The sequence below is a fragment of the Trinickia sp. genome, assembly GCF_051953955.1.
In the GTDB taxonomy this organism is placed as follows: domain Bacteria; phylum Pseudomonadota; class Gammaproteobacteria; order Burkholderiales; family Burkholderiaceae; genus Trinickia.
This window is the reverse complement of the sequence record NZ_JBQCIF010000031.1, coordinates 1-57,671: the sequence shown is the minus strand read 5'-3', so window position 1 is coordinate 57,671 and position 57,671 is coordinate 1. Positions and strand designations below refer to the sequence as shown.

Annotated in this window: 44 protein-coding genes; 35 read left to right on the top strand and 9 right to left on the bottom strand. The window is 64.5% G+C overall.

What is annotated here, in order from left to right:
- Window positions 1–88: 88 nt before the first annotated feature.
- Both pdxR and ACTHNZ_RS06910 read right to left on the bottom strand, forming a co-directional pair.
- Window positions 89–1,642: a MocR-like pyridoxine biosynthesis transcription factor PdxR gene (gene pdxR / locus ACTHNZ_RS06915; RefSeq protein ID WP_440541759.1), complete on the bottom strand. Its 1,554-nt coding sequence runs from the start codon at window positions 1,640–1,642 to the stop codon at window positions 89–91.
- A gap of 177 nt (window positions 1,643–1,819) precedes the next feature.
- Window positions 1,820–2,320 (bottom strand): Ohr family peroxiredoxin, encoded by a 501-nt coding sequence (locus ACTHNZ_RS06910; protein WP_440541758.1) that lies wholly within the window; start codon window positions 2,318–2,320, stop codon window positions 1,820–1,822.
- A 337-nt stretch (window positions 2,321–2,657) separates the two neighbouring features.
- On the opposite strand from ACTHNZ_RS06910, the gene ACTHNZ_RS06905 reads away from it, so the two are divergent.
- The 8 genes from ACTHNZ_RS06905 to ACTHNZ_RS06870 all read left to right on the top strand — a co-directional run bounded on the left by ACTHNZ_RS06905 (window position 2,658) and on the right by ACTHNZ_RS06870 (window position 13,934).
- Entirely contained in the window at window positions 2,658–3,653 is a 996-nt protein-coding gene (locus tag ACTHNZ_RS06905; protein ID WP_440541757.1) for a LysR family transcriptional regulator, read from the top strand.
- Between the two features lie 354 nt (window positions 3,654–4,007).
- On the top strand, window positions 4,008–4,553 hold the full coding sequence (locus ACTHNZ_RS06900) for a lecithin retinol acyltransferase family protein (protein ID WP_440541756.1): 546 nt from the start codon (window positions 4,008–4,010) through the stop codon (window positions 4,551–4,553).
- Window positions 4,554–4,629: 76 nt separating this feature from the next.
- On the top strand, window positions 4,630–6,192 hold the full coding sequence (locus tag ACTHNZ_RS06895; RefSeq protein WP_440541755.1) for a DHA2 family efflux MFS transporter permease subunit: 1,563 nt from the start codon (window positions 4,630–4,632) through the stop codon (window positions 6,190–6,192).
- Window positions 6,193–6,250: 58 nt separating this feature from the next.
- The gene (locus tag ACTHNZ_RS06890) at window positions 6,251–7,756 is read left to right on the top strand and encodes an efflux transporter outer membrane subunit (protein ID WP_440541754.1); all 1,506 of its coding nucleotides are present in this window, start codon (window positions 6,251–6,253) and stop codon (window positions 7,754–7,756) included.
- A gap of 31 nt (window positions 7,757–7,787) precedes the next feature.
- A complete protein-coding gene (locus ACTHNZ_RS06885) occupies window positions 7,788–9,029 on the top strand; it encodes an HlyD family secretion protein (RefSeq protein WP_440541753.1) in 1,242 nt (413 codons plus the stop codon).
- 168 nt (window positions 9,030–9,197) lie between these two features.
- On the top strand, window positions 9,198–10,208 hold the full coding sequence (locus tag ACTHNZ_RS06880) for a hypothetical protein (protein ID WP_440541752.1): 1,011 nt from the start codon (window positions 9,198–9,200) through the stop codon (window positions 10,206–10,208).
- Window positions 10,209–10,218: 10 nt separating this feature from the next.
- Window positions 10,219–10,656 (top strand): phosphate ABC transporter substrate-binding protein, encoded by a 438-nt coding sequence (locus ACTHNZ_RS06875; protein WP_440541751.1) that lies wholly within the window; start codon window positions 10,219–10,221, stop codon window positions 10,654–10,656.
- 41 nt (window positions 10,657–10,697) lie between these two features.
- Complete coding sequence (locus ACTHNZ_RS06870) at window positions 10,698–13,934, top strand: bifunctional diguanylate cyclase/phosphodiesterase (RefSeq protein ID WP_440541750.1); 3,237 nt, start codon at window positions 10,698–10,700, stop codon at window positions 13,932–13,934.
- A 44-nt stretch (window positions 13,935–13,978) separates the two neighbouring features.
- On the opposite strand, the gene ACTHNZ_RS06865 is transcribed toward ACTHNZ_RS06870, so the two are convergent.
- Complete coding sequence (locus ACTHNZ_RS06865) at window positions 13,979–15,199, bottom strand: DUF5621 domain-containing protein (RefSeq protein WP_440541749.1); 1,221 nt, start codon at window positions 15,197–15,199, stop codon at window positions 13,979–13,981.
- 888 nt (window positions 15,200–16,087) lie between these two features.
- On the opposite strand from ACTHNZ_RS06865, the gene tssB reads away from it, so the two are divergent.
- The 10 genes from tssB to ACTHNZ_RS06815 all read left to right on the top strand — a co-directional run bounded on the left by tssB (window position 16,088) and on the right by ACTHNZ_RS06815 (window position 28,049).
- Entirely contained in the window at window positions 16,088–16,645 is a 558-nt protein-coding gene (gene tssB, locus ACTHNZ_RS06860) for a type VI secretion system contractile sheath small subunit (RefSeq protein WP_440541748.1), read from the top strand.
- Between the two features lie 63 nt (window positions 16,646–16,708).
- Window positions 16,709–18,202: a type VI secretion system contractile sheath large subunit gene (tssC, locus tag ACTHNZ_RS06855; protein WP_440541747.1), complete on the top strand. Its 1,494-nt coding sequence runs from the start codon at window positions 16,709–16,711 to the stop codon at window positions 18,200–18,202.
- A gap of 77 nt (window positions 18,203–18,279) precedes the next feature.
- A complete protein-coding gene (locus ACTHNZ_RS06850; RefSeq protein ID WP_440541746.1) occupies window positions 18,280–18,768 on the top strand; it encodes an Hcp family type VI secretion system effector in 489 nt (162 codons plus the stop codon).
- A 66-nt stretch (window positions 18,769–18,834) separates the two neighbouring features.
- Complete coding sequence (tssE, locus tag ACTHNZ_RS06845) at window positions 18,835–19,284, top strand: type VI secretion system baseplate subunit TssE (RefSeq protein ID WP_440541745.1); 450 nt, start codon at window positions 18,835–18,837, stop codon at window positions 19,282–19,284.
- 5 nt (window positions 19,285–19,289) lie between these two features.
- Entirely contained in the window at window positions 19,290–21,053 is a 1,764-nt protein-coding gene (tssF, locus tag ACTHNZ_RS06840; protein WP_440541744.1) for a type VI secretion system baseplate subunit TssF, read from the top strand.
- Complete coding sequence (gene tssG / locus ACTHNZ_RS06835) at window positions 21,008–22,108, top strand: type VI secretion system baseplate subunit TssG (protein ID WP_440541743.1); 1,101 nt, start codon at window positions 21,008–21,010, stop codon at window positions 22,106–22,108. Before tssF ends, tssG begins: the two co-directional genes overlap by 46 nt.
- A gap of 7 nt (window positions 22,109–22,115) precedes the next feature.
- Window positions 22,116–24,812, top strand: a complete 2,697-nt coding sequence (tssH, locus tag ACTHNZ_RS06830; RefSeq protein WP_440541742.1) for a type VI secretion system ATPase TssH — start codon at window positions 22,116–22,118, stop codon at window positions 24,810–24,812.
- 174 nt (window positions 24,813–24,986) lie between these two features.
- Window positions 24,987–26,912 (top strand): type VI secretion system Vgr family protein, encoded by a 1,926-nt coding sequence (locus ACTHNZ_RS06825; RefSeq protein WP_440541741.1) that lies wholly within the window; start codon window positions 24,987–24,989, stop codon window positions 26,910–26,912.
- A gap of 18 nt (window positions 26,913–26,930) precedes the next feature.
- The gene (locus tag ACTHNZ_RS06820) at window positions 26,931–27,659 is read left to right on the top strand and encodes a toxin-antitoxin system YwqK family antitoxin (protein ID WP_440541740.1); all 729 of its coding nucleotides are present in this window, start codon (window positions 26,931–26,933) and stop codon (window positions 27,657–27,659) included.
- 3 nt (window positions 27,660–27,662) lie between these two features.
- Window positions 27,663–28,049, top strand: a complete 387-nt coding sequence (locus ACTHNZ_RS06815; protein WP_440541739.1) for a DUF4280 domain-containing protein — start codon at window positions 27,663–27,665, stop codon at window positions 28,047–28,049.
- A gap of 119 nt (window positions 28,050–28,168) precedes the next feature.
- Here the strand turns inward: ACTHNZ_RS06815 and ACTHNZ_RS06810 are convergent, their stop codons facing one another.
- Window positions 28,169–28,291 carry a hypothetical protein gene (locus ACTHNZ_RS06810; RefSeq protein ID WP_440541738.1) on the bottom strand — a complete coding sequence of 41 codons (123 nt, stop codon included), beginning with the start codon at window positions 28,289–28,291 and terminating at the stop codon, window positions 28,169–28,171.
- A gap of 29 nt (window positions 28,292–28,320) precedes the next feature.
- On the opposite strand from ACTHNZ_RS06810, the gene ACTHNZ_RS06805 reads away from it, so the two are divergent.
- The 9 genes from ACTHNZ_RS06805 (at window position 28,321) to tssA (ending at window position 40,779) form a co-directional block, all read left to right on the top strand.
- Window positions 28,321–29,295: a substrate-binding periplasmic protein gene (locus ACTHNZ_RS06805; RefSeq protein ID WP_440541737.1), complete on the top strand. Its 975-nt coding sequence runs from the start codon at window positions 28,321–28,323 to the stop codon at window positions 29,293–29,295.
- 37 nt (window positions 29,296–29,332) lie between these two features.
- On the top strand, window positions 29,333–30,610 hold the full coding sequence (locus tag ACTHNZ_RS06800; protein ID WP_440541736.1) for a dicarboxylate/amino acid:cation symporter: 1,278 nt from the start codon (window positions 29,333–29,335) through the stop codon (window positions 30,608–30,610).
- An 8-nt stretch (window positions 30,611–30,618) separates the two neighbouring features.
- The gene (locus ACTHNZ_RS06795; RefSeq protein ID WP_440541735.1) at window positions 30,619–31,329 is read left to right on the top strand and encodes an aspartate/glutamate racemase family protein; all 711 of its coding nucleotides are present in this window, start codon (window positions 30,619–30,621) and stop codon (window positions 31,327–31,329) included.
- A complete protein-coding gene (locus ACTHNZ_RS06790) occupies window positions 31,326–32,744 on the top strand; it encodes a dicarboxylate/amino acid:cation symporter (RefSeq protein ID WP_440541734.1) in 1,419 nt (472 codons plus the stop codon). The genes ACTHNZ_RS06795 and ACTHNZ_RS06790 overlap by 4 nt, the downstream gene beginning before the upstream one ends.
- A gap of 71 nt (window positions 32,745–32,815) precedes the next feature.
- Window positions 32,816–33,265 (top strand): hypothetical protein, encoded by a 450-nt coding sequence (locus ACTHNZ_RS06785; RefSeq protein WP_440541733.1) that lies wholly within the window; start codon window positions 32,816–32,818, stop codon window positions 33,263–33,265.
- A gap of 81 nt (window positions 33,266–33,346) precedes the next feature.
- A complete protein-coding gene (gene tssK, locus ACTHNZ_RS06780; RefSeq protein ID WP_440541807.1) occupies window positions 33,347–34,678 on the top strand; it encodes a type VI secretion system baseplate subunit TssK in 1,332 nt (443 codons plus the stop codon).
- A 41-nt stretch (window positions 34,679–34,719) separates the two neighbouring features.
- Window positions 34,720–35,478 (top strand): DotU family type IV/VI secretion system protein, encoded by a 759-nt coding sequence (locus ACTHNZ_RS06775; protein WP_440541732.1) that lies wholly within the window; start codon window positions 34,720–34,722, stop codon window positions 35,476–35,478.
- 37 nt (window positions 35,479–35,515) lie between these two features.
- Window positions 35,516–39,670 (top strand): type VI secretion protein IcmF/TssM N-terminal domain-containing protein, encoded by a 4,155-nt coding sequence (locus ACTHNZ_RS06770; RefSeq protein ID WP_440541731.1) that lies wholly within the window; start codon window positions 35,516–35,518, stop codon window positions 39,668–39,670.
- A complete protein-coding gene (tssA, locus tag ACTHNZ_RS06765; RefSeq protein ID WP_440541730.1) occupies window positions 39,667–40,779 on the top strand; it encodes a type VI secretion system protein TssA in 1,113 nt (370 codons plus the stop codon). The genes ACTHNZ_RS06770 and tssA overlap by 4 nt, the downstream gene beginning before the upstream one ends.
- A gap of 75 nt (window positions 40,780–40,854) precedes the next feature.
- Here tssA and ACTHNZ_RS06760 read toward each other — a convergent pair whose 3' ends face one another.
- A complete protein-coding gene (locus ACTHNZ_RS06760; RefSeq protein ID WP_440541729.1) occupies window positions 40,855–44,448 on the bottom strand; it encodes an indolepyruvate ferredoxin oxidoreductase family protein in 3,594 nt (1,197 codons plus the stop codon).
- 100 nt (window positions 44,449–44,548) lie between these two features.
- Between ACTHNZ_RS06760 and ACTHNZ_RS06755 the strand changes: the two genes are divergently transcribed.
- Complete coding sequence (locus ACTHNZ_RS06755) at window positions 44,549–45,454, top strand: LysR family transcriptional regulator (protein WP_440541728.1); 906 nt, start codon at window positions 44,549–44,551, stop codon at window positions 45,452–45,454.
- A gap of 20 nt (window positions 45,455–45,474) precedes the next feature.
- On the opposite strand, the gene ACTHNZ_RS06750 is transcribed toward ACTHNZ_RS06755, so the two are convergent.
- Entirely contained in the window at window positions 45,475–46,335 is an 861-nt protein-coding gene (locus ACTHNZ_RS06750) for a LysR family transcriptional regulator (RefSeq protein ID WP_440541727.1), read from the bottom strand.
- A gap of 171 nt (window positions 46,336–46,506) precedes the next feature.
- Between ACTHNZ_RS06750 and mdtD the strand changes: the two genes are divergently transcribed.
- Window positions 46,507–47,904 (top strand): multidrug transporter subunit MdtD, encoded by a 1,398-nt coding sequence (gene mdtD, locus ACTHNZ_RS06745; protein ID WP_440541806.1) that lies wholly within the window; start codon window positions 46,507–46,509, stop codon window positions 47,902–47,904.
- A 3-nt stretch (window positions 47,905–47,907) separates the two neighbouring features.
- On the opposite strand, the gene ACTHNZ_RS06740 is transcribed toward mdtD, so the two are convergent.
- Window positions 47,908–49,860 (bottom strand): putative bifunctional diguanylate cyclase/phosphodiesterase, encoded by a 1,953-nt coding sequence (locus tag ACTHNZ_RS06740; protein ID WP_440541726.1) that lies wholly within the window; start codon window positions 49,858–49,860, stop codon window positions 47,908–47,910.
- A 304-nt stretch (window positions 49,861–50,164) separates the two neighbouring features.
- Here ACTHNZ_RS06740 and ACTHNZ_RS06735 point away from each other — a divergent pair, with 304 nt between their 5' ends.
- On the top strand, window positions 50,165–50,683 hold the full coding sequence (locus tag ACTHNZ_RS06735) for a metal-dependent hydrolase (RefSeq protein ID WP_440541725.1): 519 nt from the start codon (window positions 50,165–50,167) through the stop codon (window positions 50,681–50,683).
- 120 nt (window positions 50,684–50,803) lie between these two features.
- Here the strand turns inward: ACTHNZ_RS06735 and ACTHNZ_RS06730 are convergent, their stop codons facing one another.
- Entirely contained in the window at window positions 50,804–52,405 is a 1,602-nt protein-coding gene (locus ACTHNZ_RS06730) for an APC family permease (RefSeq protein WP_440541724.1), read from the bottom strand.
- Between the two features lie 289 nt (window positions 52,406–52,694).
- On the opposite strand from ACTHNZ_RS06730, the gene ACTHNZ_RS06725 reads away from it, so the two are divergent.
- The 4 genes from ACTHNZ_RS06725 to ACTHNZ_RS06710 all read left to right on the top strand — a co-directional run bounded on the left by ACTHNZ_RS06725 (window position 52,695) and on the right by ACTHNZ_RS06710 (window position 55,964).
- Complete coding sequence (locus ACTHNZ_RS06725; protein ID WP_440541723.1) at window positions 52,695–53,075, top strand: thioredoxin family protein; 381 nt, start codon at window positions 52,695–52,697, stop codon at window positions 53,073–53,075.
- 28 nt (window positions 53,076–53,103) lie between these two features.
- Window positions 53,104–53,832: a cytochrome c biogenesis CcdA family protein gene (locus tag ACTHNZ_RS06720; RefSeq protein WP_440541722.1), complete on the top strand. Its 729-nt coding sequence runs from the start codon at window positions 53,104–53,106 to the stop codon at window positions 53,830–53,832.
- 93 nt (window positions 53,833–53,925) lie between these two features.
- Window positions 53,926–54,609, top strand: coding sequence for a response regulator transcription factor (locus ACTHNZ_RS06715; RefSeq protein WP_440541721.1), 684 nt, complete (start codon window positions 53,926–53,928; stop codon window positions 54,607–54,609).
- 134 nt (window positions 54,610–54,743) lie between these two features.
- Entirely contained in the window at window positions 54,744–55,964 is a 1,221-nt protein-coding gene (locus ACTHNZ_RS06710) for a HAMP domain-containing sensor histidine kinase (RefSeq protein ID WP_440541720.1), read from the top strand.
- 20 nt (window positions 55,965–55,984) lie between these two features.
- On the opposite strand, the gene ACTHNZ_RS06705 is transcribed toward ACTHNZ_RS06710, so the two are convergent.
- Window positions 55,985–57,421: a sensor domain-containing diguanylate cyclase gene (locus ACTHNZ_RS06705; RefSeq protein ID WP_440541719.1), complete on the bottom strand. Its 1,437-nt coding sequence runs from the start codon at window positions 57,419–57,421 to the stop codon at window positions 55,985–55,987.
- An 8-nt stretch (window positions 57,422–57,429) separates the two neighbouring features.
- On the opposite strand from ACTHNZ_RS06705, the gene ACTHNZ_RS06700 reads away from it, so the two are divergent.
- On the top strand, window positions 57,430–57,671 hold a 242-nt coding region (locus ACTHNZ_RS06700), incomplete at its 3' end, for a hypothetical protein (protein ID WP_440541718.1).

Here is a 57,671-nt window from a genome sequence, read left to right as displayed (position 1 = left end):
GTGTTGCCGTTTGAGCAGCAATCGGCAGCATTCAACGGTGGTCGCAGAGAGGGGGGGCGATCGACGGCGGCGCGCGTGCCGCCGCCGGTTACGCGTTGCCTCGCAGCGCGGCGGCAACGCGCTGCGCGCCCCGATCGATTTCATCTTCGTCGAACGGTGCGAAGCCCATGACGAGCGCTGGATCGTGACGATCGCGCTGGCTTTGCGCATACTGTCCCAACGGCGAGGCGTCGATGCCGGCGCCATGCAGTCTGCGCACGGCCGTCTGCTCGTCGTGCCGCAGCAACCGGCCCACGACGTCCAGGCCTGCTCGGGCGGATCGGACCTCGATGAGATCCGGCCAATGCTCGATTGCAGCGGATTCGAACGCTTGCGCGCGCGCCGCATAGATTTTTCGGGTGCGGCGCACGTGGCGATCGAAGTGCCCGTCGCTCATGAAGTCGGCCAGCACCGCTTGCGTGAGACCGCTCGTACCGCGGGACGTGATCGAGACGGCTCGAATGAACGGATCGACGAGCCGCGGCGGCAGCACGACGAATGCAAGCCTCAACGAAGGAAACATGAGCTTGCTGAACGTGCCCGCCATGATGACGTGCGAGTCGGCCCCGGGAAGCGCCCTGAGTGCCGGCAGCGGTCTCGAGGCGAAACAGTATTCGCTGTCGTAATCGTCTTCGAAAATGATTGCGCCGTTTTCCGCTGCCCAGCGCAGCAACGCCGTGCGCCGCTCGGTCGACATCGGCACGCCGAGCGGTGCATGTCGCGACGGCGTGACGTAGGCGAGCGCAGCCGAGGCGGCCTGACGAATGCCGTCTTGCACGCATAGACCGTCGCGGTCGACGGGAACGTCCACCAATCGCACACCGCTCGCGTGCATGAGCTGCCGCGCGGCCACATAGCCCGGGTCCTCCATCCACACGCGATCGCCGGGCTCGGTCAGCAGCCGCAAGCTGAGATCGAGCGCCTGCTGCACACTGCCGACGACGACGACTTGCTCCCACTGCACGCGTACCGCGCGCGCTACCGCGAGATGTTCCGCGATTGCCGAGCGCAATGCCGGCAGTCCCCCAGGGCTCGTTTCGCCGAGCGTGGCGAGCCGCGATTGCCTGAGATGGCGAGCGTGAAGTTGCCGCCAAAGATCCACCGGAAACAGGCGGACGTCACCGCGATGCGGATGAAATGGCTTCGGCAATGAATTCGCCGCTGAAAGCGGAAACGGGGAGGCCTGTTCCTCGAGGCGCTTGATCCACGGACCTTGCGCTTGCCGGGCCGTGCCGCTATCGACGGCCGGCTCGGATGCGGGCCAAGCTGCCACCTCGGCGCGATGCGCCCGATCGGGGATCACGCTGCTCACGCGTGTGCCGCTGCCTTTGCGCGTGAGGAGATAGCCTTCGGACAGCAGGCGTTCGTAGGCGCTTGCAACGGTGCCTCTCGCGAGGCCGTATTGCTGCGCAAGGGTGCGGGTGCCGGGCAAGACGCTGCCGGCCGGCAGGCGCCCCGCGACGATGGCCTCCCTCAACGCACCGTACAGCCATTGCTGCAAGCCTGCCTTCGCATCCGGCGCGCCCAGCGCAAGCGACCATACGACGTTGGGCCGGCCGCGCCCGGGCGATTCCGTTGGGGTTTCACATCGATCGTTCGTCATCTGACAGGGTCGTGCATGAGCGAGCCGGGCAAAGTGGATCATGCCACGAGTTCGAAACTGGCTCATTACATGCCGGCCCTTCGGCTTCAATATGCGAACAGGCGTTTCGTCCGTGAGCCCGAGAGCCCGTCTGTCCGTCAGCCTCTCGGCCTCGGTCAGGCTGCCGCTGCGAGGTAGTCAATCGACGACGGTCACGATGTTGACGGTTCCTTGCCGGGCCATCTTCGCGTAAGGGCACAGCCGCTCGGCGTTGCGAACCAGTTCCTCGGCGACGCGGTGTTCGACGCCCGGCATCCGCACGCGCAGATCGATGACGAGCGCATAGCCGCCGTCCATGGGATCGCGGCCGAACGACACTTGGACTTCGACGACATTGTCGGCCGTCTCCATCGCGGCGCGTTTCGCGAGCAGATTCAACGCCCCGTGAAAACAGGCGGCGAATCCGGCGGCGAACAATTGCTCGGGATTCGTGCCGCCGCCGGGGCCGCCGAACGCGGTCGGCAGCCGCAGGTCGAGCACGAGGTTGCCGTCGTCCGACCGCGCCACGCCGGACGCGCGTCCGTGCCCCGTCTCGCCGCCCGAAACGGTCACGGTCGTCGTATAGAGAGGATGGAAGTCTTTGCCGCGGTACTTGTCCAGCAAGGAAAGCGGTGGGGCTTGGAGTTTTTTGTCGTCCATTGGAGGCTTACTGTTGCATGACGGTCGGTTCGGCCCTTCGTTATCGGGTAGTGCGGCGCAACGCAACGCGCGCTGTCCGATCGATGGTAGGGCATCGGCGTCCGTGGCGGTAGGTTCAGGATGAGACTCACGGTGTTTCCCGGTCGACACCAATCGAGCGGGGCGGCGTTGCCGGTTCGGCAACGATCCGGCCCGTTCCCTCTGCCCCGAAACGTCGTTTCGTATTCAATTCGATCTGTTCTACACTGAACAGTTACCTATCGCGCGCGCGTGATCGGCTGGAAGCCGAGCCGAAGGCTGGGCTGACAGCTCGGCACGCCCGCTATTGGAGCATTCAATGGATCGACAGGAAATCCCGCAGCGCGCTTTCCGTGTCGGCTTGCCGAGCCACGCTGATGATTTGTCTAATTGTTTCGCGACGAGTTACGCGGGCATCATTGCATTCATGGCCGTGGCGACCGAGGGAAGCTTTGCGAAGGCGGGCGAGCGCTTGGGCATTGGGCGCTCGGCTGTGTGCCGAAACGTGCAGAAGCTCGAAGCGCAATTGAGCACGCGCCTATTTCTTCGGACGACGAGAACGACGCATTTGACGATCGAAGGCGAGCGATTCTTCGAAAATTGCCGCCAGGGCGTGACGCATATCGTGGAAGCCGTGAACGACATGCTCGATCGCCGCGAGGGGCCACCGCGCGGCTTGGTCCGCGTTTGCTCGACGGTAGGCTTCGGCAGGAAGGTCGTGGCGCCGCTGCTCGAGAAGTTCATGACCGCGTATCCGGACATCACCATGGAGCTGCTGCTCGACGATCGGCCGACAGATTTCGTCTCCGAGCAGGTCGACGTGGCATTTCGCGACGGACGCATCGAAGATTCGAGCATCATCGCGAAGCAATTGATCCCGATGGAAATGGTGCTTTGCGCTTCCCGGGCCTATATGGAGAAGCGAGGTTTGCCGGACACGCTCGAAGACCTGGACGAGCATGACTGCATCAATTTGCGATTCTCGGGCGGCCGCATCCTCGAGTGGGAGTTCAAGGTCGACGGCCAGATGCATAAGTACCAGCCGACGGCGAGGCTGACCTTCAACGATGCGGACCTCGTCCTGAAGGCCGTCCTCGACGGACATGGTCTCGCTCAAATGCCCGGCTATCAGATTCACGACTACATTGCCCGCAATGAACTCGTCATCGCATTGAAGCGGCACGTACCCGACGATCGCGGCCATTACATTTGCTACTTGAGCCGCCAGCACATGCCCTCGCGCATCCGTGCGTTCGTCGATTTCATGACCGACGAGATTCGCGCACTCGATCTGCTCTGCTTGACCGACCTCTGAGCGCCTCTCGACAGGCGCGCTTCGTATCCACATCAACGTCCGCACCACGTCCACATCCGCATCCGCATGACACCGGTGAAGCCCGGTCGCGACGCGCATTGGTGCTGCGAAGGAAACGGTGAGTGTGCCTGCACAGGTCTTCCGCGAGCGAGGCACCCCACCTACGATTGCGTCATGGCAACGCAGCCGGTCTGATCGAATTTACACGGCGATCGATATGTCCAAGCGTCCGCGCTTCGGAGGGCCTCGCTTTGCCTTCGCCCCTGGAAGGGATGACTGTCGCTTCGATGTGTTCCGCAATGAGCCTTTCATCGGCATCGAACGCATCGCAGGCAATGAAATCGAGTGGCCGTCATGGATACGCTATCGATCGATCGACGTTCTGCATTGTGCGGCTTGGAGGCGGCGTGCGCCATCGAAATCGGCGCCCATCTCGTGAGCGAGCGTGCGGGCTATACCCATCACGGAATATATGCGGGAGAGGGACTCGTGATTCACTACGGCGGTTTCGATCATTCGACGACACGGCGTGCGATCGAGTATGTCCCGTTGCACGGTTTCGCAGCGGGGCGAACGATCAGGGTGCGCGCCGAGCCCGATGCCGTTCATGCCGGCGCGGCTGTGGTGGAGCGCGCCAAATCGCGCTTGGGCGAGGATCGGTACCGGCTCATGACGAACAACTGCGAGCATTTTTGCACTTGGTGCCTGCTCGGCGTGGGGCGCAGCGAACAAGTCCGTCGCTGCCTGCGCAATCCTTGGAGGGGCCTGAAGACGTTGCTTGCGCTCGCGCGAACGACGCGCTTCTTTCATGACGGCTTGCGCCGGGCTTGCCGAAAGATCCGAATGCCATCTTCTTCGATCGGTCCGCGCTCGAACGACGCTCGACTCGCGAGGGCCTAGCACGCCGTGAGCCTCGCACCGAGAACGGACTTCGCTCCAAATCATCGATTCAATTAGGATTCCTAAGGGATAGATCATGAACCAATCCAAGAGCGCCTCGGCTGTAGCCCCTTTGACGGGCGCGCGGTTCGCGTTAGGCACGTTTGCCGTGGCGCTTGCGACCTTCATGAATGTACTCGACTCGTCGATCGCGAACGTCGCGATTCCGACGCTGTCGGGCAACCTCGGCGTATCCGTCGATGAAGGCACGTGGGTCATCACGCTGTTCGCCGCGGCGAATGCGGTGTCGATTCCGCTGACGGGATGGCTCACGCAGCGCATCGGCCAGGTCAAGCTGTTCGTCGGGGCGATCTTGCTGTTCGTGCTGTCCTCCGCGGCCTGCGGACTGGCACCGAATCTGTTGACGCTGCTCGCGGCGCGCGTCGTGCAAGGCGCCGTTGCGGGGCCCCTGGTGCCGCTCTCTCAGGCGCTCCTGTTGGCGTCGTTCCCGAAGGACAAAGGCGCGAGTGCACTATCGCTGTGGGCGATGACGGCGACGGTCGGTCCGATCGCGGGGCCCGCACTCGGCGGCTGGATCACGGACAGCTTCAGCTGGTCCTGGATCTTCTACATCAACGTGCCGGTCGGCCTCTTCGCGGCGGGCGTGATTTGGGCGATATACCGCGACCGCGAGACGCCGGCCCGCAAGCTGCCTATCGACAAAGTCGGTCTGGTGTCGCTGATCGTATGGGTCGCCGCGCTGCAGATCATGCTCGACAAGGGTAAGGATCTCGACTGGTTCGATTCGCCGGTCATCGCAGTGCTGGCCGTCGTCGCTGCAATCAGCTTCGTCTTCTTCCTGATCTGGGAACTGACGGAGGAGCGGCCCATCGTGGACTTGCGCTTGTTCGCGGGCCGCAATTTCCTTGGCGGCACCGTAGCGATTTCGGTGGCATTCGCGATATTTTTTGCGAACCTCGTGGTGTTGCCGCAATGGATTCAGGGCGATCTCGGCTACCGCGCGGTCGATGCGGGGCTCGTGACCGCTCCGCTCGGCATTTTCTCGGTCATGCTGGCGCCGGTGATGGGCAAGGTCATGCCGCGCTCCGACGTGCGCGTGCTGGCGACCCTGGCATTTCTCGGCTTCGCCGGCGTGTTCTTCATGCGCGCGCATTACACGACGGGCGTCGATGCCTACACGCTCGTGCTGCCCACACTGCTGCAAGGTATTCCCACTGCACTCTTCTTTACGCCGTTGACGGCCATCATCCTTTCCGGACTGCCCGTCGAGAAGATTCCGTCGGCGGCCGGTTTGTCCAATTTCGCGCGCATTTTCGCGGGCGCCGTGGGCACGTCGTTATTGAGCACGGGGTGGAACGACCGCACCGTGTTTCATCACGAACGCCTCGCGGAGCAGACGAGCGCGACCAACCCGAATTTCGTTGCCGCGATCGACGGCCTGCAGACGACGTTGCATGCGAGTGCGGGCAAGGCCACCGCCTTTTTCGCCGCATCGCTCGAGGGGCAGGCTTCCATGCTGGGCTTGAACGACATCTTTTGGCTGTCGTCCGTCATTTTCGTGTTGATCGTCCCGTTGATCTGGCTGACGAAGCCGGTCAAGGGGGGAGGCGCGGGCGCGGCAGCCGCGGGCGGCCATTGAGCGTCGCGCGCGTGGCCTTGCCGCATTTCTTCACTCATCGATTGGATAGAGCCGGAAAATGAACTCGCAGACTTTTGGACCCGGCGCGAGCACGCATGCGCTGAGAGTGGGTGTATCGGCAATTTGTGTCGCGGCGTTGTCGGCTTGCGCGAACTACGCCGGCATCCACAGCGATAAACGGATTGCGCAGCCGCGGCAGTTCGAAACGAACCGCAGCCTACCGGCGGAGCACGGTAGCTGGCCCACGGCCGACTGGGTACGCCAATTCGGCGATGCGCAACTGTCGGCGCTCGTCGCCGAGGCGCTGCGCAGCAGCCCGACTCTCGAGCAAGCGGCTGCGCGCGTGCGGCTGGCGTGGACCTACAGCGACACGGCCAAGGCAGCCACGCTGCCGCGCGTCGATGCCAATTATTCGCTGACGCGCGAGCGATACAGCGGCACGGCGCTCGTTCCGCCGCCGGACGGCGGATCGTGGCAGACCGAGAACAAGGCGCTACTGGGCCTCTCCTACGACCTCGACCTCTGGGGCAAGGAGCGCGAAGCCTTGAAGTCCGCGATCTCGCAGGCGCAAGCGAGCGAGGCCGACGCGCAGTTCGTCAAGCTGACGCTGCAAACCACGATCGCACGAAGCTACAACCAATTGGCGCGCCTCTATGCGCTGCGAGACATCGCCGTGCAGGAAGTCGCGCGCCGCGAGCAGATCGATCGCATCACGGCCGGCCGCATCGCGACGGGACTCGATACGCAGGAAGAACGCAAGATCGCGCAAGCCAATCTCGCGACGAGCCGAGCCGCCGTTGCCGCGCTCGACGGCAATATCTCCAGCACGCGCTATCAGTTGGCCGCATTGATCGGCGCCGGACCTGACCGGGGGCTTTCAATCGCACGCCCGGCGCTCGGGAGCAGCGAGGAAGTACGCCTGCCCGACGATCTGCCGGCCGATCTGATCGGACGCCGGCCCGATATCGTTGCCGCGCGCTGGCGCGTCGACGCGATCACGCACGACGTGAAGGAAGCGAAGGCCGAGTTCTATCCGGACATCAACTTGAGCGCGGCGATCGGTCTCGACGCGTTCGGCTTCGGCCGCTTCCTGACGGCGGCGAGCCGAACGGCGTCAGCGGGCCCTGCGATCCATCTACCGATCTTCGACGCCGGCGAGTTGCGCGCGCAATTGAAAGGGAGGTATGCGCGGTTCGACGATGCCGTTGCCGCCTACGATCAAACGCTCATCACGGCGCTGGCCGATGTCGCCACGCAGCTTGGGCGGATTCGCTCGAGCGATGCGCAGCTCGTCGAAGCGAAAGCGGCGCAGCAGGCGGCCCGGAGCGCGGACGCATTGGCGATCACCCAGTACAAAGCCGGGCTGACCAACCAGTTGACCGTTCTCAACGCGGACCTCGCGGCATTCGGCGCGGACCAAGCCGTGGCCAACCTCGAAATGAACCGCCGTGACCAGCAGATCGCACTCGCGTCCGCGCTCGGCGGCGGCTATGTCGATGCCTCCGCCTCGGCGGCTCTCGCGGATGGCGCGGCACGGACCGGCTCCGTCACCGCCGCTCGCTGACCGGCGGAACGCGAATCATCAGGAGATTGAAATGAGCGACACCACGACTCCGGGGCTCGAACGAGCCACTTCCCGCCGCGACGGCGACGATGATCCCGCAGGTGAACGCGGCTCGACGGCCACGCATCGCACGGGCGCAACGCCGCCCGGACGGCGCAAACGGTGGTTGGCCGTACTGGCGGCGGCCGTCGTGCTGGGCGGTGGTGCTTACGGCACCTACTACTACGCGGTGGCCCGCTATCACGAAACGACCGACGACGCCTACGTGAGCGGCAACCTCGTGCAACTGACGCCGCAGGTCACCGGCACGGTGGTGGCCGTTCGAGCCGACGACACGCAGATCGTCAAAGCGGGGGAGGCGATCGTCTCACTCGATCCCGCCGATGCGAAGATCGCGCTGATGAATGCCGAAGCGGCGCTTGGCCAGACCGTGCGCCGCGTGAGCCGACTTTACGTCGAGAATGATTTCTATCGTGCGACTGTCGCGCAGCGCGTGTCGGATCTGGCTCGGGCCAACGACGATCTGCGGCGTAGGCAGGCGGTCGCGAGCACCGGCGCCGTATCCGCCGAGGATATCGCCCACGCCCGCGATGCCGTCAACGCCGCCCAGGCCGCGCTCGATGCGGCTCGTCGGCAGGAAGAGGCGAACCGCGCATTGACCGACCGCACGAGCGTCGCCCAGCATCCCGACGTCCAGGCTGCCGCATCGAAGGTGCGTGATGCCTATCTGGCCTATGCTCGCGATACGCTGCCGGCGCCGGTGACGGGCTATGTCGCGAAGCGTTCGGTTCAAGTCGGTCAGCGAGTCGCACCGGGCACGCCGTTGATGGCGATCGTGCCGCTCGATGGCGTATGGATCGACGCGAATTTCAAGGAGGTCCAACTCCAACGGATGCGTATCGGCCAGCCCGTGAAATTGACCGCTGACGTCTATGGATCGAGCGTCGAATATCACGGCCGTATCGAGGGCTTCTCGGCGGGGACCGGCAGTGCGTTCGCCACGCTGCCGGCTCAAAATGCAACGGGCAATTGGATCAAGATCGTGCAGCGTTTGCCGGTTCGAATTCGAATCGACCCCAACGAGCTCGCGGCGCACCCGTTGCGGATCGGCTTGTCGATGCAGGCAGACGTCGATACGCACGACGATGCCGGCACGCAGCTCGCCGCCGCGCAAAACACGACCTATCGCACCGATGTCTTCAGTGACTCGGGCTTGCGAGCCGATGCCGAGATCGCGAAGATCATCGAACGCAACGAGGTGTCGAAGCATTGAAGCCGCTAAAGAAAACCGCGAAATTGCCGTAGAGGGGGATAGCCCAATCGATAACTAGCGGTGATGCCCCGACCCCCCTTATTCAGCCCAACGCGTGCTTTTTCGTTGGTCGCCTTCGTCGTCGTGATATGCATGGCGCGAACCGCCCACGCCGGGGATGTCTCTTCGATGTTCACGCTCAGCGGGTTCGGCACGCTCGGCGCCACCTATTCGAGCCTGCGCACGGCCGATTACGCGGGCGCCGCTTTCGAGCCCTACGGCGCCGGGGCGAGCCGCAACGTCGACTTCGGCGACGATTCCCGCATCGGCGTGCAACTGACCGCTCGATTCACGAGCAAGCTGTCGGCGCTCGTCCAGGTCGTCTCGCACAACAACTACGACAATAGCTTCACGCCGACGCTAGAGTGGGCGAACCTCAATTACGCCTTCACGCCCGACCTCAATGTGCGGGTCGGCCGCATCGAGCTGCCTACGTTTCTGACGTCCGACTACCGGGAAGTGGGCTATGCGAACCCCTGGGTGCGCGTGCCGCCCGAGCTGTACGACGTCGAGCCCATCACGAACAGCGACGGGGTCGACGGATCGTACCGGATGCACTTCGGCCCGGTGACGAACACGTTGCGCCTGGTCTACGGCGAGAGCTCGTTCCATGCCGTGCCGGGACCGCTGCGCGTGCGAGGCACCGGCATCTTCGGCGTTTTCGATACCGTGGAATATCGCGCGTTGACCGCGCGCGTCGGCTATCTTCATGCGCATGTGTCGGTGCCGTTCGCGAGCGGGATGTCGGCGGCGGTGTATAGCGCGGCAGCCAGCCTGGATATGGAGCATGGGTTCGTGCAGGCGGAGATCGCGCGCGCGACCGTGGCGGGTCTGACGCCCGGTTATATCGCCGGCTATGCCACCGCGGGCTGGCGCATCGGCAAGCTCACCCCTTACGTGACGTATGCGGTGGAGCATTCGCTCGATCGTCCCGTCGTCTTGCCGAACTTCAATACCGGCCAGCGTTCGGCCTCGGCCGGGGTGCGCTGGGACTTCGCGAAGAACGTCGATCTGAAAGTGCAGTACGACCGCGTATGGACGCCGGCAGGCTCGACGGGGCTCTTCATGAACGAGCAGCCCGATTTCCAGCTAGGCAGCGGCACCCACGTGGTTACCGCGACCCTCGACTTCGTCTTCTGATAGGGCCGCGATGAGACACTCGATACGGATTCTCTGGACGGCTTTCGTCGGCACCGCGCTTGGGCTTTGCACCTCGCTGAGCCACGCCCAGCTCGTCGTCATCGTTTCGGCGAAGAGCTCGGTCAGTGCGCTCTCTGAGAACGAAGTGGCCGACATCTACCTCGGGCGCACGAGCCGGTTGCCCGGGGGCGCCGTGATCGTGCCCGTCGATCTGGCCGACGATGCGGCCAACCGCGCGAAGTTCTACCGGATCGTATGCGGCAAGTCGCCCGCTCAATTGCGCGCCTATTGGTCGAAGCTCGTTTTCACGGGAAGCGGGCAGCCGCCGCGCGAAGTCGCGGATACGGATGCCATGAAAAAGCTCGTGGCGAGCCGCACGGGCGCGATCGGCTACATCGATAGCAGTCAGCTCGATGCCAGCGTCAAAGCTGTGTTGACGCTGCGTTGACCTCGGAATGACCGTGCTTCAGCGTTCCTTGACCGATTCCGATGAATGATAAGAAACCTACCCTAGGCCGCAGCGGTCGCGCCGTGCTCCATTCGGCCGAGGCGCACGCGCGCGCGTTGATTGGGTTCGTGCGCCCGCGTTTGGCGGAGACTTGGGTATGGTTTCCGCTGTTTGCCGTCGTCGTGCTCGCGCTCGTCTGGGGCGCATTGATCGGGGTGCTCGAGGTCGAGCAGACCGAGATCACGCTCGCTGCGGCCAAGTCGAGCCGGGAACTCGCCGATACCTACGAAGCGCAGGTCGTGCGCAGTCTCGTTTCGATCGATCAGACGCTGAAGACGGTCGCCTATGCCTACGCGGTGAGCGGAAACGCAGTCCTCACCGATCTGCAGAACCGCGACATGCTGCCTTCCGCGATCGTCTTCCAAATGACGATTACGAACAGCCGCGGTGACGTGATGGCCAGCACGCGTTCCGCGTCGCCGACGAACGTTGCCGATCGAGCGTATTTCTCGAAGCAGCGCAGCGGCGATCGACTGTTCATCGGCCGCACGAGCACCGACCCGGCGACGAACGCGCCGGAACTCGTCTTCAGCCGCCGGCTCTCGAGCGCCTCGGGCGAATTCGCCGGCGTCGTCACGCTTGCCGTCGATCCGTCGTATTTCACGAGCAGCTACGATGAACTGCGGATGGGCCGGCACGGCTTCCTCGGCTTGCTGGGCACGGACGGGACGATGCGCGTGCAGCAAACCGGGCTGGACGTTTCGTGGGGCGCACGCGTGCCGTTCGGCTTCGATACCGCGGATGCGACGGAGGAAGTCGCGGTTCAGCCGTGGGACGGCGGCGTCGAGCGCTTCACGAACCTGCGCGCGCTGCATGGTTTCCCGTTGATCGCGATCGTCGGGCTGTCGCGCGACGAACAGCTCGCGCGCTATCGGCACGATCGATGGGTCGACATCGGAGAGACGGCCGCCGGCAGCGCTTTGCTCGTGGTGCTCACGACGATCCTGAGCCTGAAGAGCCGTGAATTGTCGCGCAGCCAAGCGCGCGCCCGGCGGTTGCGGCAAACGTACTTCGCGGCATCCGATGCGAGCCTGGACGCGTTTTTCGTATGGGACCGCGTGCCGAGCGGTAGCGAAGGCGTGGGCAAAACAGGGCTGCGGGCATCGCAGCGCGCCGATTTCCGCTTCGTGTTGCGCGACGTCAGCAGACGAGGCCTGGAGATGATGGGCAAGCCGCGCGACGCGCTGCTCGGCGCGGCATCGGACGAGGTGTTTCTCGATCTCGGCGAAATCGCAATGGCGCGCGAGTTCGCGCAAGTGTTCGAAACGGGCGACGTGGCGGAACGCGAGTGGCAGCAGACCCGCCCCGACGGTTCGCGCGTTTGGCTGCATCGGCAACTGGTTCGCGTGGAGGAGGGCGTGGTCGCGATCGTGCGGGACGTCACCGCGCGCAAGCGGGCGGAGGTCATGCGCGCGGAGCAGAACCGCGTGTTGGAAATGATCGCGACGAGCACCCCGCTCGAGGACGTGCTGAGCGCGCTCATGCATTTGCTGGAATCGCAGATTCCGGACAGCGCATGCGTGGTCATGCTGTGCGACGAGGACGGGCTGCATCTGCGCGTCGGCGCCGCGCCGAGCCTGCCGGCTGCCTTCAGCCAACTCGCGAACGGTTGGCGGATCGGCCCCGAGGGGGAGCCCAGCGGTGTGGCGGTCCATACTCATCAGCCCGTATCGATCGCCAACCTGCTCGCCACGCCCCATGGCGACTTCATGCGCCAGGCGCAGATGCCCGAATACGACGCTTGCCGATCGATGCCGATCCTCTCGCACGGAGGGCACGCATTGGGGGCGCTCACGGTGTTCGTGCGCGGCGAGCGCGCGCCCGACGACATCGAAGCGCAAACGATGGCCATGGCGGTCCGTATTGCCGGCATCGCGATCGAGCGCACGCGAGCGGAAGACAGTATTCGTCACATGGCGAATCACGATGCATTGACAGGGCTGCCGAACCGGACGCTGCTCGCGGACCGCTTGAGCCAGGCATTGCTGCATGCGCGCCACTATGAGAGCAGCGTCACGGTAGCCTTCGTCGATCTCGACAACTTCAAGCTCATCAACGACAGCCTCGGCCACCACGCCGGCGACGAACTGCTCAAGACGATCGCCGCCCGCATGCGCGAGTGCTTGCGCAGCACCGATACGGTCGTGCGCCTGGGCGGGGACGAATTCGTGCTGGTGCTGTTCGACGATTTGCTCGAAGAGGACGACTTGAGAGTGGTGATCGAGCGGCTGCGCAAAGCGATATCGGAACCGGTGCAGTTGAATGGACAGACCTACAAGGTCACGTGCAGCATGGGTTTCGCCCGCTATCCGGGCGACGGAGACGATGCGCAGACGCTGCTCATGAACGCCGACGCGGCGATGTACCGTGCCAAGGAACTGGGCCGCAACAACTTCCAGTTCTATACGTCGGAAATGAACATCAAGGTGCACGAGCGGCTGCACCGCCGCGAGCAATTGCGCGTGGCGCTCGAAGAGGGACAGTTCCGCTTGGTCTATCAACCGCAAGTCGACGTGCGCACGGGAATGATCTTCGGCGTGGAGGCGTTGCTGCGTTGGGATCATCCGGTGGAAGGGACGATCTCGCCGGCCGATTTCATTCCCATTGCCGAAGAGACGGGCTTGATCGTGCCGATCGGCGATTGGGTGCTTCAGACCGCGTGCGCCCAGAATCGCCGCTGGCAAGACGAGGGGCTGCCGCCGATCACGATGTCGGTGAACGTCTCGGCGCATCAATTCCTGCAGAGGCGGTGGATCGACGAGGTCGCAAGAGCGCTTGCACGCACCGGTCTCGACCCACGGTACCTCGAGTTGGAACTGACGGAGAGTCTGATCATGCGGGATCTCGACGCATCGATCGAAACGATGCAGCGGCTGCAGCAAATGGGGGTACGGCTATCGATCGACGATTTCGGGACCGGCTACTCGAGCTTGAGCGCATTGAAGCACTTTCCGGTCGGCCGGCTGAAGATCGATAGGTCGTTCGTGCAGGAGCTGCCGCATGGAGAAGACGACAAGGCGATCGCGATCGCCGTGATTTCGCTGGCGCAGCGCCTGAACTTGAGCGTGCTCGCCGAAGGGGTCGAGACGCAAGCGCAAGTCGACTTCCTGACCCACCACAACTGCCACGAGATCCAGGGCTACCACTTCAGCAGGCCCGTGGCGCCGGGCGACATCGAAGCGATGCTGCGCGGTGCCGCGGGGCCGGTCACGGCGTAAGCGGTGGCCGGGCAAAAGCGTACGAAGCGCATGAAGCGCAGCGATCAAACGTACAGTCCCATGCGGGACATGCTGGCCGTGAGCTGCTGCGGGGAAATTTCCACCGCCTGCTGGCCGCCGCCCCGGATCGGCAGCAGTACGGTAGGCACGCCGCTCAGCTTCGTGGTCTGAAAGCCGATATCGACGAGCGATTGATTGAGCGCCGTATGAAAAGCGGTTTTCTTGAAATCTTGCATGACCGCTTGCGTATCGATTCCCTGATTCTCGAAAACCCAGCTGTAAAGCGCCGGCAGCGTGCGTTTGAAGATGCGGCGGTGATGCTCGCTGATGAAAAAATCGGAGAATTTGACGTATTGGTCGATTCGATTATTGAGAAAATCGCGGGTTTTACGCGCGCCGAGAAAAGCGCCTCCAATGCCGGGACTCGTCTTCTTATATCCGGGCATCTTCGCTTTCATCTTCGCATATAGATTGCATTGCTCGAGCCCGTTGTAATCGGGTGACGGCGGGGCCGTGAATCGCGTGCCGAAGTGATCGAGGAATTTCCATGCGAGAAACCACACCATCTGCGCCGCTTCCCCCAATTCCTTTTTTACGGTCTTGTCGAGGTTGACCTGGCCGCCGTGGTTGCCGGGGAACGGCACGTAAATTGCGTTCGTCTCCGCATTGGTGAACGTCACGCGCTTGATGTCCTGCGGCTTGAAGAAGCCGCGCGTTTCGTGCATCGACAGCACGGCCAAATAATTCTTGACGTTCCCGCGAATCGTGCGCGTATCGTCGTCGCTCTTGTTGCCTATTCCGGCAACGGGGTCCACCGCGAAGATGTTGATGGCGATATCGGGAAAGATTTCCCGCAGCTTGTAGGCGAGCTTCGTGCAGGTGACCGCGCCACGGCTCCATCCGAGCATGTTGATGGTTCGCGGTGCGGGATTCAATTCCGCAATCGTCGCGACGGCGTGCATGACGTTATCGTCCCAACCGGCTCCCGTCATGACTCCGGTGGCTTGCCAATTATGATGGGTGTGCCCCATCTCCTTGCTACCGAAAAACGATTTGGCTTGCTTGTCGCGCGTGAACGGATTGAATTGTCCCGGTATTGCGCTCGTCGTTGGGTTGCTGCCGGGGCCGTCGCATATTAGGAAGTCTCGATACTCGACACCGGCGGCAAGGCGGCCGAATTCCGCGACGATTTCCCCCTGGCCGTCACGGCTGGCACACGTTCCGTGATTGAAGACAGTAAATACTGGCGGCGTGAACGCAGGCATGATCATCCCCCGTGAGCGGAACGGCGTGGCTCGTTGGTTAGGGTTTCCCCGGCCACAGGGGGCTTGGCGGCAACTCAACTTGCGACCGCAGCATAGCAGCGCGCTCGGCCGCGTTGCAATGAGCGAATGAATGCAGTGCCGAGGGGGATTGCGCTTACGTGTCGCCGCGCCGCCATTTCATCGATGGCGCCGTCATCGCTGTGAAAGAAATTTGAGATAGGCGAATCCGTTCAACGGGAGTGGAACCGATTTCGCCGACGAGCGCGCGAATTTAGCGACCGGTTATTCGCGAGCATACGAAAAGCGCGCGCGCTGGCGGTTGTCGCATAGGTGTCAAATTGGTTTGGTGCAATTAGGGTTTGCACTTAACTTCTTCCCGGGCGTTGCAGAAAAAATTACGTGCTCTTACGTGCCGATTGGATACGCAGACGGACCCTTAAATCGAACGTCGAACATGCCTTGAACGCTCAACACTTTTTAAGCTTTCTATGTTAGAGTCCCGCGTCAAAGAGACCAGAAAAGAATGTCGTGTTGTGCGTGCCGGACCACATAAGTTTTTCTACATAGGGACAACCCACGGATAGTCGAACATCGACCGTTTGAGTGAATCATCACGAGGCACGCGCGGCACCGGCTGGTGAGCGTGCTGGCCTCGGCAGTGAATGGGTGTGCGGTCGGGGGGCGTGCCGATTCATTGTCATTGCTGGGAGTCGGCGCAAAGCAGCCCATTGGCTCGTTTCGTCGCGTTTCTTCCCGGCATCTCAGGGGTGGTCTTTTCGCCCCGCTTCGAAGCACCCGCCCCCTACGAATCCGAGTCATTTCATCGCGAAGTGTCACGCATGCGGACGTTTCGATTGCGTGTTCGTGTTTTTCAGTCCGGAGGGGACCATGTCCAATAGTTTGCAGAAGTGGGTCGGGCGCAATCGTCCGCCGCGCGTCCAGATCACCTATGACGTCGAGATCGGCGATGCCGTCGAAAAGCGCGAGTTGCCGCTCGTCGTCGGCTTGCTCGCCGATCTTTCGGGGCAGCCGGCCACGCCGCAGCCCAAGCTGAAGGAGCGCCGCTTCGTCGAAATCGATCGCGACAACTTCGACGAGATCATGGGCAAGATCGCCCCGCGGCTCGACTTGTCGGTGCCGGACACGATGAAAGGCGAGGGCAACCTCAAGGTCGAATTGAAATTCAATCAGTTCTCGGATTTCCATCCCGAGAGCATCGTGCGCCAAGTGCCGCGTCTGGCGAAGCTGCTCGAAGCGCGTCAGCAGTTGCGCGACTTGCTCGGCAAGCTCGACGGCAATGACGAGCTCGACTCGATCCTCGAGCGCATCGTGTTGAATTCCGAAGAGTTGAAGAAGGTGCAGAGCGAGGCGAACGCCGGCGGAGCCGCAAGCGCGGCGGAACCGGCAGCCGGCGAACCGGCAGCCGAAGGCGCGCCGGCGGCATGAGCGGCGCGACGCGGGCCGAGCGCCCGTAGTCGCTGATGCAACGAACTCATAAAGGACTACCAGATGGAAACGAATTCCGCCGTCGAATCGTCGGCCGCCGGCACCGCGACGAACGCAGACCTGAGCCTGCTCGACCGCATCGTGCTCGAGGGCAACATGGCCGTCGAGCCCTCGCAGGGCGTGTACGCCAAGAAGCTGATCGGCCAGCTCGCCTCGCAGATCCTCGATGAAGGCATGCGCACGAGCCCGGACAAGGGCGTCGTCGCGATGATCAACGAGCGCGTCGCCGAGATCGACAAACTGCTCACGGATCAGCTCAATGCGATCATGCACGACTCCGACTTCCAGGCGCTCGAAGCGTCCTGGACGGGGCTGCACGATATGGTCTACGGCACCGAGACGAGCACGCGCCTGAAGCTGCGCCTGCTCAACGTCACGAAGAAGGAACTGCTGAAGGACCTCGAATCGGCCGTCGATCACGACATGAGCGTACTCTTCAAGAAGGTGTACGAAGAGGAATACGGCACGTTCGGCGGCTACCCGTACTCGCTGTTGATCGGCGATTATTCGTTCGGCCGTCATCCGCAAGACATCGCGCTGCTCGAGCGCGTCTCGAAGGTGGCAGCGGCGGCTCATGCCCCGTTCATTGCGGCGGCGGCGCCGAGCCTCTTCGATTTGAAGTCGTTCACCGAACTCGGCGTGGCGCGCGATCTGTCGAAGATCTTCGAAAGCGCCGAGCTGACGACATGGCGCAGCTTCCGCGGCTCCGAGGATTCGCGCTACGTTTCGCTCGTGCTGCCGAGCTACGCGGCGCGTTTGCCCTATGGGGCGAAGACGAAGCCCGTCGAGAGCTTCAACTTCGAGGAAGACGTCGACGGCACGGATCACGGCAAGTACTTGTGGGCGAACTCGGCTTATCAGATGGGCCTGCGCATCACCGATGCGTTCGCCAAGTACAGCTGGTCCACGGCGATCCGCGGCGTGGAAGGCGGCGGCAAGGTCGAGGGCATCGCCGCGCATGCCTACAAGACGTCGGAAGGCGACGTCACGCTCAAGTGCCCGACCGAGGTGACGATCACGGATCGCCGCGAGAAGGAGCTCAGCGATCTCGGCTTCATCGCGCTCGTCAACTCGAAAGGTTCGGACTTCGCGGCGTTCTTCGGCGGCCAGACCGCGAACAAGCCCGTGCTGTACAACAAGGACGAGGCCAACGCGAACGCTCAGCTGTCGGCGCGCCTGCCGTACGTGCTCGCGGCGTCGCGTTTCGCGCATTACCTGAAGGTCATCATGCGCGACAAGATCGGCAGCTTCCAGACGCGCGGCGGCATCGAGGCGTATCTGAACAACTGGATCTCCGATTACGTGCTGATCAACCCGTCGGCATCGCAGGAGCAGAAGGCGCGCTTCCCGCTCGGCGAAGCACGCGTGGACGTGACGGAAGTGCCGGGTAAGCCCGGCTCGTACCGCGCCACCTGCTTCATCAAGCCGCATTTCCAGATGGAAGACCTGACGGCTTCCATCCGGCTCGTGGCCGACCTGCCGGCGGCCGCGGCCTAACGGCAAGCGACGCATGAACGCGCGGCGTGCGCCTTGGCGCCGCCGCCTCTTTCGCCATTTACCGATTCGGATCAGACATGGATACAGTCATCCTGCAGTTCAAGGACATCAAGGGCAACTCGCTCATCGACGGCTACGCCGACGGCATCATCCTCTATTCGTTCAGCCACAGCGTCAGCATGCCGATGAACTCCGACACGGCCAACACGGAGCGTACGCTCGGCCGGCCGAGCTTCAGCGAGTTCTCGATCACCAAGGCGACGGATCAAGCCACGCCGGCCTTGTACGCAGCCTGCGCGGCGGGCACGAAGCTCGGCGACGCGACGATTTCGATCGGCCGCAACGAAGGCGGCAAGTTCATGCTGCTGATGAAGTACGTGTTGAGCAACTCGATGATTTCGCACATCAGCACGGGCGGCGGCAGCTCCGAGATGTCGGATTCGGTCACGATCCACTTCACGCAGATGACGTCGCAGTACACGCAGCAGAACACCGACTCGACGAAGAAGGGCAATGCGTCGTTCGGCTGGGATCTGGCCGCGAACAAAGCCGTCAGCGTGTCGTAATGAAATGAGCGCGGTGCGCCTTGCGATCGAGGCGCGCCGCGTTGCCGTTCGTCCAACGCTTACGTTATGTCGACCATGCGCCAAGGCTACCCGATGCCGCTGTTCGAGCGCCTCGTCGAAGATGCCGACGCCTGGCTCGAAGGCGAGGGTGCGCTCAAGGCTTCGGTGGCGCGCGAGCTCTCGCGGCTCGTCAACGCGCGCTCGCGCTTGACGATGGCCGAGTTCGCCCGTAGCGAATGCGGCGTGCTCGATTACGGCGTGCCCGATTTTTCGGAGCGGTCGCTGCGTTCGGGCGCGGACCGCGAGGCCATTCTCGCCGCCGTCCGTCATGCGATCGCGCTGTTCGAGCCGAGGCTCGCCAACGTCGTCGTGAAGTTCGATTTCCGCGGCGAGGCGGGCCGCGATGCCGTGCTCGTCGTCGACGGCGATATTCGCGTCGAACGCTCGGTCCAGCACGTATTTTTTGAATTGGCGGCCGGCGCCGGCGTGAGCCAGGACGACCCGGACGAATCCTGACCGACATGGCGCAAGACGACATTCTTCAGTACTACAAGCGCGAGCTGTCCTACCTGCGCGTGCAGGGGGCGGATTTTGCCGAGCGCTACCCGAAGGTCGCCGCGCGCCTCGCGCTGCACGGCACGGAGTCGCTCGACCCGCATACCGAGCGTCTCATCGAAGCCACCGCGTTTCTGGCTGCGCGCGTGCATCGCGATCTCGACCAGGCGTTTCCGCAAATCGCCTCGGCGCTGCTCGAGAACGTTTGCCCGTCGCTCGCCCAGAGCGTGCCCTCGATGACGGTCGCCCAGTTCGAGCTCGACCCGACCCAAGGCAAGGTGACGGCCGGCTTTCGCGTGCCGCGGCATACCGCGTTGTCGGCCCTCACCGAAGCGGGCGATGCGTGCCGCTTCCGGACCGCCTGGGAAACCGTGCTGTGGCCGCTCGTCATCGGCGATGCGCGTTTCGGCGACGACACGACGCTGCGCCTGCGCCTCGACTGCGAGCCGGGCGTGGACTTCTCCGAGCTCGAGGTGCGCAAGCTGCGGCTGCATTTGCACGGCGACTGGATGATCACGATGCCGCTCTACGAGTTGCTCGTCTCGGCCGTCGTCGGCATCTCGCTCGAGCCTGCCGGCGCGCCCCGCGTGCGCCTTTCGCAGGCGGCCTGGCGCGAAGTGGGCTACGCGGAAGAAGACCGCGTCCTGCCGCAGCCGGCTCACGCGCATCCGGCTTATGGGCTGCTGCAGGAGTACTTCGCCTTTGCGCGCAAGTTTCATTTCTTCGATTTGGAAGTGCCCGCCGGGGCCTTCGGCAGCGGGCGCAGCTGCGAGATCGTCCTTCATTTGAATCGGATGCCGCGCGCGCTTTCGCATATCGGCGCCCAGCATTTCCGCCTGGGCTGCACGCCCGTCGTGAACCTGTTTGCGCAAACGACGGAGCCGCTCATCGTGGATGGGCGCCGCTACGAGCACCGCCTCGTCGCCGATCACAAGCGCGAGGCGATCACGGAGGTTCATTCGATCGTCTCCGTCATCGCGTCCGATCCGGTTGCGGATCGCGCGATCACGCTGCCCGGCTATACGGCGGTCGATCGCATGGATGCGGACGGCGCCGACAAGCACGCCACCTACTGGTTCGCGCGTCGCGAACACAGCATGCGCGGCAACTTGCCGGGCGTCGACACCTATCTGAGCTTCGTCGATGCGGGCCACCGTTTCGTCGATCCCGTCTCGCCGATCGTCTATGCGAACGTCCTTTGCACGAATCGGCGGTTGGCCGAACACGTGCCGATCGGCGCCCGCATGCTCGTCGAACGCGTCTCTCGCAACGCCCGCGTGCGATGCCTGTACGAGCCGACGGCCCCGCGCGATCCGCCGCTCGGCAGCGAGACGCTGTGGCGGCTCGTGTCGCTGCTCACGCGCAACTATCATTCGCTCGTCAGTGGCCCCAACGGCCGCCGCGAGCTGCAGGAGATGCTGAGCTTGTTCGCCTCGGAAGGACTGCGCGAGCAAGACCAAATTCGCGGAATCAGCCGCATCGGCGCCCGCCATGTGACGGCGCACGTCGGCACCGACGCTTGGCGCGGCTATTGCCGCGGCACCGAAGTCAACATCGAGTTCGATGCCGATGCTTATGTGGGCAGCTCGCCGCTATTGATGGCCGCGGTGCTCGCGCGCTTCTTCGCGATGTGCACCTCGGTCAACTCCTTCGTCCGGCTCGTGGTTTGCCGTGGAGATGAGACATGGAAGCAATGGGAACCGATGACCGGTTGCCAGCAGCTGCTCTGATCGCGCAGCTTCTCGCTCATCCCCAGGACTTCGATCTGTTCCAGGCGATCCATCTGCTGGAGCGCGGGCAGTCCTGGGCGCGCCCGCTCGGAACGGGCGACGGAGCGGACGAAGCGGTGCGCTTCACGGGACACGTTTCGCTCGCGTTCGAGCCGAGCGACATTCGCAGCGTGCGCGCACGAAGCGCGAGCGGCGAGCGCGCGGCCTACACCGTCAGCACCGCGGCGATGACGCTCGCCGGCGCGAGCGGCCCGCTGCCGCTGCCGTTCACCGAGTGGCTCCTCATGCGGCGCGCGGCGCGCGAGACGGCGATGTCGGACTTTCTCGACATCTTCAATCATCGCTTTCTTTCGTTCCTGTATCGGAGCCGGCAGAAGCACGCGCCGGCCTTGAACGGGCGCGCGCCCGACGAAGCCGCGTTGACGGCATGCCTCGACGCGCTGGGCAATCTCGGTTTGCGCTCTGGCGAGCGCGGGCCCGGGGGCGCGCGTCGCTGGCTGCGCCATGCTGGCTTGCTCGGCGGCGCGCCGCGTTCGATGTCGGGCTTGCTGGCGCTGCTGTCCGACCGGCTCGGCGTGGCCGTGCGAGGTGGCCAGTTCGTCGGCGGCTGGCGCGAGCTCGATGCGCGCGATTCGGCGCGTCTGTCGGGGCTCGGCGGCATGGCTTCGCGCCTGAACGGCCGGGCCGTCGTCGGGCGGCGCTCGTGGGACCAAGCGGCGGGCATCCGCATCGAGTTCGTCGATCTGCCGCGCGACGAGTTCGATGCCCTGTTGCCGGGCGGCAAGCTGCACGAGTTGACGGCGTGGCTCGTGCAGTCGTATCTGGAACAGGATCTCGACGTTCACGTGGTGCTGCGGCCGGCGGAGCGGCGGCCGGCCTGCGCGGCCGGCGGAGCCGGTGCCGCGCGGCTCGGCTGGACGTCTTGGCTCGGCGGGCAAGCCGCGCCGCGCGCGAATGCAGGCCTGGGCGCCAAGGCGGACAAGCCGCTGGCGCCTGCTCGATTCACACTGCGCATGCCGCCGTCCTCGGCGGCATGGCGCTCATCGAACGCCTGAGGGCCCTATGGAAATCGACATCCGCACGTTGGTGAGCCGGCTCGATCCGGCATGCAAGCACGCCATGGAGCTGGCGGCGCAGCTGTGCGTGCGGCAAACGCACTACAACGTCGACGTCGAGCACTTCCTGCTGCAATTGCTCGAATCCGACGCGCCCGATCTGCGAGCCATTCTCGAACATTTCGAGGTTGCGTCGCCCGATGTCTGCGGGCAGTTGCAAAAGGCCGTCGACCAGTTCAAGCGCGGCAACGGCCGCACGCCTGCGCTGTCGCCTAACTTTTCGAGGCTCTTTCAAGAAGCTTGGCTGTTGAGTTCGATGTTGCTCGGGCAGCAGCAGATTCGCTCGGGCACGGTGCTGCTGGCGCTGCTCGAAGTCGACAGCCTGCGCGGGTTGCTGATCGACTCCGCGCCCTCGCTGCTGAAGATTCCGCGCGCGACGCTGCGCGAATCGCTGGCGGCCGTGCTCGCCACCTCGAACGAGGACGGCGGGCCTTCGAGCGCGCCTGCCGCGGGTGCGGCCGGCGGCGGTTCGCCGACGGGCAAAGCGCCGCTGCCGGCCATGCCGTCGGCAGTCGGAGGCGGGCCGGGCGGATCGGCGCTAGCGCAATTCACGGTCGATCTGACCGAGCTGGCTCGGGAAGGCGCGATCGATCCGATCTACGGGCGCGACCTCGAAATCCGCCAGCTGATCGACGTGCTGCTGCGGCGGCGCCAAAACAATCCGATTCTCACGGGCGAGGCTGGCGTCGGCAAGACCGCCGTGGTCGAGGGTTTCGCGCAACGGATCGTGCAAGGCCAGGTCCCGCCCGCGTTGCTGAACGTCACGGTACGCTCGCTCGATCTCGCATTGCTGCAAGCCGGTGCGGGCGTGAAGGGCGAGTTCGAGAATCGGCTCAAATCGGTCATCGCGGAAGTCAAGGCGTCGCCGGTGCCGGTGATTCTGTTCATCGACGAAGCGCATCAGTTGATCGGCGCAGGCGGCAGCGAGGGCCAGGGCGACGCCGCCAATTTGCTGAAACCCGCGCTCGCACGCGGCGAGCTGCGCACGATCGCGGCGACCACCTGGGCCGAATACAAGAAGTACGTGGAGCGCGATCCGGCTCTGGCGCGCCGTTTCCAAGTCGTCAAAGTCGACGAGCCCAGCGAGGCGGTGGCCATCGAGATGCTGCGCGGCATGGTGCCGAAGCTCGAGCATCATCACGGCGTCGAGATCGTCGACGAGGCCGTGCGCGATGCAGTCAAGCTCTCGCACCGCTACATTTCGGGGCGCCAATTGCCGGATAAGGCCATCAGCGTGCTCGACACGGCGTGCGCGCGCGTGGCGATCGGGCAAAGCGGCATCCCCGAGGACATCGAAGCGCTCGGCCGTGCGCTCGATTCGGGCGAGAACCAATTGCGTATCCTGCGCCACGAGGCCGCGACGGGCGCCGATCATGCCGATGCCATCGCCGCGCTGACGAAGCAGCTCGACGAGCAGCGCGCGAAACACGGCCGGCTCACGGACAAGCTCGCCACCGAGCAGCGCGCCGTGGAGGAGATCCTCGCCTGGCGCAGCAAGATCGCCCGGCAGGTCGATGCGCCCGAGCCCGCCGAAGAGGGCGAGGACGCCGCTTCGCTGCTGGCGAATCTCGGCCGCCTCGAAAAAGGCTTGGAAGCGGTACAGAACGACGAGCCGATGGTGCCTGTGTACGTCGATTCGGCGGTGGTCGCCGAGGTGATCTCGGGATGGACCGGGATTCCCGTCGGCCGCATGTTGGCCGACGAACTGCATACGGTGCTCTATCTGCACGACAAGCTGGCCGAGCGCGTCGTCGGCCAGGACGAGGCGCTCGATGCGATCGCACGGCGCGTGCGCACGTTCCGGGCCGATCTCGACGACCCGAGCAAGCCCGTGGGCGTGTTCCTGCTCGTCGGGCCGAGCGGCGTCGGCAAGACCGAAACGGCCGCGGCTCTGGCTGACACGCTCTATGGCGGCGAGCGCAACATGATCACGGTGAACATGTCGGAGTTCCAGGAGGCGCATAGCGTATCGGGGCTCAAGGGCGCGCCGCCGGGGTACGTCGGCTACGGGCGTGGCGGCGTGTTGACCGAAGCGGTGCGCCGCCGTCCGTACAGCGTCGTGCTGCTCGACGAGATGGAAAAAGCGCATCCGGACGTGCTCGAGCTGTTCTTCCAGGTTTTCGACAAAGGGGTCATGGAAGACGGCGAGGGGGTGCCGATCGACTTCAAGAACACGCTGATTCTGCTGACGTCGAACGCGGCGCAAGAGATCATCACGGATGCGTGCCAGGGAGGCCGCCGCCCGTCGTCCGCCGAACTGATCGAGCGGCTGCGCCCGCCGCTGCTGCGTCAGTTCAGCCCAGCCTTTCTCGGCAGGCTCGTGCTCGTGCCGTACTATCCGCTCGGCGACGCGCAAATTGCGGCGATCGTGAACCTGAAGCTGAACCGGCTGGCGGAGCGCTTCTCGCGCAATCACCACGCCGAGCTTACCTGGGACGATGCGTTCGCACGCGTCATTACCGAGCGCTGCAAGGAAGTGGACAGCGGCGCGCGCAACGTGGATCACATCCTCACGCAGATCGTTTTGCCGGAGCTTGCGAGGGAAGTGCTCGAGCGCATCTCCGTGGCCGAGCCGTTCGGTGCGGTGCATTTGGCGTTCACGCCTACCGGCGGTCTCGCGTTCACGTTCTCGGCGGGAGGCTGATTATGCGACGACCCCCAACGCTCACTGTCGTTCGCTGCCCCCCGAGGGGGCCTCAGCCTCCCTTGGGGCGGCCCAGCGGGAGGCTGATTATGGACGACCCCCAACGCTCACTGTCGTTCGCTGCCCCCCGGGGGGGCCTCAGCCTCCCTCGGGGCGGCCCAGCGGGAGGCTGAGATGACGCAAGTCACGACGGTCCAGACAGGCAGCTTTCTTTCGGTGACGACGCCGTTCGGCGCGGACGTGCTGCTGCTCGAAGGTTTCTCGGGCCGGGAGGCGATTTCGGAGCCGTTCCATTTCGAGCTGCGTATGCGCTCGACGCAAACCGCGCTGTCGGCTGCGTCGATCGTCGGCCAAAGCGCGACCGTGACACTGCAAACGCAGGGAGGAACGGCTCGCTACTTCAACGGCATCGTGACGCGCTTCGCGCAGGTCGGCGCCGATGCGACGGGCGGGTACTATTCCGCGGCGCTCGCGCCGCGTTTGTGGTTGGCCACGCTCGGCAGCGATCGCACGATCTACCAGAACATGAGCGCGCTCGATATCGTTCAGCAGGTGCTGTCGGGGCTCGGCGTGACGGTGAAGCAAAGCACGACGGGGACTTACGTTGCGCGCGAGTACTGCGTGCAGTACGACGAAAGTCCGTTCGACTTCATCTCGCGGCTGATGGAAGAAGAGGGCATCTTCTACTTCTTCACGTTCGCGAACGGCAGCCACACGATGGTGCTCGCGGACAGCCCGTCCGCGCACGAGCCGGCACCGAATGCCTCGCAACTGTGGTTCTCGAGCGATTCGGTGGCGCACAGCCCTTCCGAGCGCGTGAGCGCGTTCGAGCTCGTCACCGGCCTGACGGAGCGCACGCACATCGTGGCCGATTACGACTACACGTCCGCGGCCGTTTCCACGGCGACGTCCTCCGCATCGGGCGGGACGACCAACGGCACGCGCTATACGTTTCCCGGACGCTACGCGCAGGCGTCCGACAGCACGCGCACGGCCGACTTGCGGCTCGCGGCGCAGCAAATCGGCCAGCAGACGGGCCGCGGCGGGAGCGCCTGCTATGCGCTCACGGCGGGCTCGACCTTCACGCTGGGCGGCCATGCCAACAGCGCGGTCAATGCGACGTACGTCGTCCGTTCCGTAGAGCACAGCGCGACGAACGACGTCTACGCGAACGAATTCGAAGTCTTCCCGTCGTCGGTGCCGTTTCGCCCGCCGCTCGTCACGCCTCGGCCCGTCGTCGCCGGCAACCACACGGCGACCGTCACCGGTTCTTCGGGCGAAGAGATCTGGACGGATGCCTATGGGCGCATCAAGGTCAAGTTCCATTGGGACCGCTCGAGCACGGCGAACGAAAACACCTCGTGCTGGGTGCGCGTCGCGCAGACCGTCGCCGGCAACGGCTGGGGGCACTTCTTTCTGCCGCGCGTCGGGCAAGAGGTGATCGTGAGCTACGTCGACGGCGATCCCGACCGGCCGCTCGTGACGGGCAGCGTCTACAACCAGTCGAGTACGCTGCCTTATGCTCAGCCGTCGATGCAGACGCGCAGCACGATCATGTCGCGCTCGTCCAAGGGCGGCTCGGCCGGCAACGAAATCCGCATGGAGGACAAGACGGGCAGCGAGGAACTGTATCTGCATGCGCAGAAAGACATGAACGTGTCGATCGAAAATGCGCTGGCGACCACGGTGATCGCGGGCAACGAGACGCATACGGTTCAGAAGGGAGACCGCACCGTCGACGTCCAGAAGGGCAACGAAACGCACAACGTCAAAGGCACGCGCGCGCTCGACGTGACCGGCGACGAGACGCATACGAACCACGCGAAGTTCACGCACAACGTGACGGGGGATTACACGCTCAAGGTGAGCGGGAATTTGACGATCGACGTCAGCGGCTCGATCACGTTCAAGTCGGGCACGTCGCTGACCGCTCAAGCGGGCACGGCGCTCTCGAATCAGGCCGGCACGACGCTCGAGAACAAGGCGGGCACCACGCTCACGATCCAGGGGCTCGAGGTGCAGGCCAAGGCTTCGGCGACGGCGACGGTCGACGGCGGCGGCATGCTGACCGTGAAGGGCGGCCTCGTGAAGATCAATTGACGCCGACACACACAGCCCATGTCCGATTCCGAACCCACGACCTCTCCCCGCGCACCGGGCACGCTGCCGGGCAGGGATGCGCACGAGGTGGTCGAGCAGCGCGACGCGAGCGGCGCCGTCATCGCCCGCACGTCGATGTCGAGCGGGGTGCCGCACGGGCCGATGACGCGATGTGCGCCGGACGGCACGCCGACGTTCGAGGCGCAGTACGCGCACGGCGCGCTGTCGGGACCGATGCGCGCGTTCGACCCGCCGGGCGTGCCCGTGAAGGAGGCGCATTACGCGGACGGCAAGGAGCATGGCGTGACGAAGCTTTATCAGGACGGCCGCGTGGCTGCGCGGCAGCGGTTCGTGGCCGGCGTGCTGCAGGGAGAGAGCGTGACGTACGCGCCGTCGGGCCAGGTCACGTCCCGCCTTCCTTACGTGGCCGGCAAGCTCGACGGCGAGGCCGTCTATCTGCACGAAGGCGTCGTCGTGCGCCGGGCGCGGTATCGGGCCGGCGCGCTCGAGGGCGAGACGCGCGAGTACGCCGCCGATGGGGCGCTGGTTCAGAGCCTGCCCTATCACGCGGGCTTGCTCCACGGAACGGCAAAGCGCTTCGATGCGGACGGCGCCGTGAGCGCGGAGCGCCGCTACGCGAACGGCAAGCCGCAGGAGGCATGGCGCGGCGTCGACGCGCCGGCCGCCGGTGCGGCGGGCGGTCTGCCGAAGATCGTCGCGAACTTCGAAAAATGGGTCAAGGGGTGATCGATGAGCATGCTCGTTACCACCGGCACCCTGCTGCAATGCAGTTTCGGCGTGGCGCCTTCATCGCTGAACGTGCTGCCGACGGCGTGCGTCATGTCGGGCGCGCCCGCCGCGAGCATCATGGACAACGCGCCGATGGTCAACGTCATGCCGTTCGGCATGTGCAACTGCCCGGCCAACCCGCAGGTGGCGGCCGCGACCGCGGCGGCGATGGGCGTGCTGACGCCGATGCCGTGCGTGCCGGTCACGGCAGCGCCGTGGGCGCCGGGTTCGCCGACGGTCCTGATCGGCAGCCAGCCCGCGCTGCAGAACAGTTCCAAATTGATGTGCAACTGGGGCGGCGTGATCCAAATCGTCGCGCCGGCGCAATTCACCACCATGGTTCCCTGAGGACGACCCGCAATGCCTTACGTTTTTTCCATGACAGCGCGAATGGCGACGATTGCGGCTTGCTGCGTTCTGTTTCTATGCGTCCTGCTGTTTCTGCTCGGCGTCGAAATCGGTGCGCGCTATGCCTCGCCGACGTCGCCCGCCGTATCGGCCGCCACGATGACCGGCGGCCCGGTCGCGAGCGAACGCGCACCCTTGCCGGCGAGCACGGACGCTGCGGCGTCCGCGGCGGCAGCTTCCAACGCTTCTTGAACTGCACACGGTAATCGCTATGCCTACGCTTCATCTTTCGGATCCCGCCTCGCATAGGCGCCATTTTGCGGCTGGGCCGCTGCGCGCGTGCGCGATTCGCCTCGGCGCCGCCGCGTTGGCGATCTGCATGGGCGTGTTCGGCGCCGCGAGCGCCGCCGAGGCGGCCGGCAAGCCGATGCCCGCACCGGCGGTCGCGGCACCGGCCAGCGCGCCGCAGCAAGTCACGCCCACCGGTCTCGTGCGCATGCCCGATGGCCGGTTGCTCGCCCCCGAGTTCGCCCGTATCTTGAATCGCGGCGAATTGGTCGTGGCGATGCTCGGCGTCGACCAGCCGCCGTTCTTCGAAACGCGCGATGGCCGCCTGCAGGGTGTCGACGTCGAGATCGCCGACGAGCTCGCGGCCAAGCTCGGCGTCAAGGTGCGTTTCAACCGTGATGCGAAGACGTTCGACGGCGTCGTGAGCCTTCTCGCGAACGGCGATGCCGATCTGGCGATCAGCAAGCTCTCGCGCACCTTGGCACGCGCGGAGATCATCAGTTTCAGCACGCCGTACGTTCGTCTCCATCGCGCGTTGCTACTCAATCGCTTGAACTTTGCGCAGGTGGCCCACGGCCGTCCCGCGCCCGAGGTGATCCGCACGTACGACAGCACGATCGGCGTGGTGATGAACTCGTCGTACTCGCAGTACGTACAGACGAACTTCCCCAATGCGAAGGTCAAGCCGTACCCGAGCTGGGATGCGCTGCTCGGCGGGCTCGACAAAGGCGAGGTGACGGCAGCCTACCGCGACGAATTCGAAGTCAAGCACGTTCTCAAAAGCGATCCCACGGCGTCGCTGAGGCTGCGCGTCGTGACGCTCGACGATCTCGAGGATCCGATCGCGATCGGCGTGAACGTGTCCACGCCGGCGCTGCTCGCGTTCGTCAATCAGTTCTTGGCCGAGCGCAGCAAGAAGCTCAGCGTGAAGACCCTGCTCGAAGCAACCGATAACTAACCAGACGAAGCCAAAGGCGCATGTCGGAGACCAGACGATGAATACGAAACAGCTTTACGCCTTTGCCGTGAACCCTTGGGTGGTGATCGGCAGCCTCGCGCTCGGGAGCGCCTTCGGCTTGTTGATGCCCGCGTTGGCGCAACGGCTCGACGTGATCGGCGACCTCTACGTCAACTTGCTCAAGATGACGACGTTGCCGTTCATGGTGTCGGCCGTCATCTTCAGCCTGCAGCGCTTGTTTCGCGACGGCGGCACGTCGCGCTTGCTGCTGCGCGTGGTGGTCGTGATTCTCGGCGCCTCGGCGACGGTTGCCGTGATCGGCGCGCTCGTGCTGCTGACGATGCGGCCCGGCGCCAACATCTCCACGGCGACGATGCATACGTTCGGCGCGATGGTCGGCAGCGACGACACGGGCTCGAACGAGACGGTGATGAGCCTGTACGGCACCGACACCGTGCCGAAAACGGTGGGATTGACCGACATGCTCAAGAGCCTCGTGCCGAGCAACATCTTCGCGGCGCTCGCCAGCGGCGACGCGCTCAAGGCGCTTGTGTTCGCATTGCTGTTCGGCCTGGCCGTGGGCCGCGTGCCGGAGCGCATTTCCGTCGGCTTGAGCCAAGCGCTCGAAACGGTCTATCACGCATGCCAAAAGCTCATGCATTGGCTCAGCTATCCGCTGCCACTGATCCTGTTCTGCATGAGCGCGGCGCAGTTGGGCAAATCCGGGGTAGGGCCGCTGCACGCGATGCTGCAGTTCGTCATCGCGTTCTTCGTCGTGGCCGTATTGCTGCTCGTGCTGGCCGCGACGATCATCTGGAAGCGTTCGGCCAATTCGCTTGGCAGCACGCTCGAGGCGCTGCGCGCGCCGTTCGCGCTCGCGTTGGCGACGCGCAACAGCGCCGCCTGCATGCCGAGCATGATCGAAAGCCTCGCTGACCGCCTGGGTTTCGCGCGCTCGCGCGTGGAGCTGATGGTGCCGCTCACGGTGTCGCTGCTGCGCGTCGGGCCGATGGTCTACTACGTTTGCGCCACGCTGTTCATCGCGCAGCTGTACGGGCGCCATCTCGGCGTCGTCGAGGTCAGCACGGTCTTGCTCGCCTCGGTCCTCGCGGGCTTCGCGTCCGCCGGCATGACGGGGCTCGTCACGGTATCGCTGATCGGCATGACTTGCGTGTATCTGAGCCTGCCGTTCGAGGCGGCCTTCATCCTCTTCCTGGCGGTCGATCCGCTTTGCGACATGCTGCGCACGCTCATCCTCGTCATCGGCAACACGGCGGCCGTGTCGATCATTTGCCCCCGGCCGCTGAAGCTCTAGGAGTCGCGATGGCACTGATCGGAATTCTCGGCGGCATGGGGCCGCTCGCCACCGTCGATTTCATGGAGCGGGTGATCGAATTGACGAGCTCAGCGGGCGCCGTGCGCGACCAACAGCATTTGCCGCTGCTCGTCGTGCATCTGCCGCATATCCCGGACCGTTCGGCGGCGATGCTCGGCGACGGCGAGAGCCCGTTGCCGGCGCTGTTGCACGGCATCGACATCTTGAATCGCAACGAAGTCGAGCTCGTCGTCATTCCGTGCAATTCCGCGCATCACTGGTACGACGAACTGCATGCCAAGAGCCGCGCGCCGATCATCCACATCGCCGAGGCGAGCGTCGAGGCGCTGCCCCCCGGCGCGCGGCGCGTGGCCGTGCTGGCGACGGGCGGCACGCTGCACTCGGGGCTTTACCAGCGAATCCTCGCTGCGCGCGGCTTCGAACCCGTCGAGCCCGACGCGGCGACGCAGCGGCACGTCGACGCCTGCATCAACGACGTCAAGGCCGGCAAGATCGGCGCCTCGACCGAGCATCTCGCGCGGGCCCTCGACTGGCTTGCCCGCCAAGGCGCGCAGGTGGCCGTGCTGGGGTGCACCGAGCTGCCGCTTGCCGCGCAGCAGATGGGGGCGCCGCCGATCCCGACGATCGACAGCACGCTCGAGCTGGCGCGCGCGACGGTCTCCTACGCACTCTCGCACGGCTGGAACCGGCCCGTATGAACAAGCTGAGGCAACTGCCCAATTCCGCGCTCGTGCTCGTGCTGTGCGTCGTGCTCGGCAGCGTGGCCGGCGCCTTTGCCGAGCCGCTCGGGGAGGCAGCCTACGTCGTCGGCCAGATGTACATTTCGATCGTGAACATGGCCGCCGTGCCGCTGCTCGTCGTCGCGATGTTCTTCGGGCTGCGGCAACTGATGGGGCTGCCGCGGCCGGGCCTGCGCATCGGCACGATGCTGATGCTGGCGCTCGCGCTCGTGGCGCTAGGCGCCCTCGTCGGCACGCTGGCCGGTGTGGCAGCGGCGCCGGGATTGCATTTGTCCGAGGCCGCGCATGCGCAATTGGGCCGGCTCATCCTGGCGAGCGGCGGCGATGCGGGGGAACTGCGCATGGCCTTGTTCGGCCAAGGCGAGCAAGCGGCCGACCACCTGTTCGCGCTGCGCGATCTCGTGCCCGACAACTTCTACGGCGCGCTCGCGAGCGGCCGGGCGCTCGGCATCCTCACGTGCACGATCTTCTTCGGAATGGCATTCGCCGCGCTGTCCGCCGAGCAGACGAAGGTGCTCAACGGAATCTTCGAAAGCATCTACCGCACGCTCGAAGCGCTCATCGACTACGCGAACCTGCTGCTGCCGGTGCTGGTGTTCGGCACGGCGGCTCATTTGGTTGCGCACACTCAGCACGAGATCTTGTCGGCCATGAGCGGCGTGATCTCGCTCTTCCTCGTATTGGCGGGGGCGCTGTCGTGCATCGCGCTGGCCGCAATCGCCATGCGCACGGGCGTTTCGTTCGGGCGGGCCGTCGCATGCCTGCGCGCACCGATGCTGGTCGGATTCACCTCCGGCACGGCGACCGCGGCGATCCCGCATACGATCGAAGCGATGAGCGCGCGTCTCGGCCTCAGCCGTGGCGTCGCGGAGCTCGTCGTGCCGTTCGGCGCGGTATTCCTGCGCGCGGGCTCCGCGCTCTATTTCGCGCTCGTCGCCTCGTTCGTCGCGAACTTGTACGGCCATCCTCTCGCGATCGGGGACTGTCTGATGATCGTCGTCGCAGCTACCATAGCGGCTTTCGTTTCGGCGGGACGCAACGGCGTGAGCGGCATCGCGGCCGCGGGGATCGCATTGTCGGCGCTGCGGCTGCCCGCCGAGGCGGCCTTGGTGTTGTTCGTCGCGGTCGATTTGATCTGCGACGGCCCGCGCAATCTGCTGAGCCTGCTCGCCACCTGCACGGTCGTCGCGCTCGCGTCGGCCGGCTTGCAGGCCGAACGGGCCGCCGCACCGCTGCAGCCGAAGCACGCGTTCGGCGAAGCGGCGATGGTGCGCCTCGCGTTCACGCGCGCGCAGCTCGCGGCGGTCGCACTGTGCGCGCTGGTGGCGGCTTCTTTGATCGTAGTCATGGGGATAGGAGTGGGAGCAAGATGACGGATTCGCGATGCTCTCGGAAGCGGTCTCTGCGCGCGCACGGCGAAAGCGGGCGCGTTCGGCGCTGGACCGTGTCGCTTGCGGCAGCGCTGTGCTTCGCGTCGCTCGCCGGATGCTCGATGCTGTTTCCGTCGGGCGAAAAAGTGAAGTGGGACGAGATGACGCTCGCGGCGAGCGACCAGGCGAACAATGACAGCCCGATCGCGATCGACGTCGTGTTCGTGACCGACAAGGCCATGCTCGCGCGCATCGCCGAATTGCCGGCTTCGAAATGGTTCGCCGCGCGCGGCGATCTCGTCGGCACGTTCCCCGATGCGCTTCATTACCAAAGCTGGGAGCTGGTGCCGGGCCAGAGGCTGACCATCCCAGGAGACAAGTTGCGCGGGCCGCGCGTGGCAGGCGTTTTCGTGTTTGCGGACTACCCGGGCCCCGGTGCTCACCGCGTGCGCGTCGAGCGGCTCAGCGGCCGCCTCGTCGTGCAATTGGGCGAGAACGCATTTTCCATTTCGAGCGTGAAATGACAGAACTTCGCAGTGCTTACGATTCCCGCCGAGCCGCACCGTTATGCGGCCGTGCCGCTCTGTCCGACCGGAGGTGCCGTCATGGCTGATCGGCTCGTTCCCGTCGTCGATCGTGTCGAATGGTTCGAAGGCATGTTGCTCGCGCCGCAGCACTTCCAGCTGCTCGGTGCGCGCGTCGATTCGCTCGTCGCATGGCAGAGCCTGGCCGCGGCGCCGTTCAGCTGGGGCGTGCGCCGTCTCGTGTTCGACGAGGGCTTGCTGGCCGCGGGCATCGTGCGCGTGCTCGCGCTCGACGCGATCATGCCGGACGGCACGGCCGTGTCCTATTCGGCCGAGCTCGAGCAGCGCGGCCGGCTCGAGCTTTCGCTGGCCCCGCACGCGGAGCGGCTGGCCACGACGACGCTCGCGATTTATCTCACGCTGCCCGTCGCGGCGTCGATGCGCGGCGAGGCAGAGATGCGCCGGTTCCGCTCGGTACCCGGCGAGCCCGTCGAGGACGATACGTCGGGTGCCCCGGCGGCCGACATTCCGCGTCTCGTGCCGAATCTCGCGCTCGAAGCGGGGGAGGTGCCTTCCGGGCGGTTCGTCTCGCTGTGCCTCGGCACGGTCTACAAGGACAACGAGGTGATCAAGCTCGGCGCGCGGCAGCCGCCGCTGCTCGAAGTCGCGCGGGACAACCCGCTGTGGACGGCGGTGGCGGCGCTGCTCGGCCAGGTGCGCGGCAAAGCGGCCTTCGTGGCGCGCCAAACGGCCATTCCCTCGTCGAAGGCCGACGATCGCCTGACGCAGCTCGAGCTGAAGGACAGGCTGCGCAGCCTGCTTTCTGCACTGCCGTTCGCGGAAGCCGTATTGCGCACGCCCCATCTTCATCCGCTCGCGCTCTATCACGCGCTGGCCGCGCTGCACGGCTCGCTCTCGATGCTCGCGCCGGGCGGCCTGCCGCCCGTGCCTCCCGACTATGACCACGCCGATCCGCTGGCCGTGTTCACGCCGCTGCTCGATTCGCTGCGCGAGGCAATCGCGGAGGTCAGCGAGGGATATCGCGAACGCAAATTCCGCTACGGCAACGACAAATTCGATATCGCACTGCAAGCGCCCTGGGTGGAAGGGCGGCTCGTGATCGGGCTGCGCGGGCAATCGGATCGCGACTTGTTGGCGTGGATGGATGGCGCAGTCATCGGCTCGGAATCGGTCTATGCGTCGCTGCGCAGCCGGCGCGTGCTCGGTGCCGCGCGCCGCACGGTCGAATATGCCGAGGAACTCGGCATACGGTCGGGCTCCGGCTATCTGCTGTTCGAGATCGAGACGGACCCGGCGCTCGTGCGGGCCGGCGAAGCGTTCATCGTCGGCAATCCGAGCGAGGGCGCGAGCGCGCAGCGGCCCCAGGAAATGTTGTTGTTCACGAAAGACTGAAAAGACAGAAGGTTAGGCACTCATGAAGGTGGGGCACTAAGATGGCACGCACCCGTATGGAAACCGGAGACAACGATCTCGCGATGGAGCAGTTTCGCGCGTTCCTCGACGAGCTCGTCAAGGCGCAGCGGCGCTTCTCCGAAGCATCCGAGACCGACGCGGAGCAGGCCGCACAGGGCATGTCGCGGCATTTGCTGAACGTGCTCGAGATCCAAACGCTGCAATCGCGCCGCGACAGCACGCGCTTCGACATCGAGAACGTGGCCGACGCCCGCTACCTCAAAGCGGTGCTCGCCGACGAATTGCTGCTCAACACGCAGTGGGCCGGGCGCGAACGATGGACGGCGTACTTGCTCGAATCGGCGCTGTTTCGCACCAACATCGCGGGCGATCTCGTCTTCAAGAAGATCGAGGAGTTGTTGTCCGATCGCGAGCCGTCGCGCCGCGACATCGCACGCCTGTATCTGTTCGCGTTGGCGATGGGCTTTCAGGGGCGCTTTCGCGGCGCGGGCGATGCGGCCGACGCGCGCCTGCGCAGCTATCGCGAAGAGCTCTACGAATTCATCTATCAGCGCCGCGCCGATTTGGGCGGCCGCGACCGCGTGGTGGCCGAGTCCGCCTATACGAACACGCTTTCGCATATCGCGCCGCGCAAGCTGCCGACGGTGAGCCGGTGGAGCGTGATGGCGCTACTCGCGGTGGTGGCATTGCTCGCCATCTCGGAGATCCTCTGGCTGTGGCAGTCCTGGCCGGTTCGCCACGCGTTGCATGGCGATGCGGTCGTGGGAGCGAGCACATGAGCGCAATGCGTCGTTCGACCACCACGGAGGTGGTGCCATGCTGACGAGCAACCTGTTCCTGTTGTCGGTCGCCGTTCTGATTCTCGTCGTGCTCGCCGTGCTAGGCGCAGTGCTTTGGATCGCGGCGCACAACGCGCAAAACAAGCCGGCGGCGGAGCGCAAGATCGTCCGGCTGCGCACCGATTCGCTGCGCAATGCGTTTCGTCACGCCGTCGAGCTGATCGAAGGCAATATCGCCTCGCGCAGTGAGCGTTACAACGTGCCGTGGGTCATCGTCCTGAACGAAGGGGAAGACCCGCGTCCGCTGCCCATCGCGCAGGCGGGCGTCGCGAGCGTCTTGAGTTCCGAGGCAGCGAATCCTGCCGCCATCCAGGGCATTTCGTGGAATTTCTTCGATCGCGGCGTCGTGATCGACATCAAGGCCGCGTATCTTGGCTCTCCCGACGAAAGCAGCGATGAAAAGCCCTGGGACGAATTCCTGAGCTTGTGCCGCAATTACCGGCCGCAGCGCCCCTTCGACTCGGTCGTCGTAACCGTGCCGGCGGCGATGCTGCTCGCCGATCATCCCGACGCGCGCCTGCAGCTCGAGCGCCACGCGAAGCTCGCGCACCGCCGGCTGTGGCTCGCACAGAATCGCTTCGCGATGCGGTTCGCCGTCTACGTCGTCATCACCGGCTGCGAAGACTTGCCCGGTTTCGCGGCATTCGCGCGGGCGCTGCCCGAGCCGCTGCGCGCGAGCATGCTCGGCTGGTCCTCGCCGTTCGATCTGTCCACGACCTACCAGTCGAGTTGGGTCGATACGGCGATGGGCAGCATGGAGCGCGCCGTGTCCGACGCGAGCGCCGAACTCTTCACGCTCGATACGGGGATGCTCGACGTACAGGGATGCCTGTTGCTGCCGGCGCGCATGGATGCGGTCCGCGCGCAATTGCAGCTTTATGTCGACGAACTGATGCGGCCGAGCGCGTACCACGAGCCGTTCTTCTTCAGAGGCATCTATCTGACGGGAGATAGCGGCGAGCTTGCGCTGCGCGGCGAGACGCGGCAAGAAGCCGGCGAGGCCGCACTGCCGGAATCGCCCGAGGCCCACGACCCCTACGCCGAGCGTGCGGAACCTCGTCTCTCACCGGATGCCGACACCGCCGATGCGGAGCATGGCGGACACGGCGAGGGCGGGGTGCTGAACGACTTGATGCTGCAGCCGGCGTTCTTGCGCGACCTGTTCGAAAAGAAAATCTTCCTCGAATACGGGCTGACGCGGCCGTCGCGCTCGCAACACCTCACTCGGCCGATGCTGCACCGGACGATGCGCTGGGGCGCGATCGCTTTGCTGGGCGGCTGGACGCTCGGGCTCACGGGCGCCACGCTCGCATTGAGCCACCGCAATCCCCGGCTCGTCGCCGCCTTGAACGAGTTGCACGCCGATGCGCAGGAGCGCGACGCGGCAGCGCGCGGCGGCGAATCGTTGCCGTCGGATTGGTACCGCCGCAAGACGCTATCGCTGATCAGCATGAACAGTCAGCATATCGGCACGTTGTGGACCGTCTTCATGCCGGGCTCGTGGAGCGTGTTCGACGACCTCGATCAACGCGTGCGAGGCCGATTCGAGCACGAGTTCGGCGAGATCGCGCTGACGGCGCTCGAGCGAGAGATGCTGGCGCACGTGAGCAGCATGACCGGCGTGGCGACCGATCCGAGCACGGGGCAACTGATCGTCGGCGACGATTGCGCGGCCCCTTCGATCGGCGGCGACTCGTCGATCGTCACGAGCTTGGCCGTGGACGATTTGCCTGCCATGCATGCGATGCAGCGCTACGTGGCCGGCACCGATCAGCTCGATGCGGCACTGGCGGCCATGCAGCGTTTGCAGAGGCCGTCGCTCGGCAACGAAGAGGCGCTCAGGCTCGTCGTGCGCTATGCGTTCGGCACCGAGTTGCAGGGCAACGTGGCGGGCAGCCTGCGCTATTTCTATCACGATGGGTCGGGCCATGGCGATGCCTACGCGGCCGACGGCACCGGCGGCTTGAACTTGCCGGTGATCGAGCAAGCCGTGCGCTGCACGTTCGACAAGGGTGCGCAGCAGCTCGACGCGCAAATGTTCACGGCCAATCCGTTGCTTGCGGCCGAGCGCGCGGTGACGGGCAAGATCGACGCGCTATCGGTCGGCAGCGTGGGCCTGGGCGATTTCGGGCAGACGAGCGCGGCCTATCGCGCCATCGTCGCCGGCATCGATACGCAGCAAAACCTGCTCGCCGCGGGCAAGGCCGGCTGGATGCATCAAACGCAATTCAATCCAGGCCCGGTCTGGGATCGTACGTTCATCCGCGCCGCCCAGAACCGGCTGCTCGGCGCCGATCTCGTCGCGCGGCTGCGCGAACGCTCCGGCACGGCGTTCCAGGTGTTCGCGAGCGAGATGGCGCAGCGCTTCGGCAGTTCCGACAGCGGCATCGTCTGGACCGACAAGGACGCGCGCTACGTGGTTTCGCCCGGGCGGCTGGCGTTGCGCGACGGCTTGGCGAAGCTGTTGTCGCAGCCGTTCATGGTGGCGCCGCGCAATCTGCCGTTGCCCGCGGTGCCCGACGGTTCGACCGTAACGTGGGACCGGACGCAGTTGGATCAGGCGATCGCGCTCGGCGACGAGCGCAAGAAATATCTAGCCGAAGGTCTGACGACGTTCCCCGATGCCGTGCGGCCGGCCGTGCTGCAGGCGCTCGATGCGCAATTCGCGCGCCTCGTGCTGGATCAAGTGGCGTCGGCGGCTGCCGTGTCGCCCACGGACGGCGACCCGACGGGCACGGCATTCGACGCCGCGCGCACCCGGCTCGTGAAGATTCGGGCCGCGCTCGTGGAAATGGGGGCGAACGCGCAGGCGGCTGATCTCGATACGCTCGTTTCCAGCGATGCCATGCAGCATCTACGGCTCGTCGACAATGCGCTCACGCAATCGGATCTATATGCGACGCGCCCCGCGGGCATCGGCTCGGGCAGCGTCAGGCCGGTTCTCGCGGCATTCGGCGTCAACGATGCCGGCGCGCTCAATGCCTATCTTCAGCAGCAGTCGCTGCGCGCGCTCGATCTCGGCAAACAAGCGAAGTCGTATCTGTCGGCGCTCGACGCCGCCGATGCCAACTCGCCGCTCGCGCAGCGCTGGCAAGCGATCGTTGCGGATCTCGATCGCTACCAGCTCAAGAATCCGAACAGCGGGCTGCTCATGCTCGAGCAGTTCCTGCAGACGGTCGCCGCCGATCCGAACGCCAGCGATTGCGTGGACCGCTTTCCGGCTCGTCCGGCCGGTGTCGGCGGCGATTACTTCACGTCGCTGCACATGCGGCTATACGATAGCTTGCTCGCGCGTTGCGGGTCGACCTATGCCGATAGGCTTCGCGGCGAATGGGACGGCTTCGCGTCGGTGTTCAATCAGGGCGTCGCGTGGCGCCGGCCGTTCGGCGGGCCATTGCAGCCGGTCCGGCTGACCGAGGCGCAAGCGACGCCGGCCGACTACGGCGAGCTCGGCGTGGCGCTCAAGCGTTACGAGCAGGTGGCCTCCGCTTTGCGTTCGGCCGGCGGGCCCGGCGTGCGGGCGATTCGCGCGGATGCCGTGCGGCGCTTCGTCGAAGAGTTCGATCCGGTGGACGCATTGCTCGCGCCGCTGTATCCGGGTGCCGACGGCGTGACGGCCGGCTACGACGTCAACGTCGATTTCCGCGCGGATCGCACGGCGGAGGTGGCCGGCAATCAATTGATCGATTGGACGCTCAAGATCGGCGAGCACAGTCTGTCGATGCAAGACGCGCCGCATTCGCTGCATTGGGAGTACGGCATGCCTGTCACGCTCGTGCTGCGCTTTGCGAAGAATTCGCCGCTGGCGGCGAAGAACGATCCCGCGCAGCGTAATTTCACGACCGATGGGACGACGCTGACGTGGCAGTTCGCCGATCCGTGGGCACTGATTTCGTTCGTCTCCGAGCAGCGTGTCGCCGATACGACGGTGAGGGCGAGCGCCGCCTCGTCCCTGCTGAAGTTCGAATTTCCGCTGGAGACGTCGAACACCGCCGATGCGGCGCTCGTGTCGAAGTACCCGCGCGGGCGCGTTTTCGTGCGCGTGCGGCTGAGCCCGGGCGGCAAGAAAATCCCGCTCGCTTGGCCGAACAGTTTTCCGACTCACGCCCCGACTTGGAGCACGAACTCATGAACCCGTCCGATCTGATCGAAGCCGAGCTGAGTTTTGCGGTCGATCTGGGGCCGTTGTTGGCTCCGTTGGCCGATGGAGACGGCGTCGGCGTGTCGTTGCGTTCCGATCCCGTCTGGCAGCAGATACGCGATGCGCAGCGCGAGGACGATCCTTCGCTGCCGATGGGCGAGTGGGAGCGCCCTTTGATCAAAGCCGACTGGCAAACGGTCGCATCGCTCAGCGCCGAGGCCCTTTCACGGCGCAGCAAGGATTTTCATCTTGCCGTATGGCTCTGCGAGGCGTGGACGCGGCTCTACCGCCTCGAGGGCATGATGGCCGGGATGCGGCTGTTGACCGAGTTCGTCGATCGCTTCTGGGATCATGCCCATCCGCAAATCGACGGGCAAGACACCGATGCGCGCGCGGCACCGCTGCATTGGATCAGCCGTAAGCTCGAGATCGTGCTGAAGCTGCACGTTCCGTTGATCGGCCTATCCGTCGAGCCCGGCTTCATCAATCTCGACGACTGGCAGCGCGTCGTGGCAGCCTCGCTGCAACAGGACGACGACGCGCCGCCCACGCATTTGCCGAGAGAAATGCTCGATCGGGAAGCGGCGCAAGGCTCGAATCTGGCCTTGCTGCGGCAGCTCGAGCGCACGGTCGGCAGCGTGCAGACCGCCATCGACGATTTGGCGCGTCGGCTCGACGATCGCTTGGATGACAACGCGCCGAGCTTCGCGCGCGTCAAGACGACTCTGGGCGAGTTGCAGCGTGCCGCGCGTGCGCTGCGCGGCAGTCACGCGCAGGATGAGGAGCCGACGATGGAAGCACCATCCGAAACCACCGAAATTCACGTGTCCCCACTCGACGATTCGCAATTGGAGGTCGGCATGCAGCCACGAGCGCTACCGGTCACGCTCGACCACATCGTCGATCGCGCGCATGCGTACCGGCTTCTCGAAGACATCGCGCGCTATCTCGCCGAGCACGAGCCCCACAGCCCGACGCCTTATCTGCTCGCGCGCGCCGTCAGTTGGGGCCGTATGCCGCTGCCCGAACTGATGCGCGACATCGTCAGCCAGGAAGGCGATCTCGGGCGGTACATGGCGATGTTGGGCGTGGAGCCGTAGCCGTCTGCACGGCGGCCGCCCCGATCGCCCCGATCGCCGCGGCGACGGCGAGCCGCGCCGCGGAACACGCGGCACTCATGCAGCGACCGCCAGCCGCTGCGCTTCCCGGTAGGCTTGCAGCAACCGTCCCTTCTTATTCCGAGCGGCAACGGCATTGCGTTCCTTGACATGTCCGAAGCCGCGAATTTCCTCAGGCAGCCGCGCGAGCTCGAGTGCGCTCGAGAGCCGATGCTCGTCCAGCGTGGCGCAAAATTCGTCGACGAGTGCCAAGTAATCGACGATCAACTGCCGCTCGCCGCGGCGCTCGGCCGTTTTGCCGAAGACGTCGAACGCCGTGCCGCGCAGGCCTTTCATGCGCGCGAGCATCCTGAAGACGGGCATGACCCACGGGCCGAACCGCTTCTTCCGAAGATGGCCGTGCTCGTCGCGCTTCGCGAGCAAAGGCGGTGCGAGATAGAAGTTCAGCCTGTAGTCGCGTCCCGGTTCGCCCTCGAATTGCGCGCGCAGTTTGTCCAGATAGCTCGGGTCGGCGTAAAGGCGGGCGACTTCGTACTCGTCCTTATAGGCCATCAGCTTCGCGAGATTCTCGGCAACGGCCTTCGTGAGCGTGAGGCCGGAATGGCGAGCGACTTGAATTTCCTTTTCACGGATCCGATCAACCGCTTGGCGATAGCGCCGCGCGTAGGCCGCGTCCTGATAGTCGGTCAGCCATGCCTCGCGTGCCGCGATCAACTCGTCGAGCGACTGAGCCTCTATGCGCGGCTTGGCGACGCTCGCCTTGACGAGCGCTTGGACGGCGGTAGCCCCATGATGGGCGACGTATCGGCCCCAGTGGAAGGCTCGCAGATTCTTGTCGACGGACACGCCATTGAGCTCGATCGCGCGCAGCAGGCTCGACCGTTCGAGCGGCAGCCAGCCCTTCTGCCATGCGAAGCCGAGCAGCAGCGGATTGCTGTAGATCGTGTCGCCCAGCAGCGATAGGGCGAGCGCGTTGGCGTCGATGAACGCACAGTCTTCGCCGATTGCCTCGCGAAGCTGCGATTCCGTCTGCGTGCCTGGGAACACCCAGTGCGGATTCTTGACGAAGTCGGCCGTCGGCGTGCCGCCGCTGTTGATCGCGGCGGAGGTCACGTTGCGCTGCGTGCGCGAAAGTACCTCGTTCGAGGACGAGACGATCGCATCGCAACCGATGACGAGCCGCGCTTCGCCTGTCGCGATGCGCGTGGCGTAGAGCCCGTCGGGCGAGGCCGCGACCTGAACGTGGCTCAGCACGGCGCCGCCTTTCTGAGCGAGCCCTGCCATGTCGAGCACCGTTACGCCTTTGCGCTCGAGATGGGCGGCCATTCCGATCAGCCCGCCGATCGTCACGACCCCCGTGCCGCCGACGCCCGTGACGATAATGCCGTAAGGGCGAGCGAGGGCGGGCAGCGACGGCGTGGGCAATGCATCGAAAGCGGTCTCGGCCGCACCCGCATCCGCACCGATTGCAGCCTTGGGCTTGCGAAGCTGCGCGCCTTCGGCCGTCACGAAGCTCGGGCAAAAGCCCTTCACGCATGAAAAGTCTTTATTGCACGACGATTGATTGATCTTGCGCTTGGTGCCGAGTGGCGTGTCGAGCGGTTCGACCGATAGGCAATTCGACTGCACGGAGCAATCGCCGCATCCTTCGCACACGGCATCGTTGATGAACGCGCGCCGCGCCGGATCGGGATAGGTGCCACGCTTACGGCGGCGGCGCTTCTCCGTTGCGCACGTTTGATCGTAGATGAGGACCGTCGTGCCCGCGATCTCACGCAGTTCGCGCTGAACGGCGTCGAGCCGATCGCGGTGATGAACGTCGACGCCGGCCGGCAGCGTGACGCCCTCATACTTCTCGGGTTCATCCGTGACGATGACGATGCGCTTCGCTCCCTCGGCGTGCACCTGGTGCACGATCTGCGGGACGGTCAGCACGCCGTCGATCGGTTGGCCGCCCGTCATGGCGACGGCATCGTTGTAGAGGATCTTGTAGGTGATGGTCGCGCTGGCGGCAATGGCGGCGCGGATCGCGAGCAGCCCCGAATGGAAATACGTGCCGTCGCCGAGATTGACGAAAACGTGCTTGTCGCCCGAAAAGTGCATCTGCCCGATCCAGGCCACGCCTTCGCCGCCCATCTGACTGAACGTCTCGGTCTTGCGGTCCATCCAGAGCGACATGTAGTGACAGCCGATTCCGGCCATGGCACGCGAGCCTTCGGGCACGTTCGTCGACGTATTGTGCGGGCAGCCCGAGCAGAACCACGGCTTGCGCTCGACGGTGACGCGGGGCTTGGCCGCTTCGCGCTCCTTTGCTTCGATGATGGCGATGCGCGCGAGCATGCGGGCGCGCACGTCGGCGGGCAGCTCTGCGCGCGCGAGCCGGCGCGCGATGGCCTTCGCGATCAGGGCGGGCGATAACTCGTAGTGTGCCGGCAGCAGCCAATCGCCGCGCGGGACCGACCATTCGCCGCCGGCGTTGTCGCGCTCGTCGAATTTTCCGTAGATCTTCGGGCGCACGTCTTCGCGCCAGTTGTATAACTCTTCCTTCAATGCGTATTCGAGGATCTGACGCTTCTCCTCGACGACGAGAATCTCTTCGAGACCGGTGGCGAACGCGCGCGCGTCTTGCGCGTCGAGCGGCCAGACGCAACCGACCTTGAGCAGACGCAGGCCGATCTGTGCGCAGGTTTCGTCGTCGAGGCCGAGATCGCTGAGCGCTTGGCGCACGTCGAGGTAGGCTTTCCCCGCGGTGATGATGCCGAAGCGCGGCTTGTCCGAATCGATGACGATCCGGTTCAGCTTGTTCGCCCGCACGTAGGCGAGCGCGGCATACCACTTCTCGTCGAGCAGGCGTGCTTCCTGCACGAGCGGGGCATCCGGCCATCGAATGTTGAGCCCGCCGGCCGGCATGGCGAAGTCGGCCGGCGTGACGATTTCGACGCGGTCCGGATCGAGATCGATCGAGGCGCTCGATTCGATGACGTCGGTCACGCACTTCATGGCGACCCAGAGGCCGGAATAGCGGCTCATCGCCCATCCGTGCAGCCCGTAGTCGATGTATTCCTGCACGTTCGCCGGATACAACACAGGGATGCCAGCGGCGATGAACGCGTGCTCCGATTGATGCGCCACGGTGGACGACTTTGCCGCATGATCGTCGCCGGCGAGCACGAGCACACCGCCGCGCGCGTCGCTGCCGGCGGAATTGGCGTGCTTGAACACGTCGCCCGTGCGGTCCACGCCGGGCCCTTTGCCGTACCACATGCCGAATACGCCGTCGCGCGTCGCGCCGGGCCACAGATTGATTTGCTGCGAGCCCCAGACCGCGGTGGCAGCCAGATCTTCGTTGATCCCGGGCTGGAAGACGACGTCGTTTGCCTTCAGGTGCTGCTTGGCCTTCCATAGCGCCTGATCGAGCCCGCCGAGCGGCGAGCCGCGATAGCCGGAGATGAAGCCCGCCGTATCGAGGCCAGCCTTCTTGTCGCGTGCCTTTTGCAGCATCGGCAAGCGCACCAGAGCCTGGGTGCCGCTGATGTAGACGCGCCCCCGTTCGAGCGTGTATTTGTCGTCGAGCGAAACGGGTGCGTCAAGGGGCAGCGAGGGCTGCGGAGGCTGAGCGGATAGGCCTGCCGCGAGATCGGGCGCGTTCATGTGGGGGTGTCTCCTGCTATCTCGATATTCCAAGCGAGTATAGGAATGGCGGTCGATATCGTAAAATCACAAATAATCAATCCAGGTATTCGAAAAACGGATGTCATTCGATCTTACGTTGCGGCAGCTGCGCTACTTCGTGGCGGCGGCGCAAACGGGGCAGTTCTCGATGGCGGCGGCCGACGAGCACGTCTCCCAATCGGCGATCACGAATGCCGTGCTGGCGCTCGAGAGCGGGCTCGGGACGCGCTTGTTCGAGCGGCTGCCGCATGGGGTTGCGCTGACACCGGATGGCCAGGATTTTTACAATCATGCGAGGCGTGTTCTCGAGGCAGCGCGAGATGCCGTGCATAAGCCGCCGTTCCGGTCGCACGACATGCGCGGCGTCGTCCGCATCGCCGGGTCCTACACGGTATTGGGGTACTTCCTGCCCGATCTGCTCGCGCGTTTTCGCGCGACGTATCCGTACATCGACTTCGATCTGCGCGATATGGAGCGTGCGGATATCGAACGGGCCGTGCTCGAGGGTGAGGTCGAGATCGGCGTGGTGCTGCTCACGAACGTCGATCGGCTGAGCCGCTTCGGCAGTCAGGTGCTGATCCGCTCGCGGCGGCAGTTGTGGGTGGCACCCATGCATCCGTTGGCTCAGTTGGATGCGCCTTCGCTGAAGGACATTGCGCCTCATCCCTACATCCTGATCACCGTGGATGAAGCGGAGCAATCGACGCTGCGCTATTGGAAGAAGAAGCGGCTCGAGCCGAACGTCGCGTTCCGCACGACGTCGATGGAGGCGTTGCGCGGCCTCGTCGCGCATGGCTTCGGCGTCACGATCTTGTCGGATATGGTGTTTCGGCCTTGGTCGCTCGAAGGCAAGCGCATCGAAGCGCGGCCGATCTTAGATGCCGTGCCGCAGATGGATGCCGGCATGATCTGGCGCAAGGGGGGGCAGTTGAGCGGGCCCGCCGCCGCCTTGCAGCAGTTTCTGATACACGCATGCAGCACTTAGTGTTCCAGGGCGAGCGCTGCTCACTCCCCCTCCCAAGACCCGCGCAAATCGCTGTCATACAGCAATTGCAGCAGCGTCTCCGCTGGACGGCTCAGCCGCTTCGCCGCCAGCGCGATGAACTCGATGTCGGGCAGTACCGGCAAGCTGGCGGCGTTGACCGGTTGGGACAGCCCGCGCGCGGACACGTATTGTGGACGCACGGTAATGCCGAGGCCGCCGCGCGCGGCCGCAATCGAGCCCGAATGGCTGCTGCTCGTGCAGACCACTTGCCAACGAAAATCCGTCTGGGCAAGGGCATCGAGCACGACCGCGCGCGTCACGCTAGGCTCGGCGACGAGAATCAACGGCAGCGGTTGCTCGAGATCGACGAGCGTGCCCGTTTTCGCGAGCCATTCGAGCCGCCCGGTAAACAACGGAACGCCGCGCTTGTCGCCGAGCCGCCGTTTGCCGATCAACAGATCGATCGATCCGGCATCGAGCAACTCGTACAGTCTTCCGGTCATGCCGATCATGATCTCCAGCTCGACGTCCGGATGCGCGTTGCGAAACGCGGCGAGAACGGTAGGCAGCGGGCCGAGCGCGATATCGTCGGACGATCCCAGGCGCACCCGGCCTTTTAGCCGCGGCCCACGAAACTGCGATTCCGCGCGATTCAACGCCTGCAGGATCACGCCGGCATGCGCAAGCATCGCCTCGCCGTCGGGTGTCATCGCCAGCGAATGCGTGTCGCGCATCAGGAGCCGCCGCCCCACGGCCTCTTCGAGGCGGCGAATGTGCTCGCTGACGCTCGATTGCGTCAGCCCAAGGCTGCGCGCCGCCTCGGTAAAGCTATGGCAAGCGGAGACGGTGACGAAAGTCTTGAGCCAGACGGGATTGAGCATGCGCGCCATTGTTATCGAGAATACCGATAACAGTCAATGCCGCTAGTGGGGTTCTCGATGGAAACCGATTCCAATATCATGTACGGGTTTTCAACGATTGCGCGAGCCCCGGTCGGCGTCTCGGTCGAACGGCGGTTTTTCCGGTTCGGCCGCGCGATCGAACTCATCGCCATGAACCAGGACACCTCTCGAACAGCGCTGTTGTGGATCGTCGCCGCCGGATTCTTCATGCAGGCGCTCGATACCACGATCGTCAACACGGCGCTGCCGTCCATCGCTCACAGCCTGGGCGTGAGGCCGCTCGTGATGCAGTGGGCCATCGTTGCGTATACGCTCACGATGGCCACGCTGACCCCGGCCTCAGGTTGGCTCGCCGATCGTTTCGGCACGCGCCGCGTCTATTTCACGGCCATCCTGATCTTCGTGCTCGGGTCGGTGTGTTGCGCAAGCTCGCATACGCTCGGTCAGCTCGTCATCGCGCGCGTCCTGCAAGGCATCGGCGGATCGATGCTGCTGCCGATCGGCCGGCTCGCCGTGCTGCGCAGCGTCAGCAGCGAGCAATACGTCTCGGCGCTCGCCATGATTTCCGTCGCCGGACAAGTCGGGCCGATCGTGGGGCCGACGCTCGGCGGATGGTTCGTCGAAGCGATTTCTTGGCATTGGATCTTCCTGATCAACGTACCGATCGGCTTGATCGGGATGTTGGCGGTCCATCGTTATCTGCCGCGTGCCGTCGGTACCCAAGCGCCGCGATTCGACTTGGCCGGTTGCGCGCTGCTCTCCCTGTGCATGATCGCTTTCTCGCTGGCCGTCGATGCGCCCGTGCAATCGCATCGCACCGCATGGTCCGTCGCTCTGTTCGTGCTCGGCGTCGTCGCGGCGCTCGCGTACGTGCCCTATGCGCGGGGCCGCCGCAATCCGCTGTTCAAGTTATCGCTGTTTCGCGAGCCGAATTTCAGCGTGGGGTTGATCGGCAATCTCGTGAGCCGGATCGGATCGAGTGCCGTTCCGTTCCTCGTTCCCTTGCTGCTGCAACTCCAGCTCGGCTACTCGCCGTTGCGGTCCGGATTGATGATGCTGCCCGCTGCGCTCTCGGGGACGATCGCCAAACGCTGGATCGCACCCTTGGTTCGCCGGTATGGCTACGACACGTTTTTGCTCGTGAATACCTTGATCGTCGGGCTGTCGATCGTCGCTTTCGCGCTCGTGACGCAGAGCACCCCGGCAATCGTCGCGATCGCCGTGCTGGTCGTCTTCGGAGGGGCCAATTCGATGCAGTTCGCGGCGATGAACAGCGTCACGCTGAAAGGGCTGTCGCACGAAGATGCCGGCGGCGGCAACAGCCTTTTTTCGATGGTGCAGATGCTCGCGATGGGATTGGGCGTGTCGATCGGCGGCACGCTCGTCAAGCTGTTTTCCGATCAATGGGGATCGGCGATCGTAGGGTTCCGCATGAGCTTCGTCTGCGTGGGTGGCATCACGCTCGTCGCCGCGCTGGTCTTCCGCCGGATCGAAGAGGCGCCGGTTATCGCATCGTCAGCGAAGCCGGCTGCCCTCGGCCGGCCGTAGCGCTCAGCGTCCGGACGTGCCGGTCGCGGCCGGCATGCGCTGCGCAGGCGGCGTAGTCATGGCGGCGGGCTTGCCGAAGTGATAGCCCTGCATGAGCCGGCAGCCGAGGTCGGACAATACGGCCGCTTGCCGAGCCGTCTCCACGCCCTCGATCACGCAATTCAATTGCAGGCTGCGGCACAGCTCGACGATGCTGCGAACGATGCCCTGCGCGAGCGTGTCACGCTCGATATCCTTCACGAACGTCCGATCGACCTTGACGCTGTTCAGCGGCAACTGGTGAATGCAATGCAAGCTCGAGTAGCCGGTGCCGAAGTCGTCTAGCGCGATTTTCGCGCCGAGCGCACTCAATTGGGACAGCGCGGCACGACCTTTCGCGAAATCCTCGATCACGGCGGTCTCGGTCACTTCGAACGTGAGCCGGCTCGCGTCGAGGTTGCTGTGCCGCACGATGTCGCGAATCCGTTCGACCGCCGCCGGCGAGGCGAGATCGCGTGCGGACAAATTGAACGAGACGCCGACGCACGAATCGCCGTTCTCCATGAACGCGAGCGCCTTGCGCAGCAGCACCGCCGTCAGTTCGTGAATGAGATCGCTTTTTTCCGCGATTCGAATGAAGACGTCGGGTGCGATGGCGCCGAGCGCGGGGCTGTGCCAGCGGGCCAGCGATTCGTACGACACGACTTCGCCCGTGCCGACGTTCAGAATCGGCTGGAAATGCAGCGTCATCTCCTGCTCCAGATCCGCTTGCCGCAGCGCTTGCTCGATGCTGCCGAGGTGCCGGATCGCGCTTTCGTGCTCGTCCGAGAAGATCGTGGTCTGCCCGCGGCGATGCGCCTTGGCGTGATAAAGCGCGTAGTCCGCGCGTTCGAACAGTTGCTCGGCCGTGCGGCCCGCTTCGGGAAACAAAGCGATGCCGACGGTGGCCGAAATCCGCACGGTCGCTCGAGGAAGCTCGTACGGCTCTCGCAATGCGTCGCAGATGGCCGCGCTCGTCGAAACGATGTCGTCCTGGGTCGAGACGCGGCCGAACAGCAGGCCGAACTCGTCTCCTCCAAGCCGAGCGATCTGCAACTCATCGCCGGCGAACCGTTGCAATCGATCCCCCACTTCGCACAACAGGGCATCGCCCGCGCGGTGGCCGTGCAAGTCGTTGACTTGCTTGAAGCCATCGAGATCGACGATGCCCACGGCGAATCTCTGCTGATCCCAGCCGTCGCGCGTGAAGTGCTTGCCGAGACGGCTGAGGAACTGGCGCCGGTTCGGCAGGCCCGTGAGACTGTCCATGTTCGCGAGCCGCAGGTTCTCGCTGTTCAGCGCGAGCAATTGCTGCTGTTTGTCTTCGAGCACCTTCTTCGCATTGACGAGATCGGCGAAATCGCGATAGTAAGTCAAGAGCACCTTGATCATGGCGCCTGCGACGAGCAGCAGGTTGATCGCGATGGCGACGAGCACGGCGTTGCCCGTCAGCGAAAAGAATACGACGAACGGGCCGAGCACGAGCGCCGTGAGCAGCAGCGCTGCGATGCGCATGTGCATCAGGCAAAAGATGCAGGCGATCACGCTGATCGACATGTAGAACGCTACGTGAGCGCGCGCGTAAGCATCGCCGTAGGGATACAGGCTCAAGCCCCAGGCTGTGAACGCGACACCGAACAGCATGACCAAGATCACCGTGTTTCGCATGCGCACGGCGATCTGTCGATCCGTCAACGTGCTGCGCAGCGACCGGCGGCGTGCCCAGATGCCGAGGCGAAGCAGGCAGCAGGCGCACAGCAGGGCGGGAACGACCTTGCTCAAGAAGGCCGGCGCGCTGTGGACGTGAGTGAATGCCACGGCCACGCTGTTGGCCACTAGCGTGAAATAGAGGAGCGGCAATTGCCGCGAGAACGCTTCGAACTGGCTGCGCATCAATGCGATGTTCGCCGCGTTGTTACGCTCGAATGATCGGGTCAAACGCATTCGGGGGGGCGGGTCGGTCTACATTTTATGAAACGCTTCTTTCCCGTTTACGGCGGCCTGCGCGATTTCTTTAAGTGAATGAGCTTGTATTGACGGGCGAGCGGAGAGCGCGTTCGTTGCATCTAATTTGTTGTCTAACGAATGGATTCGACTGCTCTGCCCGCATCCTCCGACGCGCGGATACGCGTTGATCGCAGTAGCAAGGACGGAATCGGCATCACAATCGCTTACGTTCGCCATAGCGCCCTTCTGCGACAATACCGTCCCTTCGATTTCGGATGACGGACGCATCGACGGTATGGCATCGAACAGCGCACATCACGCAACGGGCTGGGCTGCCGGATTGATTGCGGCAGTGCTTGTGGCCAAGGCCGGGGCGGCTGGGCCTTGGCATTCGGGTAGCTTCATCGCGTTCGCGGCGGGCGTGGCCGGTGGTACCGCGCCCGATTGGATGGAAGTCGCGTGGTGGAGCCGTACGCGGCGGTTGTGGATCACGCATCGAACGGCCACCCACTGGGGGGTGGGCTGGGCGGCGGCGCTCGTTTTCGCGTATTGCTCGCTCCATCCTTCCAGCCCTTTTACCGCTGCCTCGTTCGGCTTCGCCTGCGGCGGCCTCATGCACTTGCTCGCCGATTGGCCGAATCCGCTCGGCGTGCCGTGGATTTGGAAACGGCATTCTCTGAATCTGTGGAAGAGCGGGCGTTGTGATCTGCTCGTCGTCGCGCTCGCTTGGGCGGGAGCGTGTTGGGTGGCCCGACCGCTGTGGGCGCCGCGCATTGCGCCGTTCGTGCATGGGCTGCGCGAGTTCGTTCGTTGATTTACCGTTTCGCCTCGAATCGCGCGAAGCTTCGGCGCACGAAGTACGCGCTTTCGGAGCGCGCAATTGCAATGCCGATGCCGATGCCGCGATTTCCAGCCGACTCGATTTTCAGCCAACTCAATCCGTCAAATTCATCCGGGCCATCATCTCCTCGGTTTCGCGCTGGCCGATTGCACTTCGCAACGCGAGCAGCATGACGATCGCGCTCCAAATCGTCACCGCCAAGATGTCCCATCCGAACTGGAGCACGCCGAGGCCGCCGCCGATGCCGCCGAGCCACGATAGGATCCAGATGCCCCCGAACCAAGGCAGCAGCCAGGCGATGTGTCGCCAGCCGAAATCGCGCGGGCTCTTACGTAGCACGAGGTGGTAGTAGAGCGCGTAGATCACGAAGCCGATGGCGACCAGCGAGAACAAGAACGTGTTGGTTTCGAACCCGGTCCAGTAGATGACCAGGTTGCTGCAAATGAACGCGATCGGTGCCAGTACCGGCGCGGCCCACATGCGGAACGGGCGCTTCACCTCCGGCAGGTTGCGGCGCATGACGAGCAGCGCGACCGGGCCGAGGCCGTAGGTGAGCACGGTGATCGACGTGATGTAATTGACCATCTTCTGCCAAGCCGGGAACGGCAGCAGGAAGATGACGCCGACGATCCACATCACGAACACGGCAACCCACGGTACTTGATGCCGATTGATCTTCGCCAGCCAGCGCGGGCCCGCTTCCATCTCTCCCGTCGCGAACAAAATGCGCGAACCGCCCGTGACGTACATGAGACCGGTGCCTCCCGGGGAGATATAGGCGTCGATATAAAGCAGCGTCGCCATCCAACCCAGCCCCAGCGTGGCGGCGAGTCCAGCGAACGGACCCATCTCGCCCTTGAAGCTCAGGTCGGCCCACCCATGCGCGAGATCAGCGGGCGAGAGGGCCCAGATGAACGCCACTTGCAAGAGGATATAGACCACGGCAGCGAGGATCACGGATCCGATCACGGCGAGCGGGATGTCGCGATGCGGATTGGCCGTTTCTCCACCGAGATCGATGGCGGTGCGAAAGCCTAGATAGCTGAATACGATGCCTGCCGCCGGCAGCGCCGTAAACATGCCCGATAGCTTGTACGTGTCGGGTGCGGCGTGCAGCACGTCCCAGTGCGTGCTGGCGATCAGCAGCCCGGCGATGGTCAGCAACGGAACGAGGATTTTCCACCAAGTGACCGTCGAATTGACGTTGAGCAGCCACCTGACGACCATGAGATTGAGTAGTGCGAGGATGGCCAGCAACGCGGCGCACGCGACGAAGCCGGTGACGCTCAACAGGCCCGCGCTGCCGGGAAGGATGAATATGGGGAGATAGTTGTTCGCATAGGTGACGATGGCCTCCGCTTCGACGGACGGTACCGGCACGTAGGCCAGGAAAAGCAGCCAGCACCAAATGCGTCCGAGCCCGTCGCCGTGGCTCGCATGGCTCATGTGCACGAGTGCGCCGCTACGCGGGAACAGCGCGGCCAGCTCCGCAAAACAGAGCGCGATCAGCATGATGATGACGGCACCGATGACCCAACTCCCGATGCTGAGCGGGCCTGCGATCTTCGACGCGTGATACGCCCCGAACAGCCAGCCGGAGCCGATCATGCTCGTCGTGCTCGCAAAGAGCAATCCGATGATGCCGGCATCGCGGCGGAGCTTGCCCGACAGCGTCAGGCTGGACGTATCGCTCATGTCTGCCTCCTTGCACCTACCTGTTCGCAGCGCTCTATGGCGCGTCGTTTCAATGTAGGTACGGCTTGTTAAACGAAACTTAAGCACTCCTTACGTTTCGATTAACCGTGCCCTACGGCAAAGCGATGTTGCGTGGGAGCGCAAGCGCCTGATCCATTCAGGAAAGCAGCCGCCGTGCCCGCTATCGCGCTTTCCTTACTTTTTCTTCATGAAAGCTTAAGTTGATGTCGAAAGCCATCCTGATAGTCTTTACCGACACGCCGCAAGACGGCTCAAAAAGGAGAATGAAATGAGGTTTTCGCATGTTGTCTTCGGTGCACTGCTGTCCGTGATGAACGTTGGAGCGTTCGCGGACGTCGTCCATTTCGACGCGCAGCGCTACGACGAACTGCGCCGCGAAGGCAAGCCCGTGATCGTCCACACTGATGCCTCCTGGTGCCCCGTCTGCAAGAAGCAGCGCGAGTTGCTGTCGTCGATCGAGCAGGAGCCGCAGTTCCAGAAGGTCACCGTCTTCGTCATCGATATCGATGCCGACAAAGACATCATGCAATCGCTCCATCTGACGAAACGCAGCGTTTTCATCGCTTATAAGGGCGATGCCGAGGTCGGGCGCTCCCAGGGCGATACCGACAAGGAATCGATAGAAGCCCTGTTCGCGAAAGCGCTTTGAAGCCGGTCCGCATCGCTGGAGCTCGACGATGGCATTCGGATTGACGACTTATGTGCTGGGCTATCTGTCCGGCGTTCTTTCGACGCTTTCTCCCTGTGTGTTGCCGCTACTGCCGATCGTGCTCGGCAGTGCGGTGGCCGCGGGCCGTTTCGGTGCTCTGGCACTCACGGCGGGCACCGCGCTTTCGTTCGGCGCGGTAGGCATCTTGCTGGCCACCGTGGGCGCGACGCTCGGGTTGGACGAAGAGGCGTTCCGCCATGTTGCAGCGGTGCTGCTGGTCGTTGTTGGACTCGTATTGATGGTGCCCGCGATTCAACGGCGATTCGTCGTGGCTGCGGGCGGTATCTCCGGCCGCGGGCAGACCCTGCTTCAGGGGCTGCGATATGGCGGCAGCAGCGGCCAGTTCGTCATCGGCCTGACTTTGGGGGCGGTATGGAGCCCATGCGTCGGGCCGACGCTGGGGGCGGCGATTGCCCTGGCGGCGCGCGGAAAGAACTTGGCTGACGTGGCGCTGCTCATGGCGATCTACGGCTTCGGTGCGGCCACTCCGATGCTGCTGCTCGGCTCAGTGTCGCGCGCCGCGGCGGCGCGATTGCGCGGGCGATTGTCCTCGTTCGGCAGCGCCGGTAAATATGTGCTCGGCGCTGTCCTCTGCACGCTCGGCATACTGGCCTTGAGTGGGCTCGACAAGACACTGGAAGCCGCGATGACCGAACGCTCGCCGGCTTGGCTCATCGATCTGACGACGCATATTTGACCTCGATCCGCTGGGAGCCGGCCATTCATGCGTTCGGTGCGGCTCGAACGGGTATGCTTGCGTCTCGGCACGGTGGAGACCGGACAACGGACGATGCGCATTCTGATTATCGAAGACGAGAAAAAGCTTGCCCGCGCTTTGAAGGAAAGCCTGGAGCACGAGGGGTTCGACGTAGACGTCGCCCATACCGGCGAGGAAGGTTTCTTTCTCGCCAACGAACGGCCTTGCGACTTGATGATCCTCGATATCATGCTTCCCGGGCGCGACGGCATCGATGTGCTGTCGACGCTGAGAAAGCGTGACTGGCGGATGCCGGCCATCATTCTCACCGCAAAGGATACGGTGGAGGACCGCGTGCTGGGCTTGGATTGCGGTGCGGACGATTACCTCGTCAAACCGTTCGCTACCGCGGAACTGCTTGCACGCGTGCGGGCCCTGCTGCGCCGGCGCGGCGACGAACGAGCGACCACGCTGAACGTGACCGACCTCGCGATGAATTTGATCACGCGCGACGTATCGCGCGCCGGCCGGTCGATAGAACTGACCGCGAAGGAGTTCGAACTACTCGAATATCTCTTGCGTCGCCAGGGGACGGTCGTGACTCGCGAGATGCTGGCGCGCGATGTGTGGAAAGTATCGGTCAGGGCTGTGCCGCTGGACAACGTCATCGACGTTCATATGGCGCGGCTGCGCAAGAAAGTCGATCAAGGCTTCGCGGTTCCGATCATTCAGACGATCCGTGGCGTGGGGTTCATCGCGCGGCCGCCGACCCCATGAAGGTGCTCGCGGGAACCGTTCGCTGGCGCGTGGCCCTGTGGTCTTCCCTATGGATCACACTGATTTACTCGCTATTTGCCGGCTGCGTTTTTTTGGCGTTCCGATATGGGTGCGTTGCCCAGTCGCGCACGCGATTGAACAACGTCTTGACGTTGGTCGAGCATGAAGTTTCGAAAGCGCCGGATCGCTTGGCGTCGATCGAGAAGGCGTTGCCGGAGTGCAGTTTTTATGTCCTGGGCGAAGGCCGCCTGCTGTACGTCAGCAATGGCTGGGCAGCGACCGGCCTCGCCGCGCCCGTTCGAACGGCTGCGCGCGGATACGCGTTTCTGGCCTCGCGGCCCGGCCAGCACTATGCGGTCGGGGAGGCTGGCATGCGCGCTGATGGCCGACAGTGGCGGATCGGCGTCGCAATGGACGATCAGCAAACGGTCGAGAACCTGCATCGGCTCTTGCTCGTTCTTCTCTTCAGCGTGCCCGGTATCTTGCTCGTCAGTGTTCCTGGGGGATACTTTCTTGCCGGAAGGTTTCTTGCGCCCATCGACGACATGGCACGAAAAGCCAAGGCCATTACGGCGGAGGACCTTTCACAGCGGCTGCTCGTCGGCAAGCCGCATGATGAATTCGGCCGCTTGGCGAGCGTATTCAACGAGACGTTCGATCGGCTCGAAGATGCTTTCGAAAAGTTGAGGCGCTTTACTGCGGACGCGTCTCACGAACTGCGCACGCCGTTGGCCGTCATTCGAAGTTCGGGCGAAAACGCATTGAAAGGCGGCGGCGACACCGCATCCTATGAAGACGCGATCGGTAGCATGCTCGAAGAAGCAGACCGAATGGCTCGCTTGCTCGAAGGCTTGCTGACGTTGACGCGGGCCGAGGCGGTGCCTCCGAAGTTGAGCTTGGACGATACGCGCCTAGGCGAAATCTCGTTGGACGTCGTCGAATGCTTGCGCGTGCTGGCCGAGGAAAAGCGGCAGACGCTCGTCTTTCATGAGGAAGACACGCTTCATGTCAAGTTGGACAAATCGACTTTCGAGCAAGCCTTGATCAACCTCATCGCGAATGCGATCCAATACACGCAAGCCGGCGGGGAGATCACGGTTCGAGTCAGACGTTGCTCCGCGAGAGGGGCGCTCGTGGAAGTCGACGATACGGGCCCCGGCATCGCACCCGAGCATCGTAAAAAAATCTTCGAGCGCTTTTATCGTGTCGATGCGGCGCGCTCGCAGGCCACCGGAGGCTCGGGGCTCGGTTTGGCCATCGCCCGCTGGGCGATCGGGCTGAACGGGGGCACCGTCGAGTTCGAAGCGAAGGAAGGCAACGGCAGCCTGTTTCGAATCGCGCTGCCTTGCGATTGAAGGCCGCGCCCGGCAACCGATCAGTTCACCGAACAGTGCACGGTGCCGCTCGTTTCGGACGACTGCGCCGTCGCGCCATCCTCGACGCGATTGCGCCCCATCGTTTTTGCTCGGTATAGGGCGGCGTCCGCATTGGCCAGCAAGATCGCCGGCGGCACGCCCGCTCCCGACGTCGCCGAAGCGTGGCCGATCGAAACCGTGACGCAGGACATCTGCGGAGCGGGCCCCGCCATCGCCATGTCGGCCACCGATTTGCGCAGGCGCTCGGCCGTGGCGATACCGGTGAACGTGTCGCACGCCGGGAGCACGACGACGAATTCTTCGCCGCCGTACCGTGCGACGAAATGCTCCGGACGGATCAGTCCTTGGTTCAGTGTCTGCGCGATCCGGCGCAAGCATTCGTCGCCGGCGAGATGCCCGAAGGCATCGTTGTACGCTTTGAAGTGATCGACGTCGACGAGGAGAATCGCAAGCGGATGGGCCGATGCGGCAGCCCTTACCATTTCCTGCGGATAGCGCTCGTCGAAATAGGCGCGATTGAACACGCCCGTTAGCCCGTCGTGCACCGAAAACTCCTTGAGCGCGCGATGTGCGTCGGCCAGCTTCGAGTACGTGCGGCTCGTCTCGTACATCAGCATGCCCAGCAAAGCGCTGGCCGATACCATCGAGGCGATCCTCGCCGCGTACCAGCCGAGGCTGTATCGCGCCCCGGCGCCGAGCGTCAATGCCACGTCGGCCAGCCCCGCGAACAGCGCGACCGCAAGCCACAGGTCCATCAGCGTGCGCAGCTTGGTGACGGCAAGGTGAACGCCGAGCGCCGTCACGCAGATGCCGGCCACCGCCAGCGTTGCCCAGCCCGGCGACAAGTGCCGGTATGATCCGGCGTTCTCCACGAGGCCCGGCAATCGGTGCCGTCCGATGATGGCTGCCTCGCACAGTGCAACGGAAAGCGTGACGGAGCCGCCGATCGTCAGCAGCCCGTACTGAGTGCGTCTTTTCATGTTCGCGATCGGCGGTCGCGTTCGCGTGGCGAGCGAGAGCGCCACCAGCACTGCGAACCCGCCGCGCCAAAGCAGCCAGATCCAAATAGCGGTTTGGCGCTCCGCCGGGCCTAGGTTTTCGGTCGCGAAGACGCCGGGGTAGACGGCCAGATGAAAAGCAGCCGTCACGCCGATGAATGCATACGCACTGGCGATTGCGGCGAAATAGGCTCGTCCCGAAGCGCGGTATTGCGTCCACAACAGAAACGCCGTCAGCCCTTCCGAGAGCGCGACGGAGGTCGCGAACATCGGCATGAACGGCCGCATGACGGCGCCTTGTATCGTCAAGAGCGGCCAGACGGCCACCACGGCACATACGATCGCCGCGGCGGCGGTGATGGCGGCAAGCCGGTGGTTGCGTCGGGTAGGAATTTGAAGGAGCGTTGCTTCCATCGTCGGGTAAAGCTGATGCGACACCGAGGTTCGTGAGTGAAGCGGCGCAGCATCGCGGCTCCCAATGCCTCGATTACATGCGAGAGCGTTTCGTATCAGTGCCTGAACGCGTGGCGCTCGTTCGAGCGGCGCGACGCCGCCTGTCCAGGCTCGCATTGCATGCGATTATCTCTGGTCAACGGCATTTCCGAAAAAAACTGAAGCGTTTCCTGCTCGCCGCTGTGTTCGCCGTCACCGCTACTCGCTATGTGACTTCCTTGCACCGCGTTGCCCT

Excerpts from the sequence above, each read along its gene's own strand:
- ACTHNZ_RS06905 (WP_440541757.1), top strand. The coding sequence starts at position 2,658 with ATGGATCGACAGGAAATCCCGCAGCGCGCTTTCCGTGTCGGCTTGCCG.
- ACTHNZ_RS06795 (WP_440541735.1), top strand. The coding sequence starts at position 30,619 with ATGGCACTGATCGGAATTCTCGGCGGCATGGGGCCGCTCGCCACCGTC.
- tssK (WP_440541807.1), top strand. The coding sequence starts at position 33,347 with ATGGCTGATCGGCTCGTTCCCGTCGTCGATCGTGTCGAATGGTTCGAA.
- ACTHNZ_RS06805 (WP_440541737.1), top strand. The coding sequence starts at position 28,321 with ATGCCTACGCTTCATCTTTCGGATCCCGCCTCGCATAGGCGCCATTTT.
- ACTHNZ_RS06910 (WP_440541758.1), bottom strand. The coding sequence starts at position 2,320 with ATGGACGACAAAAAACTCCAAGCCCCACCGCTTTCCTTGCTGGACAAG.
- ACTHNZ_RS06885 (WP_440541753.1), top strand. The coding sequence starts at position 7,788 with ATGAGCGACACCACGACTCCGGGGCTCGAACGAGCCACTTCCCGCCGC.
- ACTHNZ_RS06875 (WP_440541751.1), top strand. The coding sequence starts at position 10,219 with ATGAGACACTCGATACGGATTCTCTGGACGGCTTTCGTCGGCACCGCG.
- tssG (WP_440541743.1), top strand. The coding sequence starts at position 21,008 with ATGGAAGCAATGGGAACCGATGACCGGTTGCCAGCAGCTGCTCTGATC.
- ACTHNZ_RS06800 (WP_440541736.1), top strand. The coding sequence starts at position 29,333 with ATGAATACGAAACAGCTTTACGCCTTTGCCGTGAACCCTTGGGTGGTG.
- tssB (WP_440541748.1), top strand. The coding sequence starts at position 16,088 with ATGTCCAATAGTTTGCAGAAGTGGGTCGGGCGCAATCGTCCGCCGCGC.
- ACTHNZ_RS06760 (WP_440541729.1), bottom strand. The coding sequence starts at position 44,448 with ATGAACGCGCCCGATCTCGCGGCAGGCCTATCCGCTCAGCCTCCGCAG.
- tssF (WP_440541744.1), top strand. The coding sequence starts at position 19,290 with ATGGCGCAAGACGACATTCTTCAGTACTACAAGCGCGAGCTGTCCTAC.
- ACTHNZ_RS06865 (WP_440541749.1), bottom strand. The coding sequence starts at position 15,199 with ATGCCTGCGTTCACGCCGCCAGTATTTACTGTCTTCAATCACGGAACG.
- ACTHNZ_RS06770 (WP_440541731.1), top strand. The coding sequence starts at position 35,516 with ATGCTGACGAGCAACCTGTTCCTGTTGTCGGTCGCCGTTCTGATTCTC.
- ACTHNZ_RS06720 (WP_440541722.1), top strand. The coding sequence starts at position 53,104 with ATGGCATTCGGATTGACGACTTATGTGCTGGGCTATCTGTCCGGCGTT.
- pdxR (WP_440541759.1), bottom strand. The coding sequence starts at position 1,642 with ATGACGAACGATCGATGTGAAACCCCAACGGAATCGCCCGGGCGCGGC.
- ACTHNZ_RS06850 (WP_440541746.1), top strand. The coding sequence starts at position 18,280 with ATGGATACAGTCATCCTGCAGTTCAAGGACATCAAGGGCAACTCGCTC.
- ACTHNZ_RS06725 (WP_440541723.1), top strand. The coding sequence starts at position 52,695 with ATGAGGTTTTCGCATGTTGTCTTCGGTGCACTGCTGTCCGTGATGAAC.
- ACTHNZ_RS06820 (WP_440541740.1), top strand. The coding sequence starts at position 26,931 with ATGTCCGATTCCGAACCCACGACCTCTCCCCGCGCACCGGGCACGCTG.
- ACTHNZ_RS06755 (WP_440541728.1), top strand. The coding sequence starts at position 44,549 with ATGTCATTCGATCTTACGTTGCGGCAGCTGCGCTACTTCGTGGCGGCG.
- ACTHNZ_RS06790 (WP_440541734.1), top strand. The coding sequence starts at position 31,326 with ATGAACAAGCTGAGGCAACTGCCCAATTCCGCGCTCGTGCTCGTGCTG.
- ACTHNZ_RS06715 (WP_440541721.1), top strand. The coding sequence starts at position 53,926 with ATGCGCATTCTGATTATCGAAGACGAGAAAAAGCTTGCCCGCGCTTTG.
- ACTHNZ_RS06890 (WP_440541754.1), top strand. The coding sequence starts at position 6,251 with ATGAACTCGCAGACTTTTGGACCCGGCGCGAGCACGCATGCGCTGAGA.
- ACTHNZ_RS06880 (WP_440541752.1), top strand. The coding sequence starts at position 9,198 with ATGTTCACGCTCAGCGGGTTCGGCACGCTCGGCGCCACCTATTCGAGC.
- ACTHNZ_RS06900 (WP_440541756.1), top strand. The coding sequence starts at position 4,008 with ATGGATACGCTATCGATCGATCGACGTTCTGCATTGTGCGGCTTGGAG.
- ACTHNZ_RS06870 (WP_440541750.1), top strand. The coding sequence starts at position 10,698 with ATGAATGATAAGAAACCTACCCTAGGCCGCAGCGGTCGCGCCGTGCTC.
- tssC (WP_440541747.1), top strand. The coding sequence starts at position 16,709 with ATGGAAACGAATTCCGCCGTCGAATCGTCGGCCGCCGGCACCGCGACG.
- ACTHNZ_RS06895 (WP_440541755.1), top strand. The coding sequence starts at position 4,630 with ATGAACCAATCCAAGAGCGCCTCGGCTGTAGCCCCTTTGACGGGCGCG.
- ACTHNZ_RS06750 (WP_440541727.1), bottom strand. The coding sequence starts at position 46,335 with ATGCTCAATCCCGTCTGGCTCAAGACTTTCGTCACCGTCTCCGCTTGC.
- tssE (WP_440541745.1), top strand. The coding sequence starts at position 18,835 with ATGTCGACCATGCGCCAAGGCTACCCGATGCCGCTGTTCGAGCGCCTC.
- ACTHNZ_RS06815 (WP_440541739.1), top strand. The coding sequence starts at position 27,663 with ATGAGCATGCTCGTTACCACCGGCACCCTGCTGCAATGCAGTTTCGGC.
- ACTHNZ_RS06825 (WP_440541741.1), top strand. The coding sequence starts at position 24,987 with ATGACGCAAGTCACGACGGTCCAGACAGGCAGCTTTCTTTCGGTGACG.
- tssH (WP_440541742.1), top strand. The coding sequence starts at position 22,116 with ATGGAAATCGACATCCGCACGTTGGTGAGCCGGCTCGATCCGGCATGC.
- ACTHNZ_RS06735 (WP_440541725.1), top strand. The coding sequence starts at position 50,165 with ATGGCATCGAACAGCGCACATCACGCAACGGGCTGGGCTGCCGGATTG.
- ACTHNZ_RS06730 (WP_440541724.1), bottom strand. The coding sequence starts at position 52,405 with ATGAGCGATACGTCCAGCCTGACGCTGTCGGGCAAGCTCCGCCGCGAT.
- mdtD (WP_440541806.1), top strand. The coding sequence starts at position 46,507 with ATGAACCAGGACACCTCTCGAACAGCGCTGTTGTGGATCGTCGCCGCC.
- ACTHNZ_RS06775 (WP_440541732.1), top strand. The coding sequence starts at position 34,720 with ATGGCACGCACCCGTATGGAAACCGGAGACAACGATCTCGCGATGGAG.
- tssA (WP_440541730.1), top strand. The coding sequence starts at position 39,667 with ATGAACCCGTCCGATCTGATCGAAGCCGAGCTGAGTTTTGCGGTCGAT.